The 57,671-nt window shown below is 62.8% G+C and carries 38 protein-coding genes (1 of these 38 running past the window's edge); 25 read left to right on the top strand and 13 right to left on the bottom strand.

Going from position 1 to position 57,671, the window contains the following annotated elements; all coding sequences use genetic code 11:
• From AOA60_RS15270 to AOA60_RS15250, 4 genes are all read left to right on the top strand, one after another.
• Window positions 1-7,602, top strand: the 3' portion of a protein-coding gene (locus tag AOA60_RS15270; protein WP_099585134.1) for a non-ribosomal peptide synthetase. 5,292 nt of this gene lie to the left of the window's left edge; only the last 7,602 of its 12,894 coding nucleotides appear in the window; the start codon falls outside the window, past its left edge; it ends in the stop codon at window positions 7,600-7,602.
• A complete protein-coding gene (locus tag AOA60_RS15265) occupies window positions 7,599-18,929 on the top strand; it encodes a non-ribosomal peptide synthetase (protein ID WP_099585133.1) in 11,331 nt (3,776 codons plus the stop codon). The genes AOA60_RS15270 and AOA60_RS15265 overlap by 4 nt, the downstream gene beginning before the upstream one ends.
• A gap of 489 nt (window positions 18,930-19,418) precedes the next feature.
• Window positions 19,419-20,570 carry a macrolide transporter subunit MacA gene (gene macA, locus AOA60_RS15255; RefSeq protein WP_099585132.1) on the top strand — a complete coding sequence of 384 codons (1,152 nt, stop codon included), beginning with the start codon at window positions 19,419-19,421 and terminating at the stop codon, window positions 20,568-20,570.
• 3 nt (window positions 20,571-20,573) lie between these two features.
• Complete coding sequence (locus AOA60_RS15250) at window positions 20,574-22,532, top strand: MacB family efflux pump subunit (RefSeq protein WP_099585131.1); 1,959 nt, start codon at window positions 20,574-20,576, stop codon at window positions 22,530-22,532.
• A 146-nt stretch (window positions 22,533-22,678) separates the two neighbouring features.
• Here the strand turns inward: AOA60_RS15250 and AOA60_RS15245 are convergent, their stop codons facing one another.
• Window positions 22,679-23,347, bottom strand: coding sequence for a helix-turn-helix transcriptional regulator (locus tag AOA60_RS15245; protein ID WP_177411529.1), 669 nt, complete (start codon window positions 23,345-23,347; stop codon window positions 22,679-22,681).
• Window positions 23,348-23,489: 142 nt separating this feature from the next.
• Window positions 23,490-24,734, bottom strand: coding sequence for a methionine gamma-lyase (locus AOA60_RS15240; protein WP_099585129.1), 1,245 nt, complete (start codon window positions 24,732-24,734; stop codon window positions 23,490-23,492).
• A 123-nt stretch (window positions 24,735-24,857) separates the two neighbouring features.
• On the opposite strand from AOA60_RS15240, the gene AOA60_RS15235 reads away from it, so the two are divergent.
• Together AOA60_RS15235 and AOA60_RS15230 are read left to right on the top strand one after the other, a co-directional pair.
• Window positions 24,858-25,328, top strand: a complete 471-nt coding sequence (locus AOA60_RS15235) for an Lrp/AsnC family transcriptional regulator (RefSeq protein ID WP_099585128.1) — start codon at window positions 24,858-24,860, stop codon at window positions 25,326-25,328.
• Window positions 25,329-25,424: 96 nt separating this feature from the next.
• Window positions 25,425-25,862 (top strand): carboxymuconolactone decarboxylase family protein, encoded by a 438-nt coding sequence (locus AOA60_RS15230; protein WP_099585127.1) that lies wholly within the window; start codon window positions 25,425-25,427, stop codon window positions 25,860-25,862.
• Between the two features lie 3 nt (window positions 25,863-25,865).
• Here the strand turns inward: AOA60_RS15230 and AOA60_RS15225 are convergent, their stop codons facing one another.
• Together AOA60_RS15225 and AOA60_RS15220 are read right to left on the bottom strand one after the other, a co-directional pair.
• Complete coding sequence (locus tag AOA60_RS15225; RefSeq protein ID WP_099585126.1) at window positions 25,866-28,028, bottom strand: TonB-dependent siderophore receptor; 2,163 nt, start codon at window positions 28,026-28,028, stop codon at window positions 25,866-25,868.
• A 127-nt stretch (window positions 28,029-28,155) separates the two neighbouring features.
• Window positions 28,156-29,040, bottom strand: a complete 885-nt coding sequence (locus AOA60_RS15220) for a helix-turn-helix domain-containing protein (protein WP_099585125.1) — start codon at window positions 29,038-29,040, stop codon at window positions 28,156-28,158.
• Window positions 29,041-29,285: 245 nt separating this feature from the next.
• Here AOA60_RS15220 and AOA60_RS15215 point away from each other — a divergent pair, with 245 nt between their 5' ends.
• Window positions 29,286-30,581 (top strand): FAD-binding oxidoreductase, encoded by a 1,296-nt coding sequence (locus AOA60_RS15215; protein WP_099585124.1) that lies wholly within the window; start codon window positions 29,286-29,288, stop codon window positions 30,579-30,581.
• Between the two features lie 55 nt (window positions 30,582-30,636).
• Window positions 30,637-31,050 carry an SRPBCC family protein gene (locus tag AOA60_RS15210; RefSeq protein ID WP_099585123.1) on the top strand — a complete coding sequence of 138 codons (414 nt, stop codon included), beginning with the start codon at window positions 30,637-30,639 and terminating at the stop codon, window positions 31,048-31,050.
• 139 nt (window positions 31,051-31,189) lie between these two features.
• On the opposite strand, the gene AOA60_RS15205 is transcribed toward AOA60_RS15210, so the two are convergent.
• On the bottom strand, window positions 31,190-32,584 hold the full coding sequence (locus AOA60_RS15205) for a HAMP domain-containing sensor histidine kinase (protein WP_099585122.1): 1,395 nt from the start codon (window positions 32,582-32,584) through the stop codon (window positions 31,190-31,192).
• Window positions 32,562-33,245: a response regulator transcription factor gene (locus AOA60_RS15200; RefSeq protein WP_010564812.1), complete on the bottom strand. Its 684-nt coding sequence runs from the start codon at window positions 33,243-33,245 to the stop codon at window positions 32,562-32,564. Before AOA60_RS15200 ends, AOA60_RS15205 begins: the two co-directional genes overlap by 23 nt.
• Window positions 33,246-33,534: 289 nt before the next feature.
• Between AOA60_RS15200 and AOA60_RS15195 the strand changes: the two genes are divergently transcribed.
• On the top strand, window positions 33,535-34,440 hold the full coding sequence (locus tag AOA60_RS15195; RefSeq protein WP_099585121.1) for a hypothetical protein: 906 nt from the start codon (window positions 33,535-33,537) through the stop codon (window positions 34,438-34,440).
• 452 nt (window positions 34,441-34,892) lie between these two features.
• On the opposite strand, the gene AOA60_RS15185 is transcribed toward AOA60_RS15195, so the two are convergent.
• Window positions 34,893-35,801: a MurR/RpiR family transcriptional regulator gene (locus tag AOA60_RS15185; RefSeq protein ID WP_099585120.1), complete on the bottom strand. Its 909-nt coding sequence runs from the start codon at window positions 35,799-35,801 to the stop codon at window positions 34,893-34,895.
• An 82-nt stretch (window positions 35,802-35,883) separates the two neighbouring features.
• A complete protein-coding gene (locus AOA60_RS32265) occupies window positions 35,884-36,087 on the bottom strand; it encodes a hypothetical protein (RefSeq protein WP_143522444.1) in 204 nt (67 codons plus the stop codon).
• Here AOA60_RS32265 and iolC point away from each other — a divergent pair.
• The 13 genes from iolC to AOA60_RS15125 all read left to right on the top strand — a co-directional run bounded on the left by iolC (window position 36,086) and on the right by AOA60_RS15125 (window position 51,500).
• The gene (gene iolC, locus AOA60_RS15180) at window positions 36,086-38,023 is read left to right on the top strand and encodes a 5-dehydro-2-deoxygluconokinase (RefSeq protein WP_099585119.1); all 1,938 of its coding nucleotides are present in this window, start codon (window positions 36,086-36,088) and stop codon (window positions 38,021-38,023) included. The two genes, AOA60_RS32265 and iolC, sit on opposite strands and share 2 nt — an antisense overlap.
• A gap of 100 nt (window positions 38,024-38,123) precedes the next feature.
• Window positions 38,124-39,014, top strand: coding sequence for a myo-inosose-2 dehydratase (gene iolE, locus AOA60_RS15175; protein WP_099585118.1), 891 nt, complete (start codon window positions 38,124-38,126; stop codon window positions 39,012-39,014).
• The gene (iolB, locus tag AOA60_RS15170; protein WP_099585117.1) at window positions 39,014-39,802 is read left to right on the top strand and encodes a 5-deoxy-glucuronate isomerase; all 789 of its coding nucleotides are present in this window, start codon (window positions 39,014-39,016) and stop codon (window positions 39,800-39,802) included. The genes iolE and iolB overlap by 1 nt, the downstream gene beginning before the upstream one ends.
• A gap of 23 nt (window positions 39,803-39,825) precedes the next feature.
• Complete coding sequence (locus AOA60_RS15165; protein ID WP_099585116.1) at window positions 39,826-40,641, top strand: TIM barrel protein; 816 nt, start codon at window positions 39,826-39,828, stop codon at window positions 40,639-40,641.
• A gap of 10 nt (window positions 40,642-40,651) precedes the next feature.
• Entirely contained in the window at window positions 40,652-42,583 is a 1,932-nt protein-coding gene (iolD, locus tag AOA60_RS15160; protein WP_099585115.1) for a 3D-(3,5/4)-trihydroxycyclohexane-1,2-dione acylhydrolase (decyclizing), read from the top strand.
• Window positions 42,584-42,602: 19 nt separating this feature from the next.
• Entirely contained in the window at window positions 42,603-43,613 is a 1,011-nt protein-coding gene (locus AOA60_RS15155; RefSeq protein ID WP_099585114.1) for a Gfo/Idh/MocA family protein, read from the top strand.
• A 313-nt stretch (window positions 43,614-43,926) separates the two neighbouring features.
• Window positions 43,927-44,955 carry a Gfo/Idh/MocA family oxidoreductase gene (locus tag AOA60_RS15150; protein ID WP_099585113.1) on the top strand — a complete coding sequence of 343 codons (1,029 nt, stop codon included), beginning with the start codon at window positions 43,927-43,929 and terminating at the stop codon, window positions 44,953-44,955.
• 128 nt (window positions 44,956-45,083) lie between these two features.
• Window positions 45,084-45,260, top strand: coding sequence for a hypothetical protein (locus AOA60_RS33035; protein ID WP_012723783.1), 177 nt, complete (start codon window positions 45,084-45,086; stop codon window positions 45,258-45,260).
• A gap of 48 nt (window positions 45,261-45,308) precedes the next feature.
• On the top strand, window positions 45,309-46,238 hold the full coding sequence (locus AOA60_RS15145) for a sugar ABC transporter substrate-binding protein (RefSeq protein WP_099585112.1): 930 nt from the start codon (window positions 45,309-45,311) through the stop codon (window positions 46,236-46,238).
• Between the two features lie 65 nt (window positions 46,239-46,303).
• On the top strand, window positions 46,304-47,857 hold the full coding sequence (locus AOA60_RS15140; RefSeq protein WP_099585111.1) for a sugar ABC transporter ATP-binding protein: 1,554 nt from the start codon (window positions 46,304-46,306) through the stop codon (window positions 47,855-47,857).
• A gap of 31 nt (window positions 47,858-47,888) precedes the next feature.
• Complete coding sequence (locus tag AOA60_RS15135) at window positions 47,889-48,911, top strand: ABC transporter permease (protein ID WP_024076018.1); 1,023 nt, start codon at window positions 47,889-47,891, stop codon at window positions 48,909-48,911.
• A 406-nt stretch (window positions 48,912-49,317) separates the two neighbouring features.
• On the top strand, window positions 49,318-49,722 hold the full coding sequence (locus AOA60_RS15130; RefSeq protein WP_010564800.1) for a TraR/DksA C4-type zinc finger protein: 405 nt from the start codon (window positions 49,318-49,320) through the stop codon (window positions 49,720-49,722).
• A 182-nt stretch (window positions 49,723-49,904) separates the two neighbouring features.
• Window positions 49,905-51,500 (top strand): methyl-accepting chemotaxis protein, encoded by a 1,596-nt coding sequence (locus tag AOA60_RS15125; RefSeq protein ID WP_099585110.1) that lies wholly within the window; start codon window positions 49,905-49,907, stop codon window positions 51,498-51,500.
• 48 nt (window positions 51,501-51,548) lie between these two features.
• On the opposite strand, the gene AOA60_RS15120 is transcribed toward AOA60_RS15125, so the two are convergent.
• From AOA60_RS15120 to AOA60_RS15110, 3 genes are all read right to left on the bottom strand, one after another.
• Window positions 51,549-51,785, bottom strand: coding sequence for a DUF2789 domain-containing protein (locus tag AOA60_RS15120; RefSeq protein WP_099585109.1), 237 nt, complete (start codon window positions 51,783-51,785; stop codon window positions 51,549-51,551).
• Between the two features lie 72 nt (window positions 51,786-51,857).
• Window positions 51,858-52,088, bottom strand: coding sequence for a hypothetical protein (locus AOA60_RS15115; protein ID WP_099585108.1), 231 nt, complete (start codon window positions 52,086-52,088; stop codon window positions 51,858-51,860).
• A gap of 114 nt (window positions 52,089-52,202) precedes the next feature.
• Window positions 52,203-52,469 carry a hypothetical protein gene (locus tag AOA60_RS15110; protein ID WP_099585107.1) on the bottom strand — a complete coding sequence of 89 codons (267 nt, stop codon included), beginning with the start codon at window positions 52,467-52,469 and terminating at the stop codon, window positions 52,203-52,205.
• Between the two features lie 417 nt (window positions 52,470-52,886).
• On the opposite strand from AOA60_RS15110, the gene AOA60_RS15105 reads away from it, so the two are divergent.
• Both AOA60_RS15105 and AOA60_RS15100 read left to right on the top strand, forming a co-directional pair.
• Entirely contained in the window at window positions 52,887-53,336 is a 450-nt protein-coding gene (locus tag AOA60_RS15105) for a hypothetical protein (RefSeq protein WP_177411611.1), read from the top strand.
• Window positions 53,337-53,469: 133 nt separating this feature from the next.
• Complete coding sequence (locus tag AOA60_RS15100) at window positions 53,470-54,471, top strand: ABC transporter substrate-binding protein (RefSeq protein ID WP_099585105.1); 1,002 nt, start codon at window positions 53,470-53,472, stop codon at window positions 54,469-54,471.
• 72 nt (window positions 54,472-54,543) lie between these two features.
• Here AOA60_RS15100 and AOA60_RS15095 read toward each other — a convergent pair whose 3' ends face one another.
• The gene (locus tag AOA60_RS15095; protein WP_099585104.1) at window positions 54,544-56,670 is read right to left on the bottom strand and encodes a TonB-dependent siderophore receptor; all 2,127 of its coding nucleotides are present in this window, start codon (window positions 56,668-56,670) and stop codon (window positions 54,544-54,546) included.
• A 95-nt stretch (window positions 56,671-56,765) separates the two neighbouring features.
• Complete coding sequence (locus AOA60_RS15090) at window positions 56,766-57,155, bottom strand: DUF2946 domain-containing protein (RefSeq protein ID WP_099585103.1); 390 nt, start codon at window positions 57,153-57,155, stop codon at window positions 56,766-56,768.
• A gap of 91 nt (window positions 57,156-57,246) precedes the next feature.
• Here AOA60_RS15090 and AOA60_RS15085 point away from each other — a divergent pair.
• Window positions 57,247-57,671 (top strand): DUF3995 domain-containing protein (locus AOA60_RS15085; RefSeq protein WP_099585145.1); only part of this gene is annotated, 425 nt, incomplete at its 3' end.

Raw genomic sequence — 57,671 nt, 5'->3', positions numbered from 1 at the left:
ATCTCGCGCCTGGTGCTCAACAACGGCTATGCCGAGTTCAACCCGCAGGACCGCGTGGCCTTCGCCTCCAACCCGGCGTTCGACGCCAGCACCCTCGACGTGTGGGCGCCGTTGCTCAATGGCGGCTGTGTGGTGGTGGTCGAGCATGCTGTGCTTTTGTCCCAGGCCGCGTTTGCCGCACTGTTGCAGGAGCAATCCGTCAGCGTGTTGTGGATGACCGCCGGGCTGTTCCACCAGTACGCCGATGCGCTGCTGCCGGTGTTCGCGCAGTTGCGTTACCTGATTGTCGGCGGCGATGTGCTCGACCCGCAGGTGATCGGCCGTGTGCTCAAGCATGGCAAGCCCCAGCACCTGCTCAATGGTTACGGACCAACCGAAGCCACGACCTTCTCCACCACCCATGAAATCATCCAGGTGGGCGAGGGCGGTATCCCGATTGGCCGGCCAATCGCGAACGCCCAGGTCTATGTGTTGGATGTGCGCCAGCAACTGTTGCCATTGGGCGCAGTCGGCGAGCTGTATATCGGTGGCGCGGGCGTGGCCACGGGGTATTTGAATCAGCCGCAACTGACCGCTGAAAAATTTATCCCGAACCCGTTTGGCGAAGGCGTGCTGTACCGCACGGGCGACTTGGCGTGCTGGCAGGCCGACGGCACTTTGCTCTACCAGGGACGCAATGACCTGCAAGTGAAAATTCGCGGGTTCCGCATCGAACCGGGTGAAATCGAAGCCTGCCTGGGCGCCTTCGCCGGCGTGAACGACGCCGTGGTGCTGGTGCGCGAAGACGAACCCGGCGACAGGCGTCTGGTGGCGTACTACACCGCCGCCGCGCCGCTGCCGATCGACGCGCTGCGTGCCCATCTGCAAGGCCAGTTACCCGATTACATGGTGCCGTCGGCCTATGTCTGGCTGGCGCTGCTGCCGCTCACCGCCAACGGCAAGCTGGACCGCAAAGGCCTGCCGGTGCCGGATGCAGGCGCGCTGCTCAGCCGCGGTTATGAAGCGCCGGAAGGTGAGGTGGAACGCCAGTTGGCGCAGATCTGGCAGGACCTGCTCAAGCTCGACCGCGTGGGCCGGCATGACCATTTCTTTGAGTTGGGCGGGCATTCGTTACTGGCGGTCAGTTTGATCGAACGCATGCGCCAGGCGGGCTTGAGCGCGGATGTGCGGGTGCTGTTCAACCAGCCAAGCCTGGCGGCGTTGGCGGCGGCGGTGGGCAGTGGCCGGGAGATTGTGGTGCCGGCCAATGGCATTCCATCGGGCTGCACGCGGATTGTGCCGTCAATGCTGACGCTGGTGGACCTTGACCAAGGCGCCATCGACCGCATCGTCGCCAACGTCCCCGGCGGCGCGGCGAATGTGCAGGACATCTACCCGCTGGCGCCGTTGCAGGAGGGCATTCTGTACCACCACATCAGTGCCGAGCAGGGTGACCCGTACCTGCTGCAATCGCGCATGGCCTTCGACAGCCTGGAGCGGTTGCACGGTTTTATGGGCGCGCTGCAACAGGTCGCCGCCCGTCATGACATCCTGCGCACCGGTGTGGTCTGGGAAGGCCTGGACAGCCCGGTGCAGGTGGTCTGGCGCGAGGCGCAGCTGGTGGTGCAGGCGGTGAACCTTGATCCGGCCGACGGTGACCTCATCGGGCAACTGCACGCCCGGTTCGATGCGCGCCATTACCGCCTGGACATCACCCAGGCGCCGCTGCTGCGCATGGTCTACGCCCAGGACCCAGCGAATGGGCAGGTGGCGGCGATCCTGCTGTTCCACCATTTCGCACTGGACCACACCGCCATGGACGTGGTCGGCCAGGAGATGGGCGCATTTCTGTTCGGCCAGGCTCATGACTTGCCGGCGGCCGCGCCATTTCGCAACTACGTGGCCCAGGCGCGCCTGGGGGTGAGCGTCGACGAGCACGAGCGGTTCTTCCGCGAGATGCTGGCCGATATCGATGAGCCCACCTTGCCCTTCGGCGTACAGGACGTGCAGGGCGACGGCCGCGAGATCGAAGAGGCCGAGCAGGCCCTGGACACGCTGCTCGCCCAGCGCGTACGTGAACAGGCACGGCGCCTGGGCGTGAGCGCGGCGAGCCTGATGCACCTGGCCTGGGCCCAGGTGCTGGGGCTGGTCAGCGGGCGTGACGAGGTGGTGTTCGGCACCGTACTGATGGGCCGTATGCAGGCCGGTGACGGCGCGGACCGGGCCTTGGGCATGTTCATCAATACCTTGCCGCTGCGGGTGGATACCGCCGTCAGCGCGGTCGCCGCCGTCAAGGCCACCCATGCACGCTTGAGCGCCTTGCTCGGCCATGAACACGCGTCCCTGGCCCTGGCCCAGCGTTGCAGTGGCGTGGCGGCCTCGACGCCACTGTTCAGCGCGCTGCTCAACTATCGCCACAGCAGCCCCGAAACCCTCGCCCGCGACGGCCACGGCATCTGGGAAGGCGTGCAGCTGCTGGGCGGTGAAGAACGCAGCAACTACCCGCTGACCCTGAGCGTGGATGACCTGGGCGATGGCTTCGGCCTGACGGTGCTGGCCTTGCCTCGCATCGGCGCCCAGCGCCTGTGCGCGTACATGGCAAATGCCATCGAACGGTTGGTCGATAGCCTGGAACACAGCGTGCACACCGCGCTCAATCAGCTCGACATTCTCCCGGCCGGCGAACGTGAAACCCTGCTGCGCGAGTTCAACGCCACCGTCGCGGATTTCCCCAGCGGTCACACGCTTCACGGCGCTTTCGAAATCCGCGCCGACCGCCAGCCCGACGCCATTGCGCTGGTGCAGGACGGCGAATCACTGACCTATCAGCAACTCAACCAACGCGCCAACCAGTTGGCCCATCAACTGATTGCACAGGGTGTGCAGCCAGACGACCGCGTCGCCCTGTGCTGCCGCCGTGGCCCGCAGATGGTGGTGGGGATGCTGGGGGTTCTCAAGGCCGGCGCCGGCTACGTGCCGATTGACCCGGCGTATCCCGCCGAGCGCATTGCCTACTTGTTGCAAGACAGCGCGCCAGCGGCGGTGCTGGCCGAAGCGAGCACCCGCGACCTGCTGGGCGCCGTCACCAGCATCGATGTGCACGCCACCTGGCGCCACCCCGTCAGCAATCCACAACTCGCCGCCCTGACCCCGGCCCACCTGGCCTACGTGATCTACACCTCCGGCTCCACCGGCCAGCCCAAGGGCGTGATGGTGGAACACCGCAGCGTGGAAAATCTGGTGCATTGGCATTGCGAAGCCTTTGGCCTGAGCGCCGTCAGCCAAACCAGCAGCGTCGCCGGTTTCGGTTTTGATGCCATGGCCTGGGAGGTCTGGCCGGCGCTGTGCGTGGGCGCCACCCTGCACCTGCCGCCTGTCGATGTGGGCAACGACAACATTGACGCATTGCTCGCCTGGTGGCTGGCGCAGCCCCTGGACGTGAGCTTCCTGCCCACGCCGGTGGCCGAATACGCATTCAGCCAGGAGTTGCAGCACCCCACCTTGCGCATCCTGCTGATCGGCGGCGACCGCCTGCGCCAGTTCAGCCAGGAGCGGCGCTTTGCGGTGATCAACAACTACGGCCCCACCGAAGCCACGGTGGTCGCCACCTCGGGCCGCGTGCGTGTCGGGCAGGCGCTGCATATCGGCCGGCCTGTCGCCAATGCCAGCGTCTACGTGCTGGACGCGCAGTTGCGCCCAGTGCCGGTGGGCGTGGCCGGTGAGCTGTATGTAGGCGGCAGCGGCGTGGCGCGGGGTTACCTCAAGCGCCCGGACTTGACTGCCGAACGCTTCCTGCAAGACCCGTTCAATGCAGGGCGCATGTACCGCACCGGCGACCGGGTGCGCTGGTTGCCCGAGGGCAATATCGAGTACCTGGGGCGTAACGATGACCAGGTGAAAATCCGTGGCGTGCGCGTCGAACTGGGGGAAATCGAAAGCCGGCTGGCGGCGTTGCACGGCGTCGGCGAAGCGGTGGTGTTGGTGCGCGAGGGCCGCCTGATCGCGTGGTTCACCGAACAACAGCCGCTGCTGATCGAAAGCCTGCGCGAGCAGTTGCAGGCGCACTTGCCGGAGGCCTTGGTGCCGGTGGCCTACGTGAAGCTCGACGCATTGCCCCTGACCGCCAACGGCAAGCTCGACCGCCGGGCCTTGCCGGCACCGGATCAGGCCGCGCTGCTGACCCGTGATTACGAAGCGCCGCAGGGTGAAGTGGAAACCACCCTGGCCGGTATCTGGGCCGAGGTGTTGCAGGTGGAGCAGGTGGGGCGTCACGACCATTTCTTCGAACTGGGCGGCCATTCGTTGCTGGCGGTCAGCCTGATCGAGCGCATGCGCCAGGTCGGCCTCAGTGCCGATGTGCGAGTGCTGTTCAGCCAGCCGACCCTGGCCGCCCTGGCGGCAGCGGTGGGCAGCGGGCGTGAAGTGCAGGTGCCCGTCAACCGCATCCCGGTCGACTGCCAGCGCCTGACCCCGGACCTGTTGTCACTGGTGCAACTCGACCAATCCACCCTGGATCAAGTGGTTGCCCAAGTGCCCGGCGGTGCGGCCAATGTGCAGGACATCTACCCGCTGGCGCCGTTGCAGGAAGGCATTCTCTACCACTACCTCACCGCCGAGCAGGGCGACCCGTATTTGCTGCAATCGCACCTGGCGTTCGACAGCATCGAGCGCCTGCGCGCCTTTGCCCAGGCGCTGCAACAGGTGATCGATCGCCACGATATCCTGCGCACCGGCGTGGTGTGGCAAGGGTTGGTGCAACCACTGCAAGTGGTGTGGCGCAAGGCCCGGTTGCCCCTCGAACAGTTGCACCTTGAAGGCGATGTACTCGCCGGCCTGCATCAACGTTTTGATGCGCGGCGCTACCGCCTGGACATCAGTCAGGCGCCGTTGATTCGCCTGGCCTATGCCGAAGATCCGGCCAACCAGCGCGTGGTCGTGGTGCTGCTCTATCACCATATCGCCCTCGACCACACCGCCTTCGACGTGGTGCTGCGGGAAATGCAGGGTTACCTGCTGGGTCATCCGGCGCCGACGGCTGCGCCGATGCCGTACCGCAACTACGTGGCCCAGGCGCGCTTGGGTATCAGCGAGCAGGAGCACGAGGTGTTCTTCCGCGAAATGCTCGGTGATGTCGACGAACCGACCCTGCCATTCGGCCTGCAAGACGTGCGTGGCGACGGCAATGCAATCCAGGAGCACCGCCTGCACCTGGACAGTGACCTCAACCGCCGCCTGCGTGCCCAGGCCCGCGTGCTTGGCGTGAGCACCGCGAGCCTGTTCCACCTGGCCTGGGGCCAAGTGCTGGCGGCCACCTCCGGGCGCCACAGCGTGGTGTTCGGCACCGTGCTGGTGGGCCGTCTGCAAGGCGGCGAAGGTGCCGACCGGGCGCTGGGTGTATTCATCAATACCTTGCCGCTGCGCCTGGATATCGACGCTCAGGGCGCCCGCTCGGCGGTGCGCGCCACCCATGCCCGACTCACCGCGTTGCTCGGCCATGAACACGCCTCCCTGGCGCTGGCCCAGCGTTGCAGCGGTGTGGCCGCACCGGCGCCATTGTTCAGCGCGATGCTCAATTATCGCCATCGCGGCGCCGCCACCCGTTCCCAGGAGGCGCAACACGCCTGGGAAGGCATGCAGACCCTGGTCAACGACGGGCGCACCAACTACCCGCTGACCCTGAACGTGGACGACCTGGGCGATGGCTACGATGTGACCGCGTTGGCCCAGGTCGATGCGCAACGCATCTGCGGGTACATGCATGTGGCCCTGGCCGGCTTGGTCGAGGCCCTGGAACAGGCACCGAACCAGGCGCTCAATCGCCTGCCCATCCTCAGCGCCGAGGAGCGTCAGCAATTGCTGGTAGCGTTCAACGCCACCGAGGTGAACTACAACCTCGACCAGACCCTGCACGGGATGTTCGAAGCCCAAGTCCAGCGCACGCCCCACGCCATCGCGGTGACGGCGGGCGAGCAGCACCTTACCTACCAACACCTCAACGAGCGGGCCAACCGCCTGGCCCATCATCTGCGCGGGCTGGGTGTGCAACCCGATGCGCGGGTGGGGATTTGCCTGGAACGTGGCCTGGACATGGTCATCGGCCTGTTCGCCATCCTCAAGGCCGGCGGCGGTTATGTGCCGCTGGACCCGGCGTACCCGCTGGAGCGGATCGCCTACATGCTGCAAGACAGCGCCCCCGTGGTGGTGCTGGCCCAGGACGCCACCGTAGCCTTGCTGGGCGACGTGCCGCTGCTCAATCTGGACCAGGTCACCTGGCAGCATCAGCCGCCGAGCAACCCCGAGGTCGCGGGCCTGACCGCCCGGCACCAGGCCTACGTGATCTACACCTCTGGCTCCACCGGCCAGCCCAAAGGCGTGATCAACGAGCACGCCGGGGTGGTCAACCGGCTGCTGTGGATGCAGGACGCCTATGGCCTCACGGCCGAGGATGCGGTGTTGCAGAAAACCCCGTTCAGCTTCGACGTGTCGGTGTGGGAATTCTTCTGGCCGCTGTTCACCGGCGCACGCCTGGTAATGGCGCGCCCCGGCGGGCATAAAGACCCGGCCTACCTGTGCGAGGTCATCGAAGCGGAACAGATCACCACGCTGCACTTTGTACCGTCGATGCTGGATGTGTTCCTGGCCCATGGCGACGTGAGCCAGGCGGCAGGGCTGCTGCGGGTGATGTGCAGCGGCGAAGCACTGCCGGGCAGTCTGGTGCGCCGCTTCAAGACGCAGTTGCCGGGAATCGGCCTGTACAACCTGTACGGCCCCACCGAAGCGGCGGTGGACGTGACGGCCTGGAATTGCGCGCGCCCCGATGTGCCGGACAACACGCCCATCGGCAAGCCCATCGCCAATACGCGCATGTACGTGTTGGATGCGCAGTTGCAGCCGGTGCCGCTGGGTGTGGTCGGCGAATTGTTTATTGGCGGCGTGCAAGTGGCGCGGGGTTACCTCAATCGTCCTGAACTGACCGCCGAGCGTTTCCTTGAGGACCCGTTCCGCGCCGCACGGATGTACCGCACCGGCGACCTTGGCCGCTACCTGCCCGACGGCAACATTGAGTACCTGGGCCGCAATGACGACCAGGTCAAGATCCGTGGCCTGCGTATCGAGTTGGGAGAGATCCAGGCGCGGCTGCTTGAGCATCCCCAGGTCAGCGAAGCGGCGGTGGTCGCCCGTGAAGATCGCCTTGTCGCCTACTACACCGGAACGCACACCGATATCGAGCACCTGCGCACCCATCTGCTGTGCCACCTGCCGGACTTCATGGTGCCGGCGCTGTTTGTGCACCTCGACGCGCTGCCCCTGAGCCCCAACGGCAAACTCGACCGCAAGGCCCTGCCGGCGCCCGGCCTGCAAGCCCTGAACCTGCGTGAATACGAGGCACCCCAAGGCGATACCGAAATCCTGCTGGCGCGCTTGTGGGCCGAGTTGCTCAACGTCGAGCGGGTCGGTCGCCAGGACAATTTCTTTGAACTGGGCGGGCACTCGCTGCTTGCCGTGAGCTTGATTGGGCGCTTGCGCCAGGAAGGCATGGAAGCCGACGTCCGGGGGCTGTTCGAACAGCCGACCCTGGCCGGCTACGCCGCAATGACCGAACGAATGGAGATCGTCCTGTGAGCCTCATTGAGCTGCTGGCAACCCTGAAAACCAAGGACATCCAACTGGCGCTCAAGGGCGAGCAGTTGTCGGTGCAAGGCAACAAGCAGGCCTTGAGCGACCCTGCAATCCTGGCCGCCTTGCGCGAGCACAAACCGGGGCTGATCGAGTTGATCAAGGCCGGCGAGTATTGCGCGACCAAGGCCGGTGAAGTCGACGTGCCGGCCAATGGCATCCCGCCTGGCGCCGAGCGCATCACACCGGCCATGCTGACCCTTTCAAGCCTGAGCCAGGACGAGATTGATCGTGTCGTCGCCACGGTCGACGGCGGCGTGGCGAATATCCAGGACATCTACCCGCTGGCGCCGTTGCAGGAAGGCATCCTGTTCCATCATGTCAGCGCCGAGCAGGGCGACCCGTACGTGATGCAGTCGCAGTTCGCGTTCGACAGCCTGGCGCGTTTCGACGCATTTGCCCAAGCACTGCAAACGGTGATGGACCGCCATGACATCCTGCGCACCGGCGTGGTCTGGGATGGCCTGCAGGAGCCGTCGCAAGTGGTGTGGCGCACTGCGCGCCTGCCGGTGCAGGCCCTGCAACTCGATCCGGCGGATGGCGAGATCGCCGCCCAACTGCACGCCCTGTTCGATGCCCGCCACTATCGCCTCGAGGTGACCCAGGCGCCGCTGCTGCGCCTGGTGCGTGCCGACGACCCGGCCAATGGGCGCATCGTCGCCACGTTGTTGTTCCACCACATGGCCCTGGACCACAGCGCCCTGGAAGTGGTGTGCCATGAAATGCAGGCGTGCCTGCTGGGGCAGGGCGCGGCGTTGGGTCAGGCGGTGCCGTTTCGCAACTACGTGGCCCAGGCGCGGTTGGGCATCAGTGAACAGGAGCACGAAAGTTTCTTTCGCCAGATGCTCGGCGATATCAGCGAGCCGACCTTGCCGTTTGGCTTGCAGGATGTGCAGGGCGATGCGCGCGGCATCAGCGAACTCCACCTGCCGTTGGCGGCGCCGTTGAGTTTGCGCTTGCGCACCCAGGCGCGGCAGTTGGGGGTGAGCGCGGCGAGCCTGTTTCACCTGGGCTGGGCGCAGGTGCTGGGGGTCTTGGCGGGCAAGCAACAGGTGGTGTTCGGCACGGTGTTGATGGGCCGCATGCTAGGCAGCCATGCCACCGATCGCGCCTTGGGCATCTTTATCAACACCTTGCCGTTTCGCGTGGACGTCGATAGCCAGGACGTGCGCGCCGGGGTCAAGGCCACCCATGCCCGACTCACCACGTTGCTGCGCCACGAGCACGCGCCGTTGGCCCTGGCCCAGCGCTGCAGCGGCGTGATTGCGCCGACGCCGTTGTTCAGTGCGCTGCTCAACTATCGCCACAGCGCGCCTGCCGCCAGCGCCGAAGCCGTCTCGGCGTGGCAGGGCATCGCCGCCCTCAGTGCCGAAGAGCGCACCAACTACCCGCTGACCCTGAGCATCGATGACCTCGGCGACGGCTTTGGCCTGAGCCTGCTGGCCAGCACCCAGGTGGACCCGCAGCGGGTCTGCGCCTACCTGCACACCGCCCTGGAAAACCTGGTGACGGCCCTGGAGCAGGCGCCCGACACTGCGCTCAATCGCGTGCCGGTGGTGCCCGCCGTCGAGCAGCGGTTGCTGCTGGAACAGTTCAACGCCACCCAGGCCGATTTCCCCCAGGGCAGCACCGTGCACGGGCGCATCGAAGCCCAGGCCGCGCTTACGCCGCATGCCATTGCGGCGGTGCAACTGGGGCACTCACTGACCTACGCCGAACTCAACGGGCAAGCCAACCTGCTGGCCCATCACCTGCTGGCGCTGGGCGTCAAACCTGACGACCGCGTGGCCATCGTCGCCCGTCGTGGCCTGGACACCCTGGCCGGGTTGCTGGCGATCCTTAAAGCCGGAGCCTGCTACGTGCCGGTGGACCCGTCCCATCCGGCCGAGCGCCTGGCCTACCTGCTCAGCGACAGCGCCCCGGTGGCGGTGCTGACCCAGCACGCCTTGCTCGAACGCCTGCCCGAGCTGGACGTGCCGGTGATCAACCTGGACCGTTACACCTGGCACCACCACGCGGCGAGCAACCCTATGGTTGCCGTGACCCCGGCGAACCTCGCCTATGTGATCTACACCTCCGGCTCCACCGGCCTGCCCAAGGGCGTGATGGTGGAGCACCACACCGTGACCAATCTGGTGGACTGGCATTGCCGCGCCTTCGACCTGTGCGCCGGGCGCCACACCGCCAGCGTCGCCGGGTTCGGCTTTGATGCCATGGCCTGGGAAGTGTGGCCGGCGCTGTGTGTCGGCGCGACCCTGCACCTGCCACCGGCCCATGACGGCCCCGAAGACATCGACGCACTGCTGGCCTGGTGGTGCGCGCAGCCGCTGGATGTGTGTTTCCTGCCCACGCCCGTGGCCGAGTACGCCTTCAGCCAGCACATCGAGCACCCGACCCTGCGCACCTTGCTGATCGGCGGCGACCGCCTGCGGCAGTTCGGGCGGGCGCAGCGTTTTGAACTGATCAACAACTATGGCCCCACCGAGGCTACGGTGGTCGCCACCTCCGGCAAGGTCGAGGCCGGGCAGCCGTTGCATATCGGCAAGCCCATCGCCAATGCCACGGTGTACCTGCTGGACGCGCAACAACGCCCGGTGCCGCTGGGCGTTGCGGGTGAGGTGTATGTCGGCGGCAAGGGCGTGGCGCGGGGTTACCTGAACCGTGCGGAACTGACGGCCGAGCGTTTCCTGCAAGACCCGTTCAACGCCGGTCGCATGTACCGCACCGGCGATCTGGCGCGCTGGTTGCCCGATGGCAATCTCGACTACCTGGGCCGCAATGACGATCAGGTAAAAATCCGTGGCGTGCGCATCGAACTGGGGGAAATCGAAACCCAGCTTAACCACCTGCCAAGCGTTCAGGAGGCTGTGGTGCTGGTGCGCGAAGAGCGCCTGGTGGCGTATTACACCGAAAATCCGCAACTCGACGCGCTGGCGGTGGGCGATATCCGCGCCCATCTGGTGGCACACCTGCCGGACTACATGGTGCCGGTCGCCTTCATGAAGCTCGACACGTTGCCCTTGACCGCCAACGGCAAACTCGACCGCAAGGCCTTGCCGGCGCCGGATATGGCCGCGCTGTTTACCCGCGAATACGCCGCGCCCGAGGGCGAGATCGAAAACAGCCTGGCGCAGATCTGGGCCGATGTGTTGCAGGTGGAGCGCGTCGGCCGTCACGATCACTTCTTTGAGCTGGGTGGGCACTCGCTGCTCGCCATGCGCATGGTGTCCCAAGTGCGTCAGCGCCTGGGTGTGGAACTGTTGCTCGGCGACCTGTTTGCCAACGCCGAACTGGCCGCCGTCGCCGAGGTGCTGGCCCAGGCCGGTCGCAGCACCTTGCCGGCGATCCTGCCGGCCAACCGCGATGAGCCGGTGCCGCTGTCGTTTGCCCAGCAGCGCCTGTGGTTCCTGGCACTGATGGAAGGCGCCAACACCGCCTACAACATTCCCATCGGCTTGCGCTTGCGTGGGCAGTTGCATGTGCAGGCCTTGCAACGGGCGCTGGCGCGAATCGTGGCGCGGCATGAAACCCTTCGCAGCCGCTTCGCCCAGCACGGCGATGACGCCCAGGTGCTGATCGTCGCGGCCGACGATGTGCTGCCGCTGCAGGTGCAGGACTTGCGCCGCCACCCGCAACCGCAACAGGCGCTGGATGCGTTGATCCACGGCGAAGCCTCGGCGCCGTTCGACCTGGAGCGCGGCCCGCTGCTGCGCGGGCGCCTGGTGGTGATGGGGCACGAACACCACGTGTTGTTGCTGACCCTGCACCACATCGTCTCCGACGGCTGGTCCATGGGCGTGCTCACCCGCGAGCTGATGGCGCTGTACCAGGCCTTCAGCCAGGGCCAGCCCGACCCGTTGCCGCCATTGCCGATCCAGTACGGCGACTTCGCCGTGTGGCAACGCTTGTGGCTCAGCGGCGACGTCCTGCAGCGCCAGAGCAGCTATTGGCAACAGGCCCTGGCCGGGGCGCCGGCGTTGCTCAGCCTGCCCACCGACCGCCCGCGCCCGGCGCAGCAGGACTACGCCGGCAGCAGCGTGGACATCCGCCTCGACGAGCGCCTTACCGCCGGGCTCAAGGCCTTGAGCCAGCGCCATGGCAGCACGCTGTACATGACCGTGATGAGCGCCTGGGCCTCCTTGCTCGCACGGCTGTCGGGGCAGGCGGATGTGGTGATCGGCTCGCCGGTGGCCAACCGTACGCGCAGTGAAGTCGAAGGCCTGATCGGCCTGTTCGTCAACACCCTGGCCGTGCGCATCGACACCTCGGGTGGGCTGAGTACCGAAGCGCTGCTGGCGCGGGTCAAGGCGCTGACTCTGGCAGCCCAGGCCCATCAGGACCTGCCCTTCGAGCAAGTGGTGGAACTCACCCGGCCGGTGCGCAGCCTGGCCCACAGCCCGTTGTTCCAGACGCTGCTGGCCTGGCAGGACAGCAGCGCGCCGACCCTGGCCCTGGGCGACCTGGCTCTGGAAGGCATTGTGGAGAACAGCCACTTTGCCAAGTTCGACCTGTCGCTGAACCTGGGCGAAGTGCAGGGCACGATTCTCGGCGCGCTGGAATACGCCGTGGCGATGTTCGATGAAACGACCGTGCAGCGTTACGTCGGCTACTTCACCCGCGTGTTGCAGGCCATGGTCGATAACGACCAGGCGGTGCTGGAGCATGCGCCGCTGCTGGACGAGCGCGAGCGCCAGCACCTGCTGTTCGACTTCAATGCGACACAGCTGGATTACAACCTCGACCAGACCTTGCACGGGATGTTCGAGGCCCAGGTGGCACGCACGCCCGACGCGATTGCGCTTAAAGCCGGGGAACAGCAACTCACGTATGCCGAACTGAATACACGGGCCAACCAACTGGCCCATCACCTGCTGGAACGGGGCGTACAGCCCGATTCGCGGGTGGCGATCTGCGTGGAACGTGGCCTGGACATGGTCATCGGCCTGTACGCGATTCTCAAGGCCGGCGCCGCCTATGTGCCGCTGGACCCGGCATACCCGCTGGAGCGCATCGCCTACATGCTGGAGGACAGCGCGCCCGCCGTGGTGCTGATCCAGGACGCTACCCGTGCGCTGGTGGGCGCGGCGCCGGTGGTTGATCTGGACCAGCCGAGCTGGCACCGGCAATCCGTGGAGAACCCCGGTTTAGCCGGCGTGAGTGCCTACGTGATCTACACCTCCGGCTCCACCGGCCAGCCCAAGGGCGTGATCAATGACCATGGCGGCGTGGTCAATCGCCTGCTGTGGATGCAGGACGAATATGGGCTCACGGCCCAGGACCGGGTCTTGCAGAAAACCCCGTTCAGCTTCGACGTGTCGGTCTGGGAATTCTTCTGGCCGTTGTTCACCGGCGCTTGCCTGGTGATGGCGCGTCCCGGTGGGCATAAAGACCCGGCGTACCTGTGTGAGGTGATCGAGGCCGAACACATCACCACGTTGCACTTTGTGCCGTCGATGCTCGACGTGTTCCTGGCCCATGGCGATGTCAGCCAGGCCGCCGGGCTGGTGCGCGTAATGTGCAGCGGCGAAGCCTTGCCAGGCAGCCTGGTGCGGCGTTTCAAGCAGCAGTTGCCAGGCAGCGGGCTGCATAACCTGTATGGCCCGACCGAAGCTGCTGTCGACGTGACGGCGTGGAACTGCGCAGGCCCGGTGACGCCGGACAACACCCCCATCGGCAAGCCCATCGCCAACACCCGTATGTACCTGCTGGACGGGCAATTGCAGCCGGTGCCGCTGGGCGTGGTCGGCGAGCTGTTTATCGGCGGCGTGCAAGTGGCGCGGGGTTACCTGAACCGCCCGGAACTGACCGCCGAACGCTTTCTCCAGGATCCCTTTACCCATGGGCGGATGTACCGCACCGGCGACGTCGGACGCTACCTGCCCGATGGGAATATTGAGTACCTGGGCCGCAACGACGACCAAGTGAAAATCCGTGGCTTGCGCATCGAACTGGGCGAGATCCAGGCGCGCCTGACCGAGTGCCCGGCGGTCAACGAGGCCGCCGTGATCGCCCGTGAAGACCGCCTGGTGGCGTACTACACCGGCGCCTTTACCGACATCGATGTGCTGCGCAGTCAGCTGCTGCATCACCTGCCTGAGTTCATGGTGCCGGCGGTCTTCGTCCACCTCGGCGCGTTGCCCTTGAGCCCCAACGGCAAGCTCGACCGCAAGGCACTGCCCGCGCCGGGCCTGGAGTCGATGGTGGTGCGCGAATACGAAGCGCCCGAGGGCGACACGGAAATCGCCCTGGCCAGCCTGTGGGCCGAGTTGCTCAAGGTGGAGCGTGTGGGGCGTCACGACAACTTCTTTGAACTGGGCGGGCATTCGTTGCTGGCGGTGAGCCTGATGGGGCGCATGCGCGGCCTGGGTTTGTCGGCGGACGTAAAAGTGCTGTTCGGTCAGCCCACCCTGTCGGCCTTGGCGGCGGCGTTGGGCGGTGGCCGCGAAGTGGTGGTGCCGGCCAATGGCATCGTCGCCGGCTGCACCTCGATCACCCCAGCGATGTTGCCGCTGATCGCGCTGGAGCAGGCCGCCATCGACCGCCTCGTCGCGTGTATCCCCGGTGGCGCGGCGAATGTGCAGGACATCTACCCGCTGGCGCCGTTGCAGGCTGGCATGCTCTATCACCATCGCGCCGTGCGGGCCGGCGATGCCTATGTGCTGCAGGCGCAGTTTGCGTTTGACAGCCGCCAGCGCCTGGATGCGTTTGCGCTGGCGTTGCAGGCGGTGATCGAGCGCCATGACATCCTGCGCTCGTCGTTCCACTGGGACGGCCTGGAAGAACCGGTGCAGGTGGTCTGGCGCAAGGCATCGCTGCGGGTTGAAAGCGGTCCGTTGCCCCCGCGCCTGGACCTGTCCGAGGCGCCATTGATGCGCCTGGTGTGCAGCGAAGAAACCCCGCGTGTGGTCGCCACCTTGCTGTTCCATCACCTGGTCATGGACCACATCGCCCTGGAGATCCTGCAACACGAGCTGCAGGCGTTCCTGCTGGGCACGCAACACACCTTGGGCACGCCTGTGCCGTATCGCAACTACGTGGCACAGACGGTGGCACAGACGCGAGTGGACGATCACGAAGAGTTTTTCCGCGACATGCTTGGTCAGATCGACGAGCCCACGGAGGTGGCCAACCTGGGCATCGATGAACAGGTACGCCTGGCGATTGCTCCTCAATTGAGCCAGCGCCTGCGCACTCAGGCGCGCCAGTGCGGCGTCAGCGCCGCCAGCCTGATGCACCTGGGGTGGGCCCAGGTGCTGGGCAAGGTGTCGGGCCGTGAGCAGGTGGTGTTCGGCACCGTGATGCTCGGCCGCATGCAAGGCGGCGAAGGCGCCGAGCGGGCCATGGGCGTGTTTATCAACACCTTGCCGTTGCGGGTCGACCTCGGCGAGCACTCGGTACGCAGCGCCGCTCGCGCCACCCATGCGCGGCTGAGCCAACTGCTCAGCCATGAACACGCACCGCTGACAGTGGCCCAGCGTTGCAGTGGGGTGCCGGTGACCACGCCGCTGTTCAGCGTGCTGTTCAACTATCGGCACAGCGCGCCGCAGGTCGCTGGAGTGGCTGAGGCGTGGCAGGGCATTGAGCTGCTCAAGGCCGAGGAACACAGCAACTACGGCCTGTCGATGAGCGTGGATGACCTGGGCGATGGCTTTACCTTCAAAGCCTCGGGGCAGGGCGCCCGGCGGCTGTGTGATTACCTGAGTGTGGCTCTGGAGCAGTTGGTGCAGGCGCTGGAACAGGGCAGCGATACCGCCATCAGCCGCTTGCCGATCCTGCCCGTCGCCGAACAGCACCAACTGCGGCTGGCGTTCAACGCCAGCACCCGCGACTTCCCCCGTGAGCACACGGTGCAGCGCCTGTTCCAAGCCCAGGCCCAGGCACGTCCCGACGCAGTGGCCGTGGTGCAGGGCGAGCAGCGCGTGAGCTACGGCGAGCTGAATGCCAGCGCCAACCGCCTGGCCCATCACCTGGCGGGCCTGGGCGTAAAACCGGGCGACAACGTGGCGATCCTGCTGCCGCGTTCTGTCGCGCTGCTGGTCGGTCAACTGGCCGTGCTGAAGTGCGCGGCCGCCTATGTGCCGCTGGACATCAACGCACCCGCCGAACGCCAGGCGTTCATGGTGCAGGACAGCGATGCGCGCTGGTTGTTGACCCGCAGTGATGCGCTGATCGACTACGCGGCGCAGCGCCTGGACCTGGACACCCTGATCCTCGATCCACAGCCGAGCCATAACCCGGACCTGTCGCAAGCCTCGGACAGCGTGGCGTACATCATGTACACCTCCGGCTCCACCGGCATTCCCAAGGGCGTGCGGGTGCCCCATCGCGGCATCACGCGGTTGGTGCTCAACAACGGCTACGCGGACTTCAACTCCAGCGACCGCGTGGCCTTCGCCTCCAACCCGGCGTTCGACGCCAGCACCATGGATGTCTGGGGGCCGTTGCTCAACGGTGGGCAGGTGCAGGTCATCGATCACGCCACCTTGCTTGACCCTGCGGCATTCGGCGCGGCGCTGCGTGGCGCGACGGTGCTGTTTGTCACCACGGCGTTGTTCAACCAGTACGTGCAGCTGATTCCCGACGCATTGGCCGGTTTGCGCATCCTGCTGTGCGGCGGCGAGCGTGCCGATCCTGCGGCGTTTCGCAGCCTGTTGGCCCAGGCGCCGGCGTTGCGCCTGGTGCATTGCTACGGCCCGACGGAAACCACCACCTACGCCACCACCCATGAAGTGCGCACGATTGCCGACGACGCCGACAGCGTGCCGGTGGGGCGACCGATCTCCAACACCCAGGTGCATGTGCTGGATGCGTACTTGCAGCCGGTGCCCCAGGGCGTGACCGGTGAAATCTGCATCGGTGGTGACGGCGTGGCCCTGGGTTATTTGAATCGACCGGAGCTCACCGCTGAAAAGTTTGTGCAGGATCCCTTCAATCCGCAGGCCTTGATGTACCGCACCGGCGACCTCGGCCGCTGGACCGTGGATGGCCTGCTCGAATGCATCGGACGCAATGACGATCAGGTGAAGATCCGGGGTTTCCGCATCGAGTTGGGCGAGATCGAAGCGCGCCTGATGACTTGCGTGGGCATTCAGGACGCGGTGGTGTTGGCCCGTGAAGACGCGCCGGGGGATAAGCGTCTGGTGGCGTATTTCACCTGGGCGGCGCAGCCCGTAGGTATCGACGGCATCCGCGCCCATCTGCAAGGGCAACTGCCGGACTACATGCTGCCTTCGGCCTATGTGCCGCTGGACCAGCTGCCGTTGACTGCCAATGGCAAGGTAGACCGCAAAGCCCTGCCGGTGCCGGCCCTGGAGGCGCAGGTCAGTCGCGAGTTCGAAGCACCGATCGATGTTCTGGAACAGACACTGGCGCAGTTATGGGCCGAGGTGCTGAAGCTGGAACAGGTTGGCCGGCATGACAGTTTCTTTGAGCTGGGCGGGCATTCGCTGTTGGCGATTCGCCTGGTCAACCTGATGGAAACCGCAGGGCTGGCGGTGAGCCTGGCCGAGTTGTTCCAACACGCCAGCGTCGCCTCGGTGGCCGCCATGCTGCGCCAGCGCACCGACGAGCCGGTACGCGACGCTTCGGTGATCACGGTGCGCAGCAGCGGCAAGCAAGCGCCGTTGTTCCTGGTGCATGAATTCAGCGGCATGGACGTGTACTTCCCGGCGCTGGGCCAGCATCTGCCGGGTGACTACCCGATCTATGGCCTGCCGGGGCTGGCGCTCGGCGAGTCGCACCTCAACACCCTGGAAGGCCTGGCGGCACGCATGGTCGGCCTGATTCGCGGCCTGCAACCCCATGGGCCGTATCGCATCGCGGGGTGGTCATTTGGCGGGGTGCTGGCCTATGAAGTGGCGATGCAATTGCTGGGGCTGGATGAACCGGTGGCGTTCCTCGGCCTGATCGACAGCTACGTGCCGCGCCTGACCGACCAGGGCAAGGCGCGCTGGAGCGGGCCGGATGCGCTCAAGCGGCATTTGCTGTTGCAGTGCCGCGCCTATTGGAACGCACAGGGAGGTGTGGATGAGCTGGCGAGGATTGAACAGCTGGACGCGCAGATTGGACAGCTGGACTTTGCAGGTCTGCTGCAATGCTGTCGCGATCAAGGTTTGCTATACGCGCAAATGGCGGCGGCTGCGGATGCGGACCTCTTGAGCTTTATCGAGCGCGAAGTCGGTCACGGGCATGCGCTGGCGCATTACAGCCTGTTCCCGTTGCCGATACCGGTGCATCTGTTCAGTGCTGTGGAGCGGCCGACCGAGCTGTCGCGGCGCAGTGTATCGCTCGGTTGGGAGGACGCCCTGGCGCCTGGGCAATTGCGCCAAGTGGACGTGCCGGGTGATCACCAGAGCATGATGCAGGCGCCGCACATCCGTGCATTGGGTGCGGCGATGACAGAGGCCTTGGCGGGGTGCTCAGCGGTGCTGGAAACCGCGCATCAACCGTTGCTGCGAATCCAGGGCGGACGGGCCGGCTATGCGCCGGTGTTCTGTGTACCGGGGGCAGGGGACAGCGTTACCGGGTTCGTGGGCCTTGGCGAAGCGCTTGGGCGAGACTGGCCGTTGTTCGGCTTGCAGCCGCGCGGGCTGGACGGCGAGGCGGTGCCCCACAGCCAGGTGGAAGCGGCGGCGCGTTGTAATCTGCTTGCGCTGGAGCATGAGTGTCCGCAGGGGCCGGTGCATCTGGTGGGGCATTCGTTTGGCGGTTGGGTCGCCCTGGAGATGGCGCTGCGGTTGCAGGCGGCCGGGCGGGAAGTGGCGTCGTTGACGGTGATCGACAGCGAGGCGCCGGGGGGTGCGGGTCGGGCTTATACGACGACGGCGGCGTTGTTGCGGTTGATCGAAGCGATGCAGCTGGCGGCGGGTAAACCCCTCGGAATTGACCGTGAGGACTTCGCGGCTGGCGATGAAGTGGCGCAGCGCCAGAGCCTGCACGCCGGGATGGTGGGGGTGGGGTTGTTGCCGGCCCGTGCCAGTGTTGATGCGATGGCGGGGCCGGCGCGCACTTACGCGGTCGCATTGCGCACGGTGTATCGCCCGGCACAGCGCTATCGCGGGGTGGTGCGGTTGGTGTTGGCCGAGGATCCGGCGTTGGATGCGGCTGGCAATCAGCGCGAGCAAGGCGGGATGGTGGAGGGCTGGAAGCGCCAGGGCAGCGGGTTGGAGGTTTGGTATGGCGGGGGGAATCATTTCACTTTGCTCAAGGCGCCGAATGTTCAGGGGTTGGCTGTGTGGTGGTTGGAAGGCGTTGCGGCGGAGGTGGTGTCGTGACGGGAAGGCTTGTTGGGGCGAGGGAGCTTGCTCCCGATGAGGGGGTGTCAGTTGATGCAACTTTGGCTGAGCCACCGTTATCGGGGGCAAGCCCCCTCCCACATTTTGATCTCCATACATCAGGTGGGCCTCAGGTTGGCTCTGGCTCTGGCTCTGCTTTTGATTTTGATCTCAAGCGCCCCGTCAAACACGCTGGCCGAACGCAGGCTTGAATCCGTGGGTAACCCGGCAGGACGCCGGGTTAGCCGCGCTGGGCCATGGATGGCCCATCGCGGCGGCCCACGGATTCAAGCCGGAGTGAGGGCACACCGAGCCTAGGCGAGGTGCCGAGTGTTGGGGCAAGAGCCCTTTGGTTACTTTGGGGCTTTTCCAAAGTGACCCGCCGTAAGGGCGGAACCAATAGCCGCCGTTACCCCAGAAACGGATATACACCCGATCCAAAAAAGCCCAACCCAATAGGCCGGGCCAAACCAATTTCTATGGTCATTTATGCAAAACTCTAAATTCCGCAAAATCGGCATATTCACCGTACTGGCCGTCGCCATCGGCCTGATCATCTACACCGTCCAGGCCCCAGCCGATGCACCGCTGTACCTCACCGCAACCGCCGAACGCGGCGATATCGAAAACGCCGTCCTGGCCACCGGCCTGCTCGAAGGCATCAAGCAGGTCGACGTCGGCGCCCAGGTCTCGGGCCAGTTGAAGTCGCTCAAGGTCAAGGTCGGCGACAAGGTCAAAAAGGGCCAGTGGCTTGCGGAAATCGACCCGCTGATCCTGCAGAACACCCTGCGCAAGGCCGAGGTGGATGAGGAAAACCTCCAGGCCCAGCGCCGGGCCACGGCGGCGCAGCTCAGGCAGGCCAAGTCGGTGTATGAGCGCTACAAAGGCTTGCAGAATGACGAGTCGGTCTCACGCCAGGATTTCGAAGACGCCGAATCGAGCTATCAGGTACAGCAGGCCAATCTGTTGGCCCTGGATGCGCAGATCAAAAGCGCGCATATCCAGATCGACACCGCCAAGATCAACCTGGACTACACCCGCATCAATGCGCCTATCGACGGCGATGTGGTGGGCATCGTCACCCAGGAAGGCCAGACGGTGATCGCCAGCCAGTTGGCACCGGTACTGCTCAAGTTGGCGGACCTCGACACAATGACGGTCAAGGCCCAGGTGTCGGAGGCGGATGTGATTCATATCAGCCCCGGCCAGCAGGTGTATTTCACCATCCTCGGTGAGGCTGACAAACGCTACTACGCCAAGCTGCGCGGTACCGAGCCGGCGCCGCAGAACTTCCTCGAAACCCAGACCGCCGGCACGCCCAAGCAGAACACGGCGGTGTTCTACAACGCGTTGTTCGATGTGCCCAACCCCGACCACCGCCTGCGCATCGCCATGACCGCCCAGGTGCGCATCGTGCTCGACACCGCCGAGGCCGCGTTGATGGTGCCGGTGGCCGCACTCGGGGCGCGCAACAAGGACGGCAGTTACGCGCTGCGGGTGCTGGACGCCAAGGGCAAGGCGGTGTCGCGGGATGTGAAGACCGGCATCAACAACAACGTCAAGGTGCAGATCCTGGACGGCCTGGCCGAGGGCGATAAAGTGGTGATCGGCGATGCGTCGCCTGCCGTGGCGGGGAACTGACGGATGAGCCAGCCACTGTTGGAACTCAAGGGCATCACCCGCAGTTTCATGGCCGGCGAGCGCGAATTCATTGCGCTCAAGGGTATCGACCTGACGATTCAGGCCGGGGAAATGGTCGCGATTATCGGTGCGTCCGGGTCCGGCAAATCCACATTGATGAACATCCTCGGCGGCCTGGATTACGCCACCGCCGGCAGCTACAAAATCAATGGCATCGAAACCCGCTCGTTGGGCGATGAGCAACTGGCGGAGCTGCGTCGCGATTACTTCGGGTTCATCTTCCAGCGCTACCACTTGCTGGCGCACCTCAGCGCCTTGCACAACGTGGAAATGCCGGCGATCTATGCCGGCACTCCTGAGACCCAACGCCACAGTCGCGCACGGGAATTGCTCGAACGGCTGGGCCTGGCCAGCCACACCACGCACCGGCCCAGCCAGCTCTCCGGCGGCCAGCAGCAGCGGGTGAGTATCGCGCGGGCCTTGATGAACGGCGGTGAAGTGATCCTCGCCGACGAACCCACCGGCGCTCTCGACACCCACAGCGGTAAGGAGGTGATGCGCATCCTCGCTGAACTGCACGCGGCGGGGCACACGGTGATCATCGTCACCCACGACCCGAAAGTGGCGGCGAATGCCCAGCGCATTGTCGAGGTGTGCGACGGCGAGATCATTAGTGACAAGGCCAACGCCAGCAGTGGCCTGGACGTGCCGGCCGAGACGCCGATAGAGCCGCGGCGCAGCGGCGCACGGCGCCTGGTGGCGAGCCTGGGGCTGTTCAAGGAAGCGTTCAACATGGCCTGGGTCGCGCTGGTGTCCCATCGCATGCGTACCTTGCTGACCATGCTCGGCATCGTCATCGGCATCACCTCGGTGGTGTCGATCTCGGCGATTGGCGAAGGCGCCAAGCGCTATGTGCTCAAGGACATCCAGGCGATCGGCAGCAACACCATCGATATCTTTTCCGGCACCAGTTTCGGCGACAGCCGCGCCTCGGCCATCGAAACCCTGATGCCATCGGATGTGGACGCGCTTAACCAGCTGTACTACGTGGACAGCGCCACGCCGGTGGTGGGCCGCAGTCTGTTGCTGCGCTACGGCAATATCGACCTGGACGCCCAGGTCAACGGTGTCAGCGACCGCTATTTCAAGGTCAAGGGCCTGAAGCTCGAAGCCGGTATTGCCTTCAGCGAAAGCGATGCCCGGCGCCAGGCCCAGGTGGTGGTGATTGACCACAACACCCGCCACCGCCTGTTCGGCCCGAACGTGGACCCGCTGGGCCAGGTGATCCTGGTGGGCAACCTGCCGTGCACGGTGATCGGCGTGACGGCCGACAACAAAAACATGTTCGCCGCCAGTAAGGCGCTCAACGTGTGGGTGCCTTACGAAACAGCGGCGGGGCGCCTGTTGGGCCAGCGTCATCTGGACAGCATCACCGTGCGCATCAAGGACGGCCAGCCGAGCAAGGTGGTCGAAGACAACGTCAACAAACTCATGCTGCAACGCCACGGCACCAAGGATTTTTTCACCAACAACCTCGACAGCATCATGCAGACGGTGCAGAAAACCAGCCGCTCCCTGGCGTTGCTGTTGTCGTTGATTGCCGTGATTTCATTGCTGGTGGGGGGGATTGGGGTGATGAATATCATGCTGGTGTCGGTCACCGAGCGTACCCGCGAGATTGGCATCCGCATGGCGGTGGGCGCGCGGCAGTCGGACATTCGCCAGCAGTTTCTGGTGGAAGCGGTGATGGTGTGCCTGATCGGCGGTTTGATTGGTATCTCACTGTCCTACGCGCTGGGGTTTCTGTTTTCGCTGTTTGTGAAGGAATGGGAGATGGTGTTTTCGGTCGGCTCAATCGTCACGGCCTTTGCCTGTTCGACGCTGATCGGCATTGTGTTTGGCTTTGTGCCGGCGCGGAACGCCGCGCGGCTGGACCCGATCGAGGCACTGGCGAGGGATTGACGCTCACGGGCAAGTGCAAGCTTCGGGTCGTAGCAGCTGCCGAGCCTTGGCGAGGCTGCGTAGCGGACGTATTGACACCCCGCGATCTGCGGGGCGCCAACGCAGCCTCGCTTGCGCTCGACAGCTGCTACGGGGCGACGGGAGGCTTAGCTGGCGATGTCGTCCGTGGCGTACATCCACCGCAACAGCGAATGCCGCCCGCTGATCCCCAACTTGATCGCCGCCCGCTTGAGGTAGCTTTCAATCGTGTTGACTTTCAACGCCAGTTGCTCCGCCAACTCTGGCGCGGTGCGCCCGGCCAGCAGGCCCACGCACACTTCCAGCTCGCGGTTGGACAGGGTCAGGCCCGATTGCACCAGGCGCTCTTCAATGCGCCGGCGCAGGGTGTCGATGCCCTGGTTTTGCGGCGCCTTCGGGTCGCTGTCCTGGCAGCAGGGTTGGATCGCGGTGATGTGTTTTTCCACCATGGGCAGCAGCAGGGTGGAGAAGTCCTGCAGCATGCTGCGTTCCTGGGGCGAAAAGCTTTCGGACTGGTGCGAGCGGTACACCGACAGCACATAGCGCACGTCGTCTTTGCGGCGCGTGAGGTGCAGTTGTGCGGCGGGCTGTGCTTCGCCCAGGGCCGCCACCGAGTCGGTGTAGACCGGGCTGATCTTGCGGCGGGTGTGCCCGTCGGGGCTCACGTGCAATTGGGTGATATGGGTGGCGTCCACTGCCAGTTGGGTGAGGATCAGGTCATGCAGCATGCGTGGGAAATGGCGACTGCCGGTGCTGGCGATGACCTTGCCTATATGTGGGAACAGGTGTGAGTTCATCAGTTCGTCCATGAATGTCGAGTGCAGGACGTATGCTAGTACAGCCTGGCGGCGGCATGGGGATCCAATTGCCAAAAAAACCAGATTAACCACGGCCAACGGCGGCCGGAACTGTCCGACCGCCGCGAGGGGAGCACGGCGCTTATCTCACGGCATGCGCCGCCATCAGCGTTTGGCGTGGCACGGCGCGAGCACATTTGGCCAGCGCTTGTTGCACATCCGCCAGCAGGTCGGCCACATCCTCCAGCCCGACCGATAAACGCACCAACCCCTCGCTGATGCCGTGGTGCGCACGCTCTTCGGGGGTGTAGGTGGAGTGGGTCATGCTCGCCGGGTGCTGGGCCAGGGATTCGGCGTCCCCGAGGCTGACCGCACGGGTGAACAGCTTGAGGGCGTTCATAAAGCGCCGACCGCTGTCGATCCCCCCCTTGAGTTCGAACGCAATCATGCCGCCCGCCTGGCTCATTTGCCGCGCTGCCAGCTCGTACTGCGCGAAAGTGCGCAGCCCCGGATACGTGACCCACTCCACCGCCGGGTGCGCCTGCAAGGCTTCGGCCACCGCCTGGGCGTTGCTGCAATGGCGGTCCATGCGCAGGGCCAGGGTCTTGAGGCCGCGCATCAGCAGCGCGGCGTCCTGGGGCGACATCACCGCGCCGGTCAGATCCTTGAGGCCTTGCAAGCGAATGCGCTGGGCCGTGGCCAGGTTGCTCACGGCGATGCCGGCGGTGATATCGCCGTGGCCGCTGAGGTATTTGGTGGCCGAGTGCACCACCACATCCGCGCCCAGTTCCAGCGGGCGTTGCAGGTACGGCGTGCAGTAAGTGTTGTCGATCACGACCGTGACATTCGGCTGTTGATGGGCGAGGGCGGCCACGGCGGCGATGTCCACCAATTGCAGGGTGGGGTTGGCCGGGGTTTCACAGTAGATCATGCGGGTGGCGGGGCTGAGCGCCGCTTGCAGGGCGGCCAGGTTGGTGAGGTCCACATGGCGCACCTTGATGCCGAACTCGCCGATGCCGTGGTGCAACAGGGCGAAGGTGCAGCCGTAGAGGGTCTGGCTGACGATCACTTCATCGCCTGGCCGCAGCAAGGTCCAGAATGTCGCGGCAATCGCGCCCATGCCGGAACTGAACGCTACCGCCGCCTCGCCGTTTTCCAGGGTGGCCATGCGCGACTCCAGCAGCGCCAGGGTCGGGTTGGAAATGCGTGTGTAGAAGTGGCCGCTGGCTTCGCCGGCAAAACACGCGGCGCCGTATTCGGCAGTTGGGAAGGCAAACGTGGCCGAGAGGTAGACCGGTGGCACGAGCGCGCCATGGTGGTCCTTGGGGTCGTAGCCGTGGTGGATGGCGCGGGTGGAAAAGCCGAATGCATGGTGTTTATTGTTCATGTCGGGCGCTCCTTATTTCCTACAATGCTATGCTCATAACCACAGATGGATTTTGCAAACTTTGCCGACAAATCCCGCGTTAAGGGATGAAAAACCCCTAAAAACAACAAACAGAGGCACATCATGCCCGTCACTCTGGATCGCACCGACAAGGCGTTGTTAAACGCCCTGCAAGGCAACGCCCGTCTCACCGTGGCCGAACTGGCCGACCGCGTGTCCCTGACCACCTCACCGTGCTGGCGTCGCGTACGTAACTTGGAAGAGAGCGGGGTGATCAGCGGTTACCAGGCGATTCTTTCGCCCAAGGCGCTGGGGTATGGGGTGACGGCGTTTGTCAGCATCATGATGGAGAGCCACACCCAGGACATCGCTCGGGCGTTCGAGCAGCGTTTGTTGGAGATTCCGGAAATCGTGGCGTGTCACAACGTGTCCGGGCGCTATGACTTTTTGCTCGAAGTAGTGGCCAAGGACCTGGAGTCGTTTGGCGAGTTTGCGCGGGAGGTGTTGCAGACGCTGCCGTGCGTCAAGGAGATCTATTCGAGTTTTTCCTATAAGTCGGTGCGGCCGTTGCGGGTGATTCCATTGCCGGGCTGACGCATTGGCTACCTGATCTTCTCCACAATTGGATATTTCTCGCGGCTGCGACGGTGACTAACCTAGCCACCAATCCCACCGTCCTGGAGTTCCACCATGCAAGCCCGTACCGATTTCTACACCGCATCCCCAGACGCCATGAAAGCCATGCTTGCCCTGGAAGCGGCGGTCGGCAAACTCTCTATCGAGTTGCCGTTGCTGGAGCTGATCCGCCTGCGCGTGTCGCAGATCAACGGCTGTGCCTTCTGCCTCGACATGCACACCGCCGATGCCCGCAAGGGCGGCGAGACCGAGCGGCGCCTGTACACCCTGTCGGCCTGGCGTGAAACGCCGTTCTTCACCCCGCGCGAACGTGCGGCGCTGGCCTGGGCCGAAAGCCTGACGCTGATCAGCCAGACCCACGCCCCGGATGAAGATTTCAATGCACTGGCGGCCGAGTTCAGCGCCCAGGAACAGATCGACCTGAGCGTCGCGATTGCCACCATCAACAGCTGGAACCGGTTGGCAGTGGGTTTTCGCAAGATGCCCAAGTAAGCCTCAGAAGTTGACCGACGCACTCAGCCGCGCCGTCAGAGGCGCGCCCTGGAACAGATAGTCATCGCCCATGTACTCGCCCGCGTCGCGCCAGTAGCGCTTGTCGAACAGGTTGTCGACGCTCAGGCGAAACACCGTTTCATAGCCGTCCACCTTGGTGGTGTAGCGGCTGCCGACGTTGACCACCGCGTAATCCCCCACCTCCACATTGCCGCTGCGGTTGGCGTACTTCTTGGCGCTGTATTGCACACCGCCCAGCACCGCCAACCCATTCACCCACGGCAACGCATAGTCGGCGTAGACACTGGCGCGCAGCTTCGGCACGTTGATCGCCTGGTGCGCTTCGTATTCCGGCGTGCCGCTGCCGGTCACCCGCGCGCGAATGGCTGCCACGCTGCTGGAGATTTGCAGGCGCTCAGTGGCCCAGCCGTTGGCCGAGAGTTCCACGCCGGTGTTTTTCTGCTCGCCCTGCTGCACATAGGTGAAGTCGCCGGCAGCGTCGGGCTTGGCGTACTGATAGGCCTGGCGGGTCTGGAACACGGCGGCGGCGAAGCTGATGCGGCGCCAGTCGTATTTCACGCCGGCTTCGATTTGGCGGGAGGTGGTGGGGGCGAGGGTTTCATCGGCGTTGGTGGCGAACCACGGCGCCGTACCGCCCAGGGACAGGCCCTTGCTGTAGCTGGTGTAGAGCGAGACGTTTTCAATCGGTTTGTAGATCAGCGACGCCTGGGGCAGGAACACGTATTGCTGGGTATGGCGGGTCTGGTTGCCAGTTTCGCCGTCGAAGGCCTTTTCATCCAGGCGCACCTCGCGACCACCGAGGATGGTTTGCCATTGCTCGTTGAAGCGGATGCGGTCGGTGACGAACACGCCGTATTGGCGGCTGTCGAGGTTGCGGTGGCTGTCATTCAGCGGTTTGTCGGTGGGGGTGAATGTCGGCGTGTCTTCGTCGATGTTGCTGGTGCCGATGTACTCGTTGACCGGCTTGCGCTTGTCGACCACCCGGCGGAGCGCACTGGTGCCGACGGTCAGCTCATGGCCGATACCTGCGGTGTCGAACAGCCCGGTCATGGCCGCCTGGACTTCATCGTCACGGCGGGTGTCGTCGGGGCTGCGGTAGTCGTAGACGTCGTAGCTGCCCTCGGGGCTGAAGGTGTTTGGCACCTTGGCCGTGCAACTGGTCGAGCCGTAGCAGCCCCAGGCAAACGAACTGTAGTCGTCGATCACCACCTTGCTGCGCGCCGCGCTGACGCTGCCTTGCCACTGGTCGCTGAAGCGGTATTCAAACTTGCCGTTGAGGTTCAGCGAGTCGATGCCGACCTGCCTGGAACCGCTCTGATGGCCGAGCAGTTTTTTCGGCGAGGCGTCGTGGGGCAATTCGGTGCCGCCGAGCAATTGATAACCCGGTACCGAACGCTGTTGCTTGTTCTGGTACTCGGCGTCGAGTTGCAACACGGCGTCGGGGCTGATGTTCCAGTCGAAGGCCAGGGACACAAAGTCGCGCTGGCCATTGGCGTGCTCGACATAGGAGTTGAGGTCTTCGTGGGCCACGTTCGCGCGCAGGCCGAATTGCTGCTCAGTGCCAAACCAACCGCCGACATCGGTGGCGATATAGCCGCTGCCGCGATCATCGGTGGAGACCGTGACCGAACGCACATCCTCCGGGCGCTTGGTCACATAGTTGATCACGCCGCTGGGTTCGGAAACCCCGCTTTGCAGGCCCGCCAGGCCCTTGAGCACTTCGACCTGCTGCTTGTTTTCCAGGGCGACGTTCTGCTCGCCGGTGATGGTGCGCCCGTTGATCTTGTAGCTGCTGGCCGCGTTCAGCGAGAAGCCGCGCACCACAAAGTTTTCGTAGTAGCCAATCGGCGCATAGCTGTCGCCCACCGAGGCGTCGTTGCGCAGCACTTCACTGAGCAGGCGCGCTTGCTGGTCCTTGATCAGGGCGGCGTTGAGCACGGTGATCGAGGCTGGGGTGTCTAGCAGCGGTGTTTCGCTGAAGCCACCGACCGAGGCGGTATCGGCGCGATAACCGGCCTCATCCTGGCCCTGGACCTTCACCGCCGGCAGTTCGATCTCTGCCGCGAGGCTGTTGCCGATACCGCCGCTGAGCAGCAGGCCGAGGGCGAAACGGGAAGTGACGACGGGACGAAAACGCAAAACCATGGGGGCAAGGCCTTAAAGCGCAGGGCGGGGGGCGCATAAGCTAGGCATAACGGCGCGGTTTTACAAGTTATTGAGAATGGCCGCACAGACATCACAGAAGTCCGCTCACCATAAAAACCTGATGTCCTCAGGAGCGCTTGAGGGTCTCGCTTGGCAGCTCGTTGAACAGCGCATGGTAGCTGTGCGAGAACCGCCCCAAATGCCAGAACGACCAGTTCATCGCCACTTCAGCCACGGTGCGGTCGACTGCGGTCAGCAAGTCCCGCCGTGCGCCATTCAAGCGGCGCAACCTCATCCACTGCGCTGGGCTCATCCCGGTGTAAGTCTTGAAGCCTTGCTGCAGCTGGCGCAAGGACACGCCGGCGATCTGTGCCAGTTCCAGCAGGTTGACGGTTGCATCCGGCGCATCCGCCGCCCACTCACCGATGCGCGCCATCAACTGGCGTTCTTCACTGCGTCTTCGCAATGAGCTGCGATCCAGGCAGACACAGGCGTTGTCGAGGATGAACAGGCAGTCGTCAAGCAGTTGCCGGGTGAGGGAGACCGGGTCGACGACTGTGGACAAGCGCGTCAGCGTGCCACTGAGCCAGCGGCTGAACAGCGCGTTCTGCTGGGAGGTCAGCGGGGCCATGAACAGGCCTTCCAGCTTCGTCACATCCAAGCCATGGCGCTGCACGAATTGCGGGCCGAACACCACCGCCACTTCGCGGTAGTTTTCCGGGGTGATCCAGGTATTGCGGCTTTCGCCATTGAGCAGGTACAGCGCGTTGTCACTGCCATCGAAACAGAACGCCAGCGAGCCCGGGGGCGCATTGAAATGCTGCTCGACGCGCGTATTCATGCACTCTTCGTACACCTGCACGCCCTGCAGATCGAGGTAGCGGATGCGCCCGGCAAAGTGCCCCGGGGACATCTGCTGGTACTGTTGCACCCAGCCAGGTGTTGCATTGCATTGGGCGGCCACATCAGCAGTGGCGAAGGCCTGTACGCGCAAAGCGGTTGCCAGTGTCATGAAGAATCCGTGCGCACTCTATTGGTGCGTTGTGCTGCGTGCAAAGTGGATAGATGCCGTTCGAAGGCTGGCCCAAGATAGACCTCAATGCGTCTTGTGAACAAGCTTCTCCCGCTGGCCCTTGAATATCGCCTATTCGATTCCCAAGGAATGCTCCAACCTGTCGTTCGAGCTGCTGGCGATTCCACCGACCCCGGCGACCATGCGCCTGATGACCGCGCCTGGAGCAAAGTGAAGGCCCATAAATGATCCAGTCCAACGACCACGCCCGCTCCTATTACCGGGCCACAGCCAATGCCATGCCTGAGCGGCCGAGCCTGGACGCCGACCTGAGTGCCGATGTGTGCGTAATCGGCGCCGGTTTTACTGGCATCAACACCGCCATCGAACTGGCTCAGCGCGGGCTCTCGGTGATTGTGCTAGAGGCCCGGCGCGTCGGTTGGGGCGCCAGCGGGCGCAATGGCGGGCAGTTGATCCGCGGGATCGGCCACGATGTGTCGGGGTTCGCCAAATACGTGGGGGAGGAGGGTGTGCATTACCTGCAGCGCGCCGGCATCGACTCGGTGGCGCTGGTGGGCGAGCGCATTCGTGAGCATGGCATCGACTGTGATCTGCGCTGGGGTTTCTGCGAGCTGGCCAACACCCCGGCGCAGTTCGCGGCGTTCAAGGCGGAGCAGGAGGGCCTTGGGCGATTGGGTTACACCCATGAAACCCGCCTGGTTGGGCCGCAGGATATGCCGCAGGTAGTGGGCTCGACCGTGTATGCCGGCGGCCTGGTGGACATGGGCTCCGGGCATTTGCACCCATTGAACCTGGTGCTGGGTGAAGCGCAGATGGCTGAGTCCCTCGGCGTGAAAATCTTCGAGCACACCGAAGTGCTGGAGCTGATCCACGGCGACACCGTGCACGTGCGCTGCGCCGCTGGCACGGTGCGCGCCGCCAGCCTGGTGCTGGCCTGCAATGCGCACCTCGAAGAACTGGAACCGCGCCTGAGCGGCAAGGTGTTGCCGGCGGGCAGCTACCTCATCGCCACCGAGCCGCTGTCGCAGGCGCTGGCCAACCAACTCATCCCGCAGAACCTGGCGCTGTGCGACCAGAAAGTCGGCCTGGATTACTACCGGTTGTCGGCCGACCGTCGCCTGCTGTTCGGCGGTGCCTGCCATTATTCCGGGCGCGCCCCGGCGGACATTGCCGCGTATATGCAGCCCAAGCTGCTCAAGGTGTTCCCGCAACTGGCTGACACCGCCATCGCGTTTCAGTGGGGCGGCAAGATCGGCATCACCGCCAACCGTTTCCCTCAGGTCGGGCGGTTGCAGCAGTACCCGAATGTGTTCTACGCCCAAGGCTATTCCGGCCATGGGCTGAATGTGACCCACTGGTGCGCGCGACTGCTGGCCGAGGCGATTCATGCGGGTCACAGTCAGGGTCTGGATGTTTTCAGCCAGGTGCCGCATATGACCTTTCCCGGCGGCAAGGCGCTGCGTTCGCCGCTGCTGGCGTTGGGGATGTTGTGGTATCGACTGCGGGAATTGATGCACTGACCGGCTTTGCGTGGCAGGCTGAACGACGTTTTCCTACGACTTTTGGAGATTTACCGTGCCAACAGCATCTGCAGTGATTGAAATCCCGGTATCGGCCGACACGGTCTGGCAAGGGGTAGGCGGCTTCAACAGCCTGCCGGACTGGTTGCCGCTGATCGCCAAGAGCGAGCCGGGCGAAGGCGGCCGCTTGCGCCACCTGACCACCGCCGACGGTGGTTCGATCGTCGAGCGTTTGCAGACCTTTGATAACGTGGCGCGCACCTACAGCTACACCATTGAGGGGGCATCGCCATTTCCGGTGACGGCCTACCTGGCGACGTTGCAGGTTGAGGCGTTGAGCGAATCGTCGGCGAAGGTGACATGGTCCGGTGTGTTTACCCCGTCGGCCGGCACTACGGATGCAGCGGTGGAAGAGCTGTTCGCTGGGTTATACAAGGGAGGGGTTGAGGCGCTGCGGGCGAATTTCTGAGCTGAACAGATCTATTAGGCACCGCAGGGCCAATGTGGGAGGGGGCTTGCCCCCGATGGCAGTTTTTCAGTTATTGATCAGGTGACTGACACACTGCTATCGGGGGCAAGCCCCCTCCCACATTTGGAACCCAGTCGCCTTAGGCTTCGGGCATCAGTTGCTGGCGACATTCCAGCACTAGCCTCGCACCGCCTTGCTCGCTGGTGCCGACGTCCAACTTGAACCCGTGCAAATTGATAATCGCCGCCACAATCGACAAGCCCAAGCCGAACCCACCTTGCTGGTCGCTCTCATCCACGCGATAAAACCGCTGGAACACCGCTTTGCGTTCCGCCGCCGGTATGCCTGGCCCGGAGTCATGGACTTCGATGCGTGTGCTGCCGCCGTCGTTGACCCCGCGCAAAATCACTTCGCCGCCCGCCGGGGAGAACTTGATCGAGTTGCTCAGCAGGTTGGCCAGGGCTTCAAACAGCAACGCGCGGTCGCCGGTGATCCACGGCAGGGAGTCTGGTACTTGCAGTAAAAGCTGCAACTCGCCTTCTTCGGCCAGGGGCAGGTAGAAGTCGTGCAACTCGCGCAGCAATGGCAGCGGGTCCATCACCAGAAAGCCTGAGCGACGTTGGTGATCTTCCAGTTCCGAGATACGCAACAGCCCGCGAAAACGCGCCATCAGGGTGTCGGTTTCAGCTATGGCGTCGTCCAGTTGCAGCGCATGGGCCGACTCGGCTTCGGCCTGCTGCTTGATGCGGTACAACTGCGCCCGCAGGCGGGTGAGCGGGGTGCGCAGGTCGTGGGCGATGTTGTCGCACACGCCCTTGACCTCGTTCATCAGCTTCTCGATGCGGTCGAGCATGGCGTTGACGATGGCCGCGAGCATGTCGAGCTCGTCACGCCGGTTGGACAGCGGCAAGCGATGGGTGAGGTCGCCGGCGACGATCGCTTCGGCACTGGCCTGGATCCCGCGAATCCGCCGCAGCGGACGTCGGCGCAGTAAATGCCAGCCAGCAGCGCCGGGGATGATCGTCAGTGACAGCGCCCACAGCAAGGCATGCCAGATGATCCGCGTCACACCAAACAACGAGCCATTGGCGCGCACCAGCACCAGCCAGCGGCCGTCGTCGGTGTGGGTGGCCACGGCGTCGCAGCTGTCCTTGGGCAGTTTGGGGTCGTCGGAGTCGACGCAGTTGGACAGGGCGTGGATCTTGCCGTCCAGCGGCAGGTCCGGCGGGATCGCACGGATCGGCCCGCTCAAAGGGCGAAATTGCTCGTCGAACAAGCCGTAGGCGTCCACGCCCTTCATGTCGAAGGTCATGCTGGTGGTCAACGCTTCCACCAGCTCTTCGCCGTCAAAGCGCTGGAACAGATGCTGGCGCTGCATCAGCGAATGGCGCGACAGGTCGCTCAGGTAACCGGACACTTCGTAATACAGCACCCCCATGAGGATGCAGCTCCAGGCTACGAACAGCGAGCTGTACAGCGCCAGCAAACGGCTGCTGGAAGAACGCCAGCCTTTAGAGGGGTTCAGCAATGACATAACCCGAACCTCGTACCGTGCGGATCAACGGCGTGAGGCCCGGTGGATCGATTTTCTTGCGCAGGCGACCGATGTGCACGTCGATCAGGTTGGTGCCCGGGTCGAAGTGATAGCCCCAGACTTCCTCGAAGATCATCATCCGCGACAGGATCTGCCCGGTGTTGCGCATCAGGAACTCCAGCAGTTTGTACTCGGTGGGCAACAGGCTCAGAGGCTGATCGGCGCGGCTGGCTTCGCGGCTGATCAGGTTGAGTTCGAGGTCGGCCACGCGCAGGGCAGTTTCGAATTCCTTGACCGTGCTTTTGCGCCGCAGCAGCACTTCGACGCGGGCGGCCATTTCATCGGAGGCGAATGGCTTGGTCAGGTAGTCATCACCGCCGGCGCGCAGGCCGCGCACGCGCTCGTCCACGTCGGAGAGGGCGCTGATCATCAGGATCGGCGTCGACACCCCGATGGTGCGCAAGGTGGTGACGATGGCCAGCCCATCCAGTTCGGGCAGCATGCGGTCGAGGGTGATCAGATCGTAATCACCACTCACGGCGCGGACCAGGCCTTCGCGGCCGTTGTCCACCCAGTCTACGTCCAGTCCATGGCTACTCAGCTCGGCGACGATCTCGCGGGCCGTTACGGCGTCATCCTCGATGGTCAAAATGCGGGTCATAGGATTACCTGGTGAGCGATTCACACTAGAAGTGGGGGCATTTTGCCAAGAAATGGCTGAACGCTTCCTAAATAAAACTTCATGTTGGCAAAACCGATACTTTTTCCAGGGGAATGCATAACGCACGCCTTCCTCCCGCCGCTCTTGCAACTTGCATGGCTTGAGTAAGTTCAACTTATTTAAATTATTGAAATATATAGGTATTTATTTTTTTGCCGACTGGCATGGTGCCTGCACTGTCCCTTTTGAGACTTGTAACACTATTTTTCCTGCCGGGAGCACAACAACAATGATCACATCATCATCCACGCTGCAAGCGTCGAGCACGCACTCCGGGGTTTCCTGGGGAGCGATCTTTGCCGGGGCCGCTGCGGCGGCTGCACTGTCGTTGATCCTGGTACTGCTGGGTTTCGGCCTGGGTTTTTCGGCGGTGTCGCCGTGGGCCGATAGCGGTATCAGCGCCAAGGGGCTTGGCATTTCCACTATTGTCTGGCTGGCGTTTACCCAGATCGTCGCATCCGGGTTGGGCGGTTATATCGCCGGACGCTTGCGAGTGAAGTGGTCCGGAATGCATGGCGACGAGGTGTACTTTCGTGACACGGCCCATGGCTTCCTGGCCTGGGCGGTCGCGACGTTGATTACCGCAGTGCTGGTGGTCGGCTCGGTCAGCAGTGTCGTGAGCGGTGGTGTGAAAGCCGGCGCCAGTGTCGCAGCGGGCGCCGCCAGCGGAATCACCCAAGCAGCGGGCGGTGCGGCCAAAGGCGTCAACGGCGGCGACTTCGACTATTACGTCGACAGCCTCTTCCGTGACGACCGCCCGGTTGCCGTCAGCGATGACGCGGCCCACGGCGTGGTAGCGCGCATCTTCACTCGCACCCTGAGCAACGATGGCCAACTGGCCGCTGAAGACCGTGCCTACCTGGCGCAGTTGATCAGCCAGCGCACCAACCTCAGCCAGGCCGAGGCCGAAGCGCGCATCGACAAGGTCTATGGCGATGCCCGTAAAGCTGTCGAAGACGCCAAGCTCAAAGCCAAGCAGGGCGCTGACACGGCCGCCAAAGTGGCTGCCTACACGTCGCTGTGGACGTTTGTTGCCCTGTTGATCGGTGCGTTCTTTGCCAGCTTCGCTGCGACCTTTGGTGGTCGTCGTCGCGATGCGGTGGTGTACGTCGAAACCGAAAACTACGTTCGTTAATTCAAGGAGAACACCATGCGCTCATTACTTCTGTGGTTCCTCGGCGTGCCAATTCCGGTGATCATCCTGATCGCAATTTTCATGCACTGATGCCGGTCCAGTGTGGGAGGGGGCTTGCCCCCGATAGCCATGGGTATCTACACAACTCTCAAAGGCTTATACATAACTCTGTGGTGAGCGGGCTTGTCCCGCGCTGGGCTGCGCAGCAGCCCCAAAACCAGGCAACTTGGTTTTTCTGAAAAAACGCGGTGGCTTTGATGGGGCTGCTTCGCAGCCCAGCGCGGGACAAGCCCGCTCACCACAACAGCCCAGTTGCCATAGATTCAGCATCCACGGGAAGTTGTGTAGATACCTATGCCCCGATAGCGGAATATCAGTCAGCTCATCCGGCGACTGATACATCGCCATCGGGTGCAAGCCCCCTCCCACATTTGGTCTGCAGTGTCAGGAAGTCAGTCGTCGAACCCGACCTGCTCGTGAATCTCATCCACCTTCAATTCCAACCGATACGCTACCGCGATAAACAGCGCCTGGCACAGGCACAAGGTGGCGCTCAGCGAGCGGAAAGCAAACGACGAACCTTCATTCACCAACAACACCGCGTTCGCCCGCTTGGCCAGGGGCGACAGGTTGCTGTCGGTGATGATCAGGGTCTTGGCCTGATGGTGCTGGGCGATGCGCAGGCAGTGTTGGGTCTCCTTGCCATACGGCGTGAAGCTGATGGCGATCACCAAGTCATTGGCGCGTACGCTGCGCATCTGCTCGCGGTAGCTGCCGCCCAGGCCGGAAATCAAATGGATGCGCTTGTTGGTGTGCTGCAGGTTGTAGACCAGGTAGTCGGCCACCGCGAACGAACGGCGCACACCCACCACGTAGATATTGTCGGCGTTGACCACCAGGTCCACGGCCTTGTCGAACGCAACGTCATCCAGTTCCAGCCCCAGACGCTCGATGCCCGATAGCGTGGCGTTCACGCATTCGCGCGCCAGGTCGCCGCCGCTGGCCTTCTGCGACTTGTTGGCAATCATGCTGCGAATGCGCTGCTGGTAGTTCTGTACCGGCGTGGTCTTGTGGGTGTAGGCCTCGCGAAACAGCGCCTGCATCTCACTGAAACCACTGAAGCCGAAACGCTGGGAGAACCGCACGATGGCCGACGGATGCACTTCGCATTCACGGGCAATGTCGCTGATGCGGTCGACCATGATCCGGTCGCTCTGCTGGCTCATGTAGCTGGCGATGCGCTTGAGCTGGCGCGGCAGGCTTTCGTATTCGTCGGTGATCAGCTGCAACAGGCGTTCGGCATTGACCGGAGTGCTGGCGAGTGGGACTTCCAGGGTGGTCTCGGGATCGGTGCGGGACATGGGCAATCCTTCTGGCGTGTTCGTCTGATGCGCTGATGGGTGGCGCAAGTCTACAGGGTAGGCGCAAAAAAATACCCCGGCATCACGGCGCCCGTGGGCTGCTGAAACGATGCACGCGGGCTGGGGTGCCATTATGCTGGCTTATTGGAAAAAATATTCCACTAAAAATAATTCTGGAATAAATATTGATTGCGGCCGCCGGACGTTCTAGTCTGCTCTCACCAAGAGCGTGTGCCGTCACCACGGCGGCACCACGCAGGCTGATAAAAATAACAGGAGCCAGCATGGGCCAGACTCGTTTTGCCAGTGGGCGTCAATTGGATCTGATTTGCCTCGGGCGCCTGGGCGTCGACCTCTACGCACAGCAAGTAGGTGCGCGGCTTGAGGACGTGTCCAGCTTCGCCAAGTACCTCGGCGGTTCCTCCGCCAACATCGCCTTCGGCACTGCCCGACTGGGCCTCAAGTCGGCGATGCTGAGCCGCGTGGGGGACGACCATATGGGTCGCTTCCTGGTGGAATCCCTGGCCCGCGAAGGCTGTGATGTCAGCGGCATCAAGGTCGACCCGGAACGGCTCACCGCCCTGGTGCTGCTGGGCCTCAAGGACCGCGAAACCTTCCCGTTGGTGTTCTACCGCGAAAACTGCGCCGACATGGCCCTGCGCGCCGAAGACATCAGCGAAGCCTTTATTGCCTCCAGCAAGGCGCTGCTGATCACCGGCACGCATTTCTCCACCGATGGCGTGTACAAGGCCAGCATCCAGGCGCTGGACTACGCGGCCAAGCACAACGTCAAGCGCGTGCTGGATATCGACTACCGCCCGGTGCTGTGGGGCCTGGCGGGCAAGGCGGATGGCGAGACGCGCTTTGTCGCCGACCAGAATGTCAGCCAGCATGTGCAGAAAATCCTGCCGCGTTTCGACCTGATCGTCGGCACCGAGGAAGAATTCCTGATCGCCGGTGGCAGTGAAGACCTGCTCACGGCACTGCGCACCGTGCGCGAACTCACGCCCGCCACCTTGGTGGTCAAGCTCGGCCCGCAGGGTTGCACGGTGATTCACGGTGCGATTCCTGCGCGCCTGGAAGACGGCGCGATCTACCCCGGCGTGCGCGTCGAAGTGCTCAATGTGCTGGGCGCCGGCGATGCGTTTATGTCGGGCTTTCTCAGCGGCTGGATCAACGACGCCAGCGATGAACGTTGCAGCCAACTGGCCAATGCCTGTGGCGGCCTGGTGGTCTCGCGCCACGCCTGCGCCCCGGCCATGCCGACGCCGGCCGAGTTGGATTACCTGTTCAACAGCCCAGTGCCGATCACCCGGCCGGACCAGGACGTGACCCTGCAACGCCTGCACCGCGTCAGCGTGCCGCGCAAGCAATGGAAGCAATTGTTCATCTTTGCCTTCGACCACCGCTGGCAATTGGTCGACCTGGCGCAGCGCGGCGGCCAGGATCCGGCGCGTATCAGCGACATCAAGCAACTGTTTATCCAGGCCATCGAACGGGTGGAAAAAAAGCTCGCCGAGCAGGGCGTTGCCGCCGATGTGGGCCTGTTGGCCGACCAGCGCTTCGGCCAGGACGCGCTCAACGCCGCCAGCGGTCGCGGCTGGTGGATCGCGCGCCCGGTGGAAGTGCAGAACTCGCGGCCCCTGGCCTTCGAACATGGGCGTTCGATTGGCAGCAACCTGATCGCCTGGCCCCAGGAACAGATCATCAAGTGCCTGGTGCAATTCCACCCGGATGACGAACCCTTGTTGCGCCTGGAACAGGAAGCCCAACTCAAGGCCGTGTATGACGCGTCCCTGGTCAGCGGCCATGAACTGCTGCTGGAAGTCATCCCGCCCAAGGATCACCCGTCCACCTACCCGGACGCGCTCTATCGTAGCCTCAAGCGCCTGTACAACCTGGGCATCTACCCGGCGTGGTGGAAGATCGAAGCGCAGTCGGCCGAGGACTGGAAAAAGCTCGATGCGCTGATCCAGGAGCGCGACCCGTACTGCCGTGGCGTGGTGTTGCTGGGCCTGAATGCCTCGGCACAGTTTCTCGCAGACGGCTTCCAGCAAGCACGCCTGAGCACCACCTGCCGTGGGTTTGCCGTGGGTCGCACAATTTTCCAGGAGCCGAGCAAGGCGTGGATGGCGGGGGAGATTGATGATGAAACCCTGATCCAGCAGGTACAGGCGACGTTCGAGCAACTGATCAATGCCTGGCGCAGTGCCCGAACCTGAACCCAGTTCTAATTTGAAAGGCAATCCAATGTGGGAGGGGCAAGCCCCTTCCCACATAAAGCAGATCTCAGTGATACCTGAAAATAATAAAGGTGCAGCCATGCCCGCAATCCGAATTGGCATCAACCCGATCTCCTGGAGCAACGACGACCTGCCAGCCCTGGGCGGTGAAACGCCGCTGAGCACCGCCTTGAGCGAGGGCAAGGAAATCGGCTACGAAGGTTTTGAACTCAACGGTAAATTCCCCAAGGACGCCAAGGGCGTCGGCGACGTACTGCGCCCTTATGACCTGGCGCTGGTCTCCGGCTGGTATTCCAGCCGCCTGGCCCGCCGCTCGGTGGCCGAAGAAATCGAAGCCATCACCGCTCACGTCGAATTACTGAAACAGAATGGCGCCAACGTGCTGGTTTACGGTGAGGTGGCCGATTCGATCCAGGGCTCGCGCATTCGATTGATCGAACGCCCGCGTTTCCATAGCGAGCAGGCCTGGCAGGCGTACGCCGACAAGCTCACCGAGCTGGCGCGCTTCACCCTGTCCCAAGGCGTACGTCTTGCCTATCACCATCATATGGGCGCCTACGTCGAATCCCCGGAAGACATCGACCAGTTGATGAAAAGAACCGGCCCGGAAGTCGGTCTGCTGTTTGATTCGGGTCACTGCTATATGGGCGGCGGCGAACCGCTGGACGTGCTGCGCAAGCACATCGACCGCGTCTGCCACGTGCATTTCAAGGACGTGCGCAAACCGGTGGTGCAACTGGCGCGCAACCAGATGTGGAGCTTCCCGGACTGCATCGTCAACGGCACGTTTACCGTGCCCGGCGATGGCGATATCGACTTTGCCGAGTTGCTCGATGTGCTGCTCGCGGCGAAATACGAGGGTTGGCTGGTGGTGGAAGCCGAGCAGGATCCGGCAGTGGCGCCCAGCTATATCTACGCGAAAAAGGGTTATGACACCCTGCGCGCTCTGCTCACAGAGAGGACCCAGTGATGAGCCTGTTGGTCAAAAGCAGCAAACGCGGGCAAACCATGGTTGCCCTGGAAGAGGGCCGACTGGAATACGTCGGGTTCAAAGCCTACCGCCTGAGCCTGGGCGAAACCCTGCCGGTCAGCGCTGGCGATAAAGAGCTGTGCCTGGTGCTGCTCAGCGGTCGGGTGAACATCGAAGGCGAGGGCTTCAACTGGCAGAACCTCGGCGATCGCCAGTCGGTGTTCGAGGACAAGTCCCCGTTCGCCGCCTACCTCCCGCCGGGCGCCGACGCCCAGGTGACCGCCTTGAGCGACGTGCAGATTGCCGTCTGCGCCGCCCCAGGTGCCGGCGGTTACGAACCACGCCTGATCCGCCCCGAAGACTGCAAGCGCAGCGTGCGTGGCAAAGGTGCCAACACGCGCTATGTGTGCGACATCCTGCCCGACACTTCGCCGGCCCATTCGCTGCTGGTGGTGGAAGTGCGCACGCCGTCGGGGCATTCGTCGAGTTACCCGCCGCACAAGCACGACACCGACGACCTGCCGCACCAGAGCTTCCTGGAAGAAACCTACTACCACCAGATCAACCCGCCCCAGGGTTTTGTGTTCCAGCGGGTCTACACCGACGACCGCAGCATTGACCAGGCCATGGCCGTGGAAAACAGCGACCTGGTGGTGGTGCCCAAGGGTTACCACCCGGTCAGCGTGCCGTACGGCTACGAATCTTATTACCTGAACGTGATGGCGGGGCCCAAGCGCGCCTGGCATTTCCACAACGACCCGCAGCACAGTTGGCTGCTGGACCTTTAAGCGGTTTTGGACGGAGAACAACAATGAAGTCGCCTCTACGCTTTGCCCTGAACCGCATGGTCGCACCCAACCTGTCCCTGCCGGATTTCATCCAGTTGGCGGCCGCGCTCAAGTGCGATGCCATCGAAATTCGCAATGACCTGAAAAACCGTGAAATCGAGTACGGCACCCCGGCCAGCCGCGTGCGTGAGTTGTGCGCGGTGCAGGGCATCACCGTGCTGTCGATCAACGCGCTGTACCCCTTTGATGTGTGGAACGACGAGCGCCGCGCCCAGGCGATCAAACTCGCCACCTACGCCCGTGAATGCGGCGCCCAAGGGCTGGTGATGTGCCCGCTCAATGAGCCCGGCGACACGCGCAACGATGCCCAGCGCGCCGCCGGTTTGCGCACCGCGTTGAGCGAGTTGGCGCCGATCCTGCGCGAGTACGGGATTCTCGGTTTCGTCGAACCCCTGGGCTTCGAAGAATCCGCCCTGCGCCGCAAGCGTGTGGCGGTGGATGCGATCAAGTCCATCGGCGGCCTGGATGTGTTCCGTGTGGTGCATGACACCTTCCACCATCACCTGGCCAATGAGCACGAGTTCTTCCCGGAGCTGACCGGCCTGGTGCATATCTCCGGCGTGGAAGATGCCGACGCGCCGCTCAACTCGATTCGCGACGGCCACCGCGTGCTGGTGGGTGAGGGCGACATCCTCGGCAATGCCGCGCAGATCGACACCTTGCTCAGCACCGGTTACAGCGGCTACCTGTCGTTCGAGCCGTTTGCGACCAGCGTGCATGAGTTGGCGGATATCCAGCAGGCGTTGGGGGCAAGCATTGCCCACCTGCAAAATCGTTAAGGGGCGCGACATGACCACCACCCGACTGACCATGGCCCAGGCCCTGGTGAAGTTCCTGGATAACCAATACATCGAAGTCGATGGCGTGCAGAGCAAATTTGTCGCCGGCGTGTTCACCATTTTCGGTCACGGCAATGTGCTGGGCCTGGGCCAGGCGCTGGAGCAGGACAGCGGCGACCTGGTGGTGCATCAGGGCCGCAACGAGCAGGGCATGGCCCACGCCGCCATCGGGTTTGCCAAGCAGCATCTGCGCCGCAAGATCTATGCGTGCACCGCCTCCGTCGGGCCCGGCGCCGCCAATATGTTGACCGCTGCGGCGACCGCCACGGCCAACCGTATTCCGTTGCTGCTGCTGCCCGGCGACGTGTACGCCAGCCGTCAGCCGGACCCGGTGCTGCAACAGATCGAGCAGTTCCATGACCTGAGCATCAGCACCAACGATGCATTCCGTTCGGTGAGCAAATACTGGGACCGTATCAACCGTCCCGAGCAACTGATGACCGCTGCGATCCATGCGATGCGCGTGCTCACCGACCCTGCGGAAACCGGCGCCGTGACCCTGGCGCTGCCTCAGGACGTGCAGGCCGAAGCCTGGGACTATCCCGACTATTTCCTGCAAAAACGTGTGCACCGACTCGACCGTCGTCCGGCCACTGCCGCGATGATCGGCGATGCATTGGCCGCTTTCCGGGACAAGCGCAAACCGTTGATCATCTGCGGCGGCGGCGTGAAGTACTCCGGCGCGAATGCGGCGTTGCAGGCGTTTGCCGAGCGTTTTGATATTCCGTTCGCGGAAACCCAGGCGGGCAAGAGCGCGGTGGTCTCCAGCCATCCGCTGAATGTCGGCGGCATCGGCGAAACCGGCTGCCTGGCGGCCAACCTGCTGGCGCCCGAGGCGGACCTGATCATTGGTATCGGCACCCGTTACACCGACTTCACTACCTCGTCGAAATCGCTGTTCAAGCATGGCGAGGTGAGGTTCCTCAACCTCAATATCAGCCCCGCCGACGCCTTGAAGCTGGACGGCGTGCAGGTGTTGGCCGATGCCAAGCTGGCCCTGGAAGCGCTGGCCGATGCCCTCGGCGATTACCGCTCTGGCTGGGGCGGGCAGGTTGCCGAGGCCAAGGCGCAGTTGGACGCCGAAGTGGACCGTGTGCACCAGGTGGAATACGAAGGTGACGGCTTCGTCCCCGAGGTCGACGACCACCTGGACCGCGCCGTACTGCGTGAATTTATCGAGTTGACCGGCTCTTGCCTGACCCAAAGCCGCGTGCTTGGCGTGCTCAACGAAACCCTGGCCGACGACGCGATCATCGTTGCCGCCGCCGGCAGCCTGCCGGGCGATTTGCAACGCGCCTGGCGCAGCAAGGGCGTGAATACCTACCACGTCGAATATGGCTACTCGTGCATGGGCTACGAGATCAACGCGGCCCTCGGCGTGAAGCTGGCCGAGCCGACCAAAGAGGTCTACGCGCTGGTCGGCGATGGCTCCTACATGATGCTGCATTCGGAGCTGGCCACCTCGATCCAGGAGCGGCGCAAGATCAACGTGGTGCTGCTGGACAACATGGCCTTCGGTTGCATCAACAACTTGCAGATCGGCAATGGCATGGACAGTTTCGGCACCGAGTTCCGCTACCGCAACCCCGAGAGCGGCAAGCTCGACGGCGGGTTGGTGCCGGTGGATTTCGCCATGAGTGCGGCGGCCTATGGCTGCAAGACCTACAAGGTCAGCACCGTGGAACAGCTTGAAGCGGCCCTGGCCGATGCGCGTACGCAAACCGTGTCGACCCTGATCGACATCAAAGTGCTGCCCAAGACCATGATCCACGGCTATCTGTCGTGGTGGCGGGTGGGGGTGGCGCAGGTGTCCACCAGCGAACGCACGAATGCCGCAGCGAAAAAACTCAATGAACACCTGGCGAAGGCCCGGCAGTACTAATAACAAGAGGAGTGTTTGTATGTCGTTGAAGCTTGGAGTGATCGGTACCGGTGCCATCGGCCGTGACCATATTCGTCGTTGCAGCCAGACCCTGCTTAACAGCCAGGTGGTGGCGGTCACCGATATCAACCTTGAGCAAGCCGCCAAGGTGGTTGCCGATTTGAAGCTGGACGCCGAGGTGTATCCGGACGGCCATGCGCTGATCAACTCGCCGCAGGTCGAGGCCGTTCTCGTGACTTCCTGGGGCCCGAGCCACGAAGAATTCGTGCTCGCCGCCATTGCCGCCGGCAAGCCGGTGTTCTGTGAAAAGCCCCTGGCGGTGACTGCCGAAGGCTGCCGCAAGATCGTCGAGGCCGAAGTGGCCCACGGCAAGCGCCTGGTGCAAGTGGGTTTCATGCGCCCGTACGACGAAGGTTATCGCGCCCTCAAGGCTGTGATCGACAGCGGCCAGATCGGCGAGCCGTTGATGCTGCACTGCGCGCACCGCAACCCGACGGTGGGCGAGAACTACAAGACCGACATGGCGATCACCGACACCCTGATCCACGAGCTGGACGTGCTGCGCTGGTTGCTCAATGACGACTACGTTTCCGTGCAAGTGGTGTTCCCGCGCAAAACCAGCAAGGCCCTGGCCCACCTGCGTGACCCGCAGATCGTGCTGCTGGAAACCGCCAAGGGCACGCGCATCGACGTGGAAGTGTTTGTGAACTGCCAGTACGGCTATGACATCCAGTGCGAAGTGGTAGGGGAGACCGGCATCGCCAAACTGCCGGAGCCTTCACAAGTGCAGATGCGCAGCGGCGCCAAGCTGTCGAACGCGATTCTGATGGACTGGAAGGACCGGTTTATCGGCGCCTATGACGTTGAGTTGCAAGCCTTTATCGACAGCGTGCGCGCCGGGCAAGTCGGCGGGCCGTCGGCGTGGGATGGGTTTGCAGCGGCAGTGGCGGCAGATGCGTGCATCCAGGCGCAGAGCAGCGAGCAGATCGTCAAGGTGAGCTTGCCGGATCGTCCGCACTTCTACGGCTGACACTCGGTCGAGGTTGGAGAGGGCATGGGTATCTACGCAATTCTCAAAGGCTTACACATAACACTGTGGTGAGCGGGCTTGCCCGCGCTGGGCTGCGAAGCGGCCCCAAAACCTTCACCTCGGTTGGTCCTGGCGCTCTGCAGTGACCTTATTGGGGCCGCTTCGCAGCCCAGCGCGGGGCAAGCCCGCTCACCACAACAGCCCATTGCCATAGATTCAACATCCACTCGAAGTTGTGTAGATACCTATGCTCATCGGGGGCAAGCCCCCTCCCACATTTGATTGGGTTTGCACTTTAAAGAAGGAGTGAATCATGCGAATCGGACTAGTCGGCTACGGCCATGGAGGGCGCTTTTTTCATGCGCCGCTGATTGCCACATTGCCCGGCGCCACGTTCGTTGGCGTCGTCACCCGTTCTCCTGAGCGGCGCCTACAGTTGAATACCGACCACCCAGGCGTCCAGGCTTTCAACTCCATCGGCCAGATTGTCGAAGCCGGTGTCGACGCGCTGGTCATTTCCACCACCCTCAAAGGCCGCCCGGCCCTGGTGCTGGAGGCCATTGAACACGGTGTCGCGGTGGTCAGCGACAAGCCCTTTGCCGCCAACGCCGAACAGGCCCAGGCGCTGATCACGGCCGCCGAGCGCCATGAGGTGCTGCTGAGCGTTTACCAGAACCGCCGCTGGGACTCGGACTACCTGACCTTGCGCAAACTGATCGACGCCGGCGCCCTGGGCACCATCACCCGTTTCGAATCCCGCGTGGAACGCTACAGCCCCCAAGCGGTGGGCAATGCCAGTGGCGGCGGTTGGCTGCGTGATTTGGGCAGCCATTTGGTGGACCAGGCGCTGCAACTGTTCGGCCCGGTGGAACGGGTGTTTGCGCAATTGCACTACACCGCCGAACACCCCAGTGTCGACCACGGTTTTTTTGTCTCCCTGACCCACGCCAACGGGGTGATTTCCCACCTCTGGGGCAACGCCCTGCAAAACAGCCAGGCCCCGCGTTTTCGCGTCAGTGGCAGTTTGGGTTGTTACACGGTGGACGGCCTCGATGGCCAGGAAGAAGCGCTGATGGCCGGCAAATCGCCGAAAACCGAAGGCGAGCACTGGGGCGCCGAGGAGCACCGACGCTGGGGTTGGTTCGAGCAAGGGGATGAGCGTGAACGGGTGCCATCGGAAAAGGGCTGCTGGGCGCAGTTCTATCGTCAATTGCAAGCCGCCGTGCAAGGGCAGGGACCTTTACCGGTAGACGCCTATGAGGCGCTGGAAACCACCCGTATATTGGACGCCGCACGCCTGAGCGCCGAGCGCCAGCAGGTGGTTTCAACAAAAATAGAATAAAATTCTAAAACAGGTTGATATGGAAATTATTTTCCAATAAAGTCTTTTCCAGGTTGCATAAAGTACGTCTTGGGCTCGACCCCGGCGACTCAACAAAAACAAGATCAAAAACAACCAGGTACCGTCAGATGAAAATCTTCAACGCTGTACTGCGAGTTTTACGCCCTGCTCACACGCCACGCGGTCTGCCCCGCGCCCGGCCGTTCTACTTCTCCTTCCTTAATGTGCTGTGCGTCGAAAACAAAGGCGCGCTGGTCTGCTGCATTCCTGGCGCACCGGTCGTACGACTGCCCGCCGAGCTCTGATAAACGCAACGTCCAAAAAACCAACAAGAAAGTGGAGACAGACCGTTCATGAAGACCCCGATCCGTTTTACCGCGCTGGCCCTGTCCATGCTGCTCGCCAGCGGTGTTGCCTCGGCTGCTGATCTGAAGATAGGCGTGAGCATGTCCGCCTTCGATGACACCTTCCTCACCTACCTGCGCGAAGACATGGACAAGCAAGCCAAGTCCTACCCTAAAGGTGATGGCGTGCAGCTGCAGTTCGAAGACGCCCGCGCCGACGTGGTGAAGCAACTGAGCCAGGTCGAGAACTTTATCAGCCAGAAGGTCGACGCCATTATCGTCAACCCGGTGGACACTGCCTCTACGGCGAACATCATCAAGGCCGCTACCGCCGCAAAAATTCCGCTGGTGTTCGTCAACCGCCGCCCCGACAGCCCAACGTTGGCGCCAGGCGTCGCGGCAGTGGTGTCCGATGACGTCGAGGCCGGCAAACTGCAAATGCAATACATCGCCGAAAAACTCGGCGGCAAGGGCAACGTCGTGATCCTGTTGGGTGACCTGGCAAACAACTCCACCACCAACCGCACCAAGGGCGTGAAGGAAGTCCTGACCAAGTACCCAGGCATCAAGATCGAGCAGGAACAGACCGGCATCTGGTTGCGTGACAGGGGCATGACCCTGGTCAACGACTGGTTGACTCAAGGCCGCGATTTCGACGCGGTGCTGGCCAACAACGATGAAATGGCGATTGGCGCGTCCATGGCGCTGAAATCGGCAGGCAAGAAAGGCGTGCTGATCGCGGGTGTCGACGGCACGCCGGACGGCCTCAACGCGATCACCAAGGGCGATATGACCGTGTCGGCCTTCCAGGATGCCAAGGGCCAGGCGGACAAATCGGTGGAGACGGCGCGCAAGATGGCCAAGAACGAACCCATCGAGCAGAACGTGGTGATCCCGTTCCAGTTGATCACCCCGGACAACGTCAAAGACTTCAAGTAGCCCTGACATAACAACAATAAACCGGCAGGGCGGTCGTGCCCGCCCTGCTGATGGAGTACCTCCCTATGCTCGCTCAAGCCGCTGTCTCGCAGCCCCCCGGTCTCCAGCCGCTGGCGCTGGAAGAACCCTACCTGCTGGAAATCGTCAACATCAGCAAAGGCTTTCCCGGCGTCGTGGCCCTGGCCGACGTGCAACTGCGTGTACGCCCTGGCACCGTACTGGCGCTGATGGGCGAGAACGGTGCAGGTAAGTCGACCTTGATGAAAATCATCGCCGGCATCTATCAGCCAGACGCCGGTGAAATCCGCCTGCGCGGCAAGCCCATCGTATTTGAAACGCCCCTGGCGGCCCAGAAGGCCGGGATCGCGATGATCCACCAGGAACTCAACCTGATGCCGCACATGAGCATCGCCGAGAACATCTGGATCGGCCGCGAGCAGCTCAACAGCCTGCACATGGTCAACCACCGCGAAATGCACCGCTGCACCGCCGAGTTGCTGGCGCGCCTGCGCATCAACCTCGACCCGGAAGAACAGGTCGGCAACCTGAGCATCGCCGAGCGGCAGATGGTCGAGATTGCCAAGGCGGTGTCCTACGACTCCGACATCCTGATCATGGACGAACCGACGTCGGCCATTACCGAGAAGGAAGTGGCCCACCTGTTTTCGATCATTGCCGACCTCAAGTCACAGGGCAAAGGCATCGTCTACATCACCCATAAAATGAACGAAGTGTTTGCGATCGCCGATGAAGTGGCGGTGTTCCGTGACGGCCATTACATCGGCCTGCAACGTGCCGACAGCATGAACAGCGACAGCCTGATCTCGATGATGGTCGGGCGTGAGCTGAGCCAGTTGTTCCCGGTACGCGAAACGCCTATCGGCGAGCTGCTGATGTCGGTGCGCGACCTGACCCTGGACGGCGTGTTCAAGGACGTCTCCTTCGACCTGCATGCCGGCGAGATCCTCGGTATTGCCGGGCTGATGGGCTCTGGCCGCACCAACGTGGCGGAAACCATCTTTGGCATCACCCCCAGCAGCAGCGGCCAGATCACGCTGGACGGCGCACCGGTACGCATTACCGACCCGCACATGGCCATCGAGAAGGGCTTCGCGCTGCTGACCGAGGACCGCAAGCTCAGTGGGCTGTTCCCGTGCCTGTCGGTGCTGGAAAACATGGAGATGGCCGTGCTGCCGCATTATTCGGGCAACGGTTTTATCCAGCAGAAAGCCCTGCGCGCCTTGTGTGAGGAGATGTGCAAGAAGCTGCGGGTGAAGACCCCTTCGCTTGAGCAGTGCATCGACACCTTGTCCGGCGGCAACCAGCAGAAAGCCTTGCTCGCCCGTTGGCTGATGACCAATCCACGCTTGCTGATCCTGGATGAGCCGACTCGCGGTATCGACGTCGGCGCCAAGGCCGAGATCTATCGCTTGATCTCGTTCCTGGCCAGCGAAGGCATGGCGGTGATCATGATTTCCTCGGAGCTGCCTGAAGTGCTGGGCATGAGCGACCGGGTGATGGTGATGCACGAAGGTGAACTGATGGGCACCCTGGACCGTGCGGATGCGACCCAGGAAAAAGTCATGCAGTTGGCCTCCGGTATGTCCGTGGTCCACTGAAGAATTGCACAGAATAAGAAGGTGATTGGCTATGAACGCAATAACAGACAACAAGCCTGCCACGGCACCGGTCAAGCACCGGCGTCGACTGCCCACCGAGCTGAGCATCTTCCTGGTGCTGATCGGCATCGGCCTGGTGTTTGAGTTGTTCGGCTGGATCGTGCGGGACCAGAGTTTTTTGATGAACTCCCAGCGCCTGGTGCTGATGATCCTGCAGGTGTCGATCATCGGCCTGCTGGCCATCGGGGTGACCCAGGTAATCATTACCACGGGGATTGATTTGTCGTCCGGGTCGGTTTTGGCGCTGTCGGCGATGATCGCCGCCAGTTTGGCGCAGACCTCCGACTTTTCCCGAGCCGTGTTCCCAAGCCTGACCGATTTGCCGGTGTGGATCCCGGTAGCGATGGGGCTGGGTGTGGGACTGCTGGCGGGGGCGATCAACGGCAGCATCATTGCTGTCACCGGTATCCCACCGTTTATCGCCACACTGGGCATGATGGTGTCGGCCCGTGGCCTGGCGCGTTACTACACTGAAGGCCAGCCGGTGAGCATGCTTTCGGACTCGTACACGGCCATCGGTCATGGCGCGATGCCGGTGATCATCTTCCTGGTGGTGGCGGTGATCTTCCATATCGCCCTGCGCTACACCAAGTACGGCAAGTACACCTATGCCATCGGCGGCAACATGCAGGCGGCGCGGACCTCGGGGATCAACGTCAAGCGCCACCTGATCATCGTCTACAGCATCGCGGGCCTGCTGGCTGGCCTGGCCGGTGTGGTGGCCTCGGCACGCGCTGCCACCGGGCAGGCGGGCATGGGCATGTCCTATGAGCTGGACGCGATTGCTGCGGCGGTCATCGGCGGCACCAGCCTGGCGGGCGGGGTAGGGCGCATCACCGGCACGGTGATCGGCGCGCTGATCCTCGGGGTGATGGCCAGCGGGTTTACGTTTGTGGGTGTGGATGCGTATATCCAGGACATCATCAAGGGCTTGATCATTGTGGTGGCGGTGGTCATCGACCAATACCGCAACAAGCGCAAACTCAAGCGCTGACGCAGTACAAAATGTGGTAGGGGGCTTGCCCCCGATAGCGGAGTGTCAGCCAGCAGATTTATTTACTGACCCACCGCTATCGGGGGCAAGCCCCCTACCACATTTGAAAATCACCAGGCAGATCTTACCGTTTGTCTTCTATATAGCTCCACAAACTTGAATTTCTTGCTATAAACGCACTCCGATAACCGTTCGCCAAGCCCGTTCTGGTGCCTTTTGGGGTTGTATCGGTAAAAATGCCTGTCTTTTCAGTTGCTGCGCCCTCAAGTCGGCCTTAGACTGCCGCCCCTCGTAAATTGAGTGCCGGGTGGCGCTTGGAATGGATGGCGCCCTTCCGAGACCTGCAGAGGTCGGCCGGAACGCTCCCTTATTCGCCTTAATGCACGTATTTTTTATAGAGAAATCAATGACAAAGGAAAAGTTGCTGGCCATGCCGGCGGATGACTACATGAATGCCGAACAGCACGCTTTTTTTGAGCAGTTGCTGCAAGACATGAAAGTGGAGCACCACGAGCGCATTGAACAGAACCGTATCGCCATTGAAAGCCTGGACACCCCGGCTGACCCGGCCGACGCTGCTTCCGTGGAAGAAGAGCGCACCTGGTTGGTAAACGCCATCGACCGCGACCAGCGCATGCTGCCGCAACTTGAGCGTGCACTGGAACGCATCAAGGAAGATTCCTTTGGCTGGTGCGATGACAGCGGCGAGCCGATCGGCCTCAAGCGCCTGCTGATCAGCCCGACCACCAAGTACTGCATCGAAGCGCAAGAGCGCCACGAGCAGATCGACAAGCACCAGCGTCAAGCCTGATGCGGTGAAGCTGGGGGCCGTGTAGGCGGCTCCCCAGAGAAAAACCCGTTACACCCCGTCTATTGATCTGCTGCAAGCCACCCCACTAAAGGCCCATGGATAATGGCCCGATAGTGGCGTTTAATGCAGGCACAATAACGACAAGCAGCGGGGTAACGAAGATGGCTGGAGACGGAACTCTGATGGGCGCAGCAGTGCCACCCGATGCGGTGGTGCGCGGGTTGCCCGGCTGGTTGATGCCGCTCTTGCAGAGCACCGCCCTGGTGCTGGTCCTGCTGGGCCTTGCGTTGGCCAGCCTGCCGCTGTATCTCTGCCTGCCATTGACCTTGCTGGTCATCTGGTTGCCCCGCCTCAAAAGTCCCAAGCCTGTGATTGCGCGGTCTGATGCCGCCGATGCGATGGGCGAGCTGACCCGCGATCTGTCCTATACCACCAGCCATAACGCACTGTCCGCCGCCGGCGTGGCCTATTCGGTCAAGCAACTGGCTGCGCGTGTGCAGTCGCAATTGAGCGCGGCCAAGCAGATTGTCAACAATGCCGAAGTTATGATCGGCACCGAGAAGATCACCTCCCAACTCAGCCGTGAGGCCTTGGCGGCCGCCAGCCAGGCCCATCAGCGCAGCACTGAAGGTCGTGAAGTGCTGGCCCAGTCGATCATCCGCATGCACCAGCTCAGCCAGCGCGCCAACGCCAGCCGCGAGCTGATCGAAGCCTTGAGTCAGCGCAGCGAAGAAATCCAGCGCGTCACCCTGGTGATCCAGTCCATCGCCAGCCAGACCAACTTGCTGGCGCTTAACGCCGCGATTGAAGCGGCGCGGGCCGGTGAGCATGGGCGCGGGTTTGCCGTGGTGGCGGACGAAGTGCGCGGGCTGGCCGGTCGTACCGCCACGGCCACCGATGAAGTCGGGGTGATGGTGGCGGACATCCAACAGCGCACGGCTCAGGTGGTGGAGCAGATTCGCCAGTTGTCGGCGGATCTGCACACCGGCGTCGAGCAAGTGGAGCAAGCCGGCGAGCAACTGCACAGCATCGCCAGCCTGGCGGCGGATGTGGAAGGGCAGGTCAGTGAGATCGCCCAGGGTACCGACACCAACCGCGCCCAACTCGATAGCTTGTTCCACGCCGTTGAGCAGATGCGCAGCGACCTGGACGTGAGTGACCAGCAAACCCGCCAACTGGCCGACGCCGCCGTGCAAATGGAGGGGCAGGCAGAAACCATCAGCGAACGCCTGGCGGAGGTCGGGCTGGATGACTATCACCAGCGTGTCTACGACCTGGCGCGCGAAGGGGCCAGCCGCATTGCCGCGCAGTTCGAGGCAGACGTGCAGCAAAGCCGCATCAGCCTGGACGACTTGTTCGACCGCAGCTACACGCCAATCCCCAAAACCAGCCCGAGCAAGTATCACACGCGCTTCGACGGTTACACCGACCAGGTGTTGCCGGCGATTCAGGAGGCGCTGCTGCCGCGTCACGAAGGGCTGGTGTTTGCGATTGCCTGCACGCCCCAAGGCTATGTGCCGACCCACAACAAGGCGTTTTCCCAGGCGCTGACCGGAGATGCCCAGGTGGATGCGGTGCAGAATCGCACCAAGCGCAAGTTCGAGGACCGCACTGGGATTCGTTGTGGCAGCCATCAGCAAGCGGTGCTGTTACAGACCTATACCCGTGATACCGGCGAGCTGATGCACGACCTGTCGGTGCCGATCATGGTTCGGGGGCGGCATTGGGGTGGCTTGCGTCTGGGGTATAAGCCTGAGGGCGCGAAGGCTGTACGTTAGGCGCTTGTGCAAGCGCCTGCGAGCTGCAGGCGGTTTGCGGCGACGGGGTTACCGAGGTCGATGCAGGCGCTGGTTGAGCTCATCCACGCAGATGGCCCATTCGGCGTCTTCACGCAGTTCTTCTTTGAGAAACTGAGCCTGTTGCGGCGTCCAGAACGGGGCGTCGATCAATTTGACGTCGTCACTCAGCGGGTGCGCGGCAATGAAAGCGTCGATGGCTTTCGGCGACGAGTTCAGGCCCAGTTGTTCAAATAACGTTTCGAGTGTAGGTAGTGGCGCGTCCATATCAGTCTCCCTGCGGGTTTTAGAATCGTTACGCATGGGAGGCTTGTGGCGCGGTAGAGTTCGATCGGATTGTCAGGAGGTCAGCGCCCCTGAATCCACTGCGGTCTTCAGCGCCAGGGCGGATTCCTTGCCAGCGATGGCAGCGGTATCCAGTGTCTTGAACCAACGGTCCTTTTCCACCTGGTGCGTGGTGACGGTGGTCAACGGTGGCTTGGCGCGCATCACGATCACTGCTTGAAACTCACCGTCTACTTCCCTTGCGTCGCCGTGGATGAAAAATTCGCCAATATCAAATTCCGTCACGTATAGCCTTCCCTTCGAGGTAACCAACTGCACTGATGAAACCTGACCCAAGCGGGGCCAATTTCAATGGACGGGCCAGTATGGCAGTTGTTGAGGGGCGGCGGCGCAGTAAAGTCATCCGGGTGACGAAACGATCCCGTCGTGCAGGGAGGCCTCCAGCTGCTTGGCCAGTTCGCAGGCCTGGACATGGTCGCTGCGAAAGCCTTTGATCCTGCCGCTGATGACTTCGCGGATATGAAAGAAGTTTCTTCCGGCCGGTACTACCTGGTAAAGAATGGAATTGGGGTACCCGTTGGGACTGTGCAAGCAGTAGTATTGGTGTTCGTCCTGAAACGATGAGCGAATTCGGGAAGACGTAGCGTCGTTTGGGCGTCGGTGCATGGTCGGCTCCTGTCGATCGATCTTTGTTGACCCAGCAGCAGCGTTACAGGTGGTTTTAACCCGCGTTGCTGTTTTAGTATTGTCGTCGGCAGCCGGCCGTTGGTTCCATGCCAGGCTGTCCTGGCGTGTTCGAATTGTCGGAAACTACGTTTTTTAAGGGCGTTATTCTCTGAAGCGGGTCGACCGGTATTCTCTGGTTATTGAACCTGTGATCTCCTGTGATGGCTGATGACCTTGCACAAGGCTCATTGTGTACGTCGGTACTAGTCTTCGGACGCAGCCGCGAGATCTTCTTCAGTTTTTCTATGAATGTGTTGTGTGATCGTGCCGAGATGGCCGTTTTTTTGTGCTGCCCGCTCTGGCGGACAGCGCTCTTTTCGATGTGGGGGCGTTTCCTTGGCAGTCAGTAATCTGGATATGCACGCGTTGTTCGTGCTGGGTGATTTGCGCGCAAAGTTGGTCAAGCAGTTTCAATCCCGTTTCGTTTACATCACTGAGCAGACGCCAGAAGGCATCTACGTTGCCGAAATCGACACCGAGGCAGCGATGGTCGTGGATGACAAACCGCGCCTGGAGCTCAAGGTGGGTGACCATTTTCGTGCTGCGGTACTGCCCAGTCGCGAAGGTGGCAAGTTCGAACTCAAGTTCCGCGATATCAAGTTGACGGTGTATGGCCTGGGCGACTACGCCTTTGTGTCGACGGCCGATGGCTACGGCATTGTCTTCAAGGAAGGCCACAGCGTGATGCTGGTATTTGCGGCCAACGAACAACTGCAGGAAGGCCTGACCAAAACCCTCAAGGCCGTGACCGGCAAGGCCGCCAAATGGCGCAAGGGTGAGCTGGTGACATTCAAGGCCAGCGAATAACCAGCAAATACAGCGAACATCTCCTATCTCCCGGAACCTCTACTACAGTTGAGTTGACTTAACTATTCAGAGGCTTCGCGCTTAGTCAGCAAAGCCGTCCGCTGTTTGCTGTGATATCGCGAGGTGCAAGGGCATGAAAGGATTGAGAACGCTGTTGGCGGCGTCGTTGACGGCCATGAGCCTGTCAGTGTCGGCCGCACAGGCGCCGGTACACTTTGCCGACCTGAACTGGGAAAGCGGCAGCCTGATCACCGAGATACTGCGGGTGATTGTCGAGAAGGGTTATGACCTGCCCACCGACACCTTGCCCGGCACCACCATTACGCTGGAAACCGCCCTGGCCAAGGACGACATCCAGGTCATCGGTGAAGAGTGGGCGGGACGCAGCCCGGTGTGGGTCAAGGCCGAAGCCGAGGGTAAGGTTGCGGGCTTGGGCGATACGGTCAAAGGTGCCACCGAGGGGTGGTGGGTGCCGGAATACGTGGTCAAGGGCGATCCCGCCAAAGGTATCAAGCCCCTGGCGCCGGACCTCAAGAGCGTGAAGGACCTGGCCCGTTACAAGGATGTGTTCAAGGACCCGGAATCCCCAGGCAAAGGGCGCTTTCTCAACAGCCCCATCGGCTGGACCTCGGAAGTAGTCAACAAGCAGAAGCTCAAGGCTTATGGCCTTGACGACAGCTACGTGAACTTTCGCAGTGGTTCGGGGGCGGCGCTGGATGCCGAAATTGCCTCGTCGATCCGCCGGGGCAAGCCGGTGTTGTTTTACTACTGGTCCCCGACGCCCTTGATGGGCCGCTATAAGTTGATCCAGTTGGAAGAGCCGCCGTTCGATGCCGAAGCCTGGAAAACGCTGACGGATGCGGATAATCCCGATCCAAAGCCTACGCGCTCCCTGGCGTCCAAATTGAGCATTGGTGTGTCTACCCCGTTCCAGAAGGAACATCCGCAGATTGCGGCAGTTTTCGAGAAGGTCGAATTTCCGATAGAGCCGCTGAATAAAGCCTTGGCGAGCATGAGCGAGAAGCACACACCGCCACGGGAGGTGGCTCAGGTGTTCATGAAAGAGCACCCTGAAGTGTGGAAGGCCTGGTTACCGGAGGATGTGGCGGGGAAGGTGGAGGCAAGCTTGAAGTAAGTCTTGCTAGCTGCTGAAGGTCAAACTGTGGGAGCGAGCAAGTCCGCTCCCACAGTTGATTGCATTTCAGGTTTAGAAACGGGTTTGCAGCGCGACCTCGAAGGTTCTCGGCGAGCCCAGGTAATAAGCCGGCGACACATGGGCAAACTCGGCATACACCTCATTGGTCAAGTTACGCACCCGGCCAGTGACCGAGGTGTGAGCATCCACCTTGTAGCTCAGGAACGTGCCAAACAGGGTGTAGGCGGGCACGGTCATCGTATTGGCGTTATCCGCATACACCTCGGCGACATAACGTGCGTCCACGCCCCCTTGCCAGTCCTCGGCGAAATCATACGTCAACCACAGATTACCTACGCGCTTGGGCACGTTGGTCGGCGTGTTGCCCTTGCGTGAAACCACCGCGCCGCTGGCGATCTTCTCGTTGAACTCGTCGTACTGCGCATCCACCCAGGCGAAGTTGCCTTCTGCCAGTAACCTCGGTGTGAGGCGCAGCGAACTGGCCAGCTCGATGCCCCTGGACGACTGCGCGCCGACCGGGATGCTGCTGGTCGGGTCCTGCGGGTCGGTGACGGCAAAATCCTTGCGCTCGATCCGGTACGCGGCCACGGTGGCTGAGCCACGCCCGTCCAGGTAGTCGAACTTGCTGCCCACTTCCCACTGCTTGCCAGTCGATACATCGAACACCTGCGTGGTGGTGTTCGGTTGCTCGGCGGCGGTGCTGTACTGCGCGTAAACATTTGCTGATGGGACAAACTGATAGGTCAGGCCCACCCGGCCGGTCACCGGCTCCCAACGGCGCTTGAAGTGCCGCGGGTTGGTGGCCGTGACTGCGCGGTGGTTGGTCACATCCAGGTCGATGGCGTCATAACGCATGCCGGTCAGCAACGAGAGCTTGTCGGTGAGGCCCAGTCGGTTCTCCACGAATAGCGCTTTGGTGGTGACTTCATTGGTCTTGTCCTTACCGAACTTCTCCTGGGTTCGCGGTAGGTCGTAGAAGTGGCCGGGGTTGAAGGCGTTCGGATCCACCGTGCTGTTGCCCGGCACATTCCAGGGCGTGTTGGTGGTGCTGTTGACCTTGTACTCAAAGCCGCCGGACCACGTGGTCGACAGGCCAAAGACACGGGCGTCATGGCGCAGCTCGAACTGGTTGCCGTTCTGTTCACCTTGATGGCGCACCTGGTAGGCGGTGGAGCGGTTCACCGCGCTGTTATTGGCGTTGTACTGGTAGGTCTCCAGGTTGCGGTAGTCGCGTTGGCTGTCGAGATGATAGAGGGTGTTTTTCAGGGTGGTGCTGTCGTTGATCCGGTAGTCGATGATCGAGCGTGCCCACAGCGTGCGCTGCTCATAACGACCGTCTGCAACGTTGTAGTTGTTGAAACGGTTATGTGTGTCGATTTTCAACTCGCCGGCCTTGGGGTTGAGCACGGGCGTGCCCCAATACGGGCTGTCTTCATGCTCATCCTGATATTCCAGGGCCAGGGTGTGGGACAGGTTGGGGGTGAGGTCGCTGAGCAGGGAAAACGCCAGGCTCCAGGCATCGCGTTGAGCGCGGTCGATGTAGCTGTGATTGGTGTTGCGGCTGACGTCCAGGCGCGCATAGTGCTGCACCTCGGCGCCCGGTTCGGTCAGGGCATGGTTCACGCCGAAGGCCATGCCGGCCGTGTCGTAGCTGCCATAGGTCAGTTGGCCTTCGGCAGCGTGTTCCTCACGGGTCGCCAACTTGGTCACGTAGTTCAGCGAGCCGCCCACGGAGCCGGCCCCGTTGATCAGGGAGGAAGGGCCGCCGACCAGTTCCACCCGATCATAGATCCACGCATCCACCGGCCGCGCCAGGCCGGTGGCAACGTTGATCCCATTGAACATCTGGGTGATCTGGCTGCTGGTGAATCCACGATAAGACACAAAACCTCCAAATCCCGGCGGAGCGCTGGCATTGACGCCAGGCAGGGTGTTGGCGGCATCACGGAAGGTCTTGGCGCCGTGGCGTTCAATATCGTTGCGATTGGCAATGGCTACTGACGCCGGGGTTTCCCGCACGCTCAATCCCAAGCGCGAAGCCACGCCGCTGGATTGCTCCAGGCTCAGGCCGGGTTCGGTTGTTGACTCGCCATCAATGGTGGTCGGGGCCAGCTCGATGGCCCAGGTGCAGACAGGCAGGCAGCCGAACAGGCCCGCCAACAGGGGTAAATGTTTCATGGTTGAATCCTGAAAAACTTGGCTTGAAAGCAACGCACAGCCTTGCGTATTTCCTTGGGGAAACGGTGGCCGGTGCAGATCGGAAAGCGAAGAGATCAGGTGAAGGCAGGCGGGGCACGCGGATTAGCCGTGGGCCAGGTGACGCGGGCGGGGGTGTCAGCGCGGGTGACGATTGCTGGCGGTGGTGCGTGAGGTTGTGGCAACACCGCCACATTCAGGCTGGAGCTGAGCGCCGGCCCCATACCACCGGTGGAACACAGTGGGCAACCAAATGCCTTGGACAGCGTGGGCAGGTTTTCATCGGTGGAGTTGGACGGCTTGGGCGCCTGGGTACGCGGGTCCACGGTACAGAACTGACCGCCGATGCCATTGAGCTGCATCCCGACCATCTGCCCATGCCCAATACTGCAGACGAACACATTGAACAGGACGCAGCAATACAGCATCCAGGCAATGAGTGAGCGGTCGGCACGGGCAAGTTTCATGGGGCGGCACTTTACCATCAGCCGCCGACGAAATGCCTGCAAAAAATCCCTGGGCGACTATCCTGTCTCGCACCTTTCAGGAGAGCCAGCCATGAGCTTTGTCATCGCACGGTGGATCGTCGGCATTTTTACCTGCATCAGCATGGTCCACCTGTACTGGGCGGCGGGCGGCAAACTCGGCAGCCTGGCAGCCATCCCGCAGCTCCCGGGCGAATTCGCCAGCGGGCCTCGTCCTGCGTTCAAACCATCGGCTTTGGGCACATTTCTGGTGGCAATGGGTTTGGTCGCGATTGCGCTGCTCGTCTGCCTGCGAGCCGGGCTGTATTTCTCGCCGGTATCCCACGGAGCATTGCAGTGGGGGATCAGTGCGATTGCCTTGGTGATGTTTGCCAGGGCGATTGGGGACTCGGAGTTGGTGGGGTTTTTCAAGAAGGTCGGCGGGTCGCGGTTTGCGAGGATGGATACGTGGGTTTATTCGCCGTTGTGTTTGGGGTTGGGGGTGGGGTTGTTGGTGGT

The organism is Pseudomonas sp. 2822-17 (assembly GCF_002742485.1).
GTDB classification, from domain to species: domain Bacteria; phylum Pseudomonadota; class Gammaproteobacteria; order Pseudomonadales; family Pseudomonadaceae; genus Aquipseudomonas; species Aquipseudomonas cyclaminis.
Note: the sequence above shows the minus strand (reverse complement) of the source record. Positions and strands in the feature narration are given on the sequence as shown.

What these genes read in the sequence shown, in the direction of transcription:
- macA (WP_099585132.1), top strand. Translation starts at nt 19,419, where the DNA reads ATGCAAAACTCTAAATTCCGCAAAATCGGCATATTCACCGTACTGGCC.
- AOA60_RS15250 (WP_099585131.1), top strand. Translation starts at nt 20,574, where the DNA reads ATGAGCCAGCCACTGTTGGAACTCAAGGGCATCACCCGCAGTTTCATG.
- AOA60_RS15245 (WP_177411529.1), bottom strand. Translation starts at nt 23,347, where the DNA reads ATGAACTCACACCTGTTCCCACATATAGGCAAGGTCATCGCCAGCACC.
- AOA60_RS15240 (WP_099585129.1), bottom strand. Translation starts at nt 24,734, where the DNA reads ATGAACAATAAACACCATGCATTCGGCTTTTCCACCCGCGCCATCCAC.
- AOA60_RS15235 (WP_099585128.1), top strand. Translation starts at nt 24,858, where the DNA reads ATGCCCGTCACTCTGGATCGCACCGACAAGGCGTTGTTAAACGCCCTG.
- AOA60_RS15230 (WP_099585127.1), top strand. Translation starts at nt 25,425, where the DNA reads ATGCAAGCCCGTACCGATTTCTACACCGCATCCCCAGACGCCATGAAA.
- AOA60_RS15225 (WP_099585126.1), bottom strand. Translation starts at nt 28,028, where the DNA reads ATGGTTTTGCGTTTTCGTCCCGTCGTCACTTCCCGTTTCGCCCTCGGC.
- AOA60_RS15220 (WP_099585125.1), bottom strand. Translation starts at nt 29,040, where the DNA reads ATGACACTGGCAACCGCTTTGCGCGTACAGGCCTTCGCCACTGCTGAT.
- AOA60_RS15215 (WP_099585124.1), top strand. Translation starts at nt 29,286, where the DNA reads ATGATCCAGTCCAACGACCACGCCCGCTCCTATTACCGGGCCACAGCC.
- AOA60_RS15205 (WP_099585122.1), bottom strand. Translation starts at nt 32,584, where the DNA reads ATGTCATTGCTGAACCCCTCTAAAGGCTGGCGTTCTTCCAGCAGCCGT.
- AOA60_RS15200 (WP_010564812.1), bottom strand. Translation starts at nt 33,245, where the DNA reads ATGACCCGCATTTTGACCATCGAGGATGACGCCGTAACGGCCCGCGAG.
- AOA60_RS15195 (WP_099585121.1), top strand. Translation starts at nt 33,535, where the DNA reads ATGATCACATCATCATCCACGCTGCAAGCGTCGAGCACGCACTCCGGG.
- AOA60_RS15185 (WP_099585120.1), bottom strand. Translation starts at nt 35,801, where the DNA reads ATGTCCCGCACCGATCCCGAGACCACCCTGGAAGTCCCACTCGCCAGC.
- iolC (WP_099585119.1), top strand. Translation starts at nt 36,086, where the DNA reads ATGGGCCAGACTCGTTTTGCCAGTGGGCGTCAATTGGATCTGATTTGC.
- AOA60_RS32265 (WP_143522444.1), bottom strand. Translation starts at nt 36,087, where the DNA reads ATGCTGGCTCCTGTTATTTTTATCAGCCTGCGTGGTGCCGCCGTGGTG.
- iolE (WP_099585118.1), top strand. Translation starts at nt 38,124, where the DNA reads ATGCCCGCAATCCGAATTGGCATCAACCCGATCTCCTGGAGCAACGAC.
- iolB (WP_099585117.1), top strand. Translation starts at nt 39,014, where the DNA reads ATGAGCCTGTTGGTCAAAAGCAGCAAACGCGGGCAAACCATGGTTGCC.
- AOA60_RS15165 (WP_099585116.1), top strand. Translation starts at nt 39,826, where the DNA reads ATGAAGTCGCCTCTACGCTTTGCCCTGAACCGCATGGTCGCACCCAAC.
- iolD (WP_099585115.1), top strand. Translation starts at nt 40,652, where the DNA reads ATGACCACCACCCGACTGACCATGGCCCAGGCCCTGGTGAAGTTCCTG.
- AOA60_RS15155 (WP_099585114.1), top strand. Translation starts at nt 42,603, where the DNA reads ATGTCGTTGAAGCTTGGAGTGATCGGTACCGGTGCCATCGGCCGTGAC.
- AOA60_RS15150 (WP_099585113.1), top strand. Translation starts at nt 43,927, where the DNA reads ATGCGAATCGGACTAGTCGGCTACGGCCATGGAGGGCGCTTTTTTCAT.
- AOA60_RS33035 (WP_012723783.1), top strand. Translation starts at nt 45,084, where the DNA reads ATGAAAATCTTCAACGCTGTACTGCGAGTTTTACGCCCTGCTCACACG.
- AOA60_RS15145 (WP_099585112.1), top strand. Translation starts at nt 45,309, where the DNA reads ATGAAGACCCCGATCCGTTTTACCGCGCTGGCCCTGTCCATGCTGCTC.
- AOA60_RS15140 (WP_099585111.1), top strand. Translation starts at nt 46,304, where the DNA reads ATGCTCGCTCAAGCCGCTGTCTCGCAGCCCCCCGGTCTCCAGCCGCTG.
- AOA60_RS15135 (WP_024076018.1), top strand. Translation starts at nt 47,889, where the DNA reads ATGAACGCAATAACAGACAACAAGCCTGCCACGGCACCGGTCAAGCAC.
- AOA60_RS15130 (WP_010564800.1), top strand. Translation starts at nt 49,318, where the DNA reads ATGACAAAGGAAAAGTTGCTGGCCATGCCGGCGGATGACTACATGAAT.
- AOA60_RS15125 (WP_099585110.1), top strand. Translation starts at nt 49,905, where the DNA reads ATGGGCGCAGCAGTGCCACCCGATGCGGTGGTGCGCGGGTTGCCCGGC.
- AOA60_RS15120 (WP_099585109.1), bottom strand. Translation starts at nt 51,785, where the DNA reads ATGGACGCGCCACTACCTACACTCGAAACGTTATTTGAACAACTGGGC.
- AOA60_RS15110 (WP_099585107.1), bottom strand. Translation starts at nt 52,469, where the DNA reads ATGCACCGACGCCCAAACGACGCTACGTCTTCCCGAATTCGCTCATCG.
- AOA60_RS15105 (WP_177411611.1), top strand. Translation starts at nt 52,887, where the DNA reads ATGCACGCGTTGTTCGTGCTGGGTGATTTGCGCGCAAAGTTGGTCAAG.
- AOA60_RS15100 (WP_099585105.1), top strand. Translation starts at nt 53,470, where the DNA reads ATGAAAGGATTGAGAACGCTGTTGGCGGCGTCGTTGACGGCCATGAGC.
- AOA60_RS15095 (WP_099585104.1), bottom strand. Translation starts at nt 56,670, where the DNA reads ATGAAACATTTACCCCTGTTGGCGGGCCTGTTCGGCTGCCTGCCTGTC.
- AOA60_RS15090 (WP_099585103.1), bottom strand. Translation starts at nt 57,155, where the DNA reads ATGAAACTTGCCCGTGCCGACCGCTCACTCATTGCCTGGATGCTGTAT.